The sequence below is a fragment of the Rathayibacter sp. CAU 1779 genome, from assembly GCF_054551755.1.
In genome coordinates, this window is the sequence record NZ_JBTOLK010000004.1 from 115,344 (window position 1) to 173,014 (window position 57,671).

Consider the following 57,671-nt stretch of genomic DNA (forward strand, 5'->3'; position numbering starts at 1 on the left):
CGACGGTCCTCGGCGAGGCCGCGGAGCCCGTGAAGCCGTACATCGGACCTGGGCACGCCGTCGCGACACTGGACCATGTGCACGCGGCCACGGTGCCGTGGGGTGGCGGCGTCATCGTCGATCTGATGGGCCTGCTGCCATTGACCTCCGCGGGCCAGCCCGGTCCTGGCGTTCCCGGGTGGGGCGCCGGCCACAAGGAATGGATGCGCGGCAAACGCGCGAACCTGTTCGGCGTGTTCGCGATGGGACAGGAGATCCCGATGCCGACGTCGCGGGTGACGCTGGCCTCCGTGAGGGATCGCTGGGGGCGCCCTGGCGCAGCCCTGCGCAAGGACGTGCACTGGACGAGCCAGCAGGTGGAAGACGGGCTGGCCGTGCAGGGCGCCAGGTGGTTGGAGGCCGCCGGCGTCACAGACATCAGGCGGCAGGGCGGGCCGGCCACGGCATCCGCTGCCGGCGAGCATTCGTGCGGCACCGCCCGGATGGGCACGTCGGCCGACAACTCGGCCACCGACCCTTACGGTCGAGTGTGGGGCAGCCACCGCGTCGTGGCATGCGACTCGTCGCTGCACCCGACGAATGGCTCGGTGAATCCGACTCTCACGATCGTGGCGAACGCGTTCCGCGTCGCCGAGAATCTCGTCGCGGAGTGGCCTCGGTGACGCGGCCGTCCGACCGGCATCGGGTTGATGCCGGTGCCGGTTCGAAATCGTTTTCGCACTGACCCGACGTACCGTCAGAATAGACAGGTCATAATCACGCCGACATCCGGCGAAGATCCCTGGAGTAACACACGATGGCCGACATCAGTCCGCGCTGGCACAATACGGCGCTGCCCGCCGCGGAGCGCGTCGAGGCGCTCATCGCCGAGATGACGCTGCGCGAGAAGGTCGCGCAGCTCTACGGCGTGTGGGTGGCCTCGTCGCCGACGGGCGGCGATGTCGCGCCGTTCCAGCACGATATGAACGAGGACGCGGTCGAGCTCGAGGAGATCCTCCCCCACGGACTCGGTCAGCTGACACGGTCGTTCGGTTCGGCGCCCGTGGATGCCGCGGTCGGCGTCGTCTCGCTCGCGCGCAGCCAGAAGCGTATCGTCGCGGCGAACCGGTTCGGGATCCCGGCCATCGCGCACGAAGAGTGCCTCGCCGGCTTCACCGCGTGGGGCGCCACCAACTATCCGGTGCCGCTGTCGTGGGGCGCGACGTTCGATCCGTCGCTGATCGAGCGCGTGGCGAAGCGGATCGGGACCGGGATGCGGTCCGTCGGCGTGCACCAGGGCCTTGCGCCGGTGCTCGATGTGACGCGGGATCCGCGATGGGGACGCACCGAGGAGACCATCGGGGAGGATCCGTACCTCGTCGGCACCATCGCGACCGCATACGTGCGCGGCCTCGAGTCGACCGGCATCGTGGCCACGCTCAAGCACTTCATCGGATACTCCGCGTCGAAGGCCGCCCGCAACCTCGCGCCCGTGTCGATGGGACGCCGCGAGTTCAACGACGTGATGGTCCCGCCGTTCGAGTTGGCCGTCCGCGACAGCGGCGTTCGCAGCGTGATGCACGCGTACACCGACGTGGACGGCGTGCCGTCCGCCGGCGACGAGACACTGCTCACCGGGCTGCTCCGCGAGACCTGGGGATTCACCGGCACGGTCGTCGCGGACTACTTCGGCGTGGCCTTCCTGAAGACGCTGCACGGCGTGGCCGGCACCTGGGGCGAGGCCGCTTCGGCCGCGCTCAAAGCCGGGGTGGACGTCGAGCTGCCGACCGTCAAGGCGTACGGGGACCCGCTGGTCGCTGCCGTCGAGACCGGCGGGCTCGACGAGTCGTTCGTCGACCGGGCACTTCGGCGAGTGCTGCTGCAGAAGGCCGAGTTCGGCATGCTCGACCCCGACTGGTCGCCGCTGCCCGACGGCTGGACGGAAAGCGACCTCACCGACATCGAGGCTGTACGCGGTCGCGTCCAGCTCGACACAGCTGAGGATCGCGCCCTCGCTCGCGAGGTCGCAGAGCGCGCCGTGGTGCTGGTGCGCAACGACGGGACGCTGCCTCTGCAAGCGGACTCGGGCATCCGCATCGCCGTGGTCGGACCGCTCGCGGACGACCAGTTCGCCATGCTCGGCTGCTACTCGTTCCCGAGCCACGTCGGCACGCTTCACCCCGAGGTGCCGATCGGGATCGAGCTGCCGACGGTGCTCGAGAGCCTGCGCGCCGAGTTCCCGAACGCCGACATCACGGTGGAGACGGGCGTCAGCGTCGACGGGAAGGCGACCACGGAAGCTCAGACCGAGTGGGGCGAGGGCGGGGACCGGGCCGACGCAGCGGAGCCGGATGCCGCGGGCATCCGCCGCGCCGTCGAGGCCGCACAGTCCGCCGACCTGGTGATCGCCGTGCTGGGCGATCACGCCGGTCTGTTCGGTCGCGGCACCTCAGGCGAGGGATGCGACGCCGCCAGCATGCGTCTGCCCGGACGCCAGCAGGACCTCCTGGACGCGCTCATCGAGACCGGGACGCCGGTCGTCGCGACGCTCGTCGAGGGACGCCCGTACTCGCTGGGATCCGCTGCGGACCGCGCCGCAGCCATCGTGACGGCGTTCTTCCCCGGCGAAGAGGGCGGACCGGCGATCGCCGGCGTGCTCAGCGGTCGGGTGAACCCGAGCGGACGGCTGCCGGTGAGCATCCCCTCGCTCGAGGGCGGACAGCCGGCAACGTATCTCGCGGCGCCGCTCGGCGGGCCGAGCGAGGTCTCGAACATCGACCCGACCGCGAAGTTCCCGTTCGGGCACGGTCTGTCGTACACCTCGTTCGAGTGGACGGATGCCGCCACCGACGCCTCCGAGACGACCACGTCCGGCGAGGTGACGGTCTCGCTCACCGTCACGAACACCGGCGCGCGCGAGGGCATCGAGAACGTGCAGCTGTATCTGCACGATCCCGTGGCATCCGTCGTGCGGCCGGTGAACCGCCTGGTGGGATACGCGAGCGTTCCGCTGCGGGCCGGTGCCAGCGCACGCGTCTCGTTCCGGGTGAGCGCCGACATCGCGGCGTTCACCGGGCGGGACTACACGCGCGTCGTCGAGCCCGGTGACCTCGAGCTGCGTCTCGGTGCGTCGAGCGGTGACATCCGCTTCGGTCTTCCGGTCACGCTGACGGGCCCTGTGCGCCGTGTCGACCACACGCGCACGCTGCGCGTGCCGGTCACGATCGGCTGACGCTTCGCGTCGCGCGGGGTGTGCGCCGCAGTGCGCACACCCCGGCGCGACCGTGCCCGTTCCTCCTCCCGAGGGTGCCCGTTCCCCCGGCCGAGGGTGCCCGTTCCTCCTCCCGAGGGTGCCCGTTTCTGCTCCCGACCGTGCCCGTTCTTCCGTTCGAGGGTGCCCGTTCCTCCTCCCGAAGGTGCCTTTTCCTCCGGCCGAGGGTGCCCGTTTCCACGCCGCTGCCCGGCGCCTGCCCGTTCCTGCCGCCTCAGCGGAGGATCCGTGAGCGCCTCAAGAATCGAGCGAACGCATCCATGTTCGACAACTCGACGTTCGTCCAGCGCACACCGGTCCAGCCCGTTGCCCGTTCTATGGCCGCCTGTCTTCTTTGCTGCGATGCGAGGATGTCCTCTAACGAACGACCACCCGTCATCTCCGGATCGAAGTACTTTGCGACGCCGTCGAACTCACCGAACTTCTTGAGCTTCGGCCACGCGAAGTCCAGCCAGTAGGCGTCTGCTCCGATGCGCACGGGATGCTGCAACACCGGCAACGGCGCGCCGAGCAGCCGCATCCACAATCGACTGATGCTCTCCCCAGGAAGCTGCGCGCGTGCATCCGCGATCCTCACGATGTCTCTCGCCTGGCGGATACCTCGCGCGCCCGCCGCGGCGTTCACTCTTCGCCACAAATCGGATCTGAAGGCGTCGGCTGCCTCGGCATCGACCAGTCGGCGGTCGTCATCCCACGCTACGAGTCGGAATGCCGCATCGCACACGGCGATCGCACATTCCGGAGTGGTCTCGCGTATGACGTCGTACACAGTCCGGCTCAACGTTGTCACACGAACCCCGCCCAGCACCTCGATGTCATCGTTGTTCAACGGCCAGTGGTGCCGGATGACGTCTCCCCGGGACTTCTGCGGATTGATGCCACGAGCGATGACGTGCACGCGATCGTCCCCCACACCGACGATAGGGAGCCCCCGCAGCGCCGCGGCAGTCGTGGACGAGAAGATCGGCGGCACCCCGGCCGCCCGTGCCGCAACGGCGAGTGCCCTCGCCCGCACCCGTTCCGCCGGAAAGGCGTCGCCCCAGTCCGACGGATCGACGAATGCGCCCGACCGCAATCGAATGAGAGTTCCCGACTGGACCGCGCTATACAGTCGTCGCTGTTCGGGCCGTAGTACGGCGGCCGTGAGATGCGTCTGCACTCCCCTGTCTGACATCCGTCTACCATGCGGGACGCCTCGCGCTCGACGGGACGACCGCGCGAATCTGTGGACAACGCGGTGGCTCACGATGTGTGTGGAGGAACGGACACCCTCGAGCGGAGGAACAGGCACCCTCGAGCGGAGGAATGGACACTCTCGCACGGAGGAACAGGCACCCTCGGGAGGAAGAACAAGCACCCTCGCCCGGAGGAACAGGCACCCTCGGGAGGAAGAACAAGCACCCTCGCACGGAGGAACGGACACTCTCGGGCGGTGGAACGAGCACCCCGGGAGGGGCGGGGCGGGGCGGGGGGTGCCGGAGCCCCCGCCCCTCAGGCCACGCGGAGCGGGGCCTTGACCGGCAGGTCGTCGGCCGAAGGGCCGGCGGCGACGGTGTAGGTGCCCGGTTGCACGCGGAGCGCACCGGCGTGCACCCAGTCGGCCGGGGCATCCGGGAGGCGGAGCGCGTCGTCCCAGACGGCGAGGCGCGCCGGGGAGAACGTCAGCCGCACGTCGCGACGTTCGCCGGACGCGAGACGCACGCGCTCATACGCGACGAGGACGCGGAGCGGCGCAGGGATGTCCGAGTCCACGGGCGGCAGGGCGTACAGCTGCACCAGTTCCTCGGCATCCCGATCGCCCGTGTTCACCACGCGCACGGTCGCCGTGACGGTCGGTTCACCGTCGGACGGTGTGAAGGCGGCGTGCCGATGCGTCGGATCCGGGAGGTCCACGGTCGTTCGGTCCAGCTCGATCGCCTCGTACTCGACCCTCGAGTACGTGCAGCCGTGTCCGAATCCGAACGCGTACGGCTTCGGCTGGTGCCGGTACGTCGCCTGCTGGCGCTGCGTGTCGTAGTCGAAGAGGTCGCCCGCCTGCTCGGGAGTGGCCGGCCACGACTGCGCGAGGCGACCGCGCGGCTCACGGTCGCCGCTGAGCACGTCGGCGAGGCCGCGTCCGAGTTCCTGGCCGCCGTGGCTCGACCACACGACAGTCGGCGCATCGTCCACACCGCGGGGCAGCACGTAGGGGTAGCTGGAGATGATCGTCAAGACAGTCTCCTTGTTCGCGGATCGGGCGATCCGATAGAGCTCGGCCTGCGATTCCGGCAGGTACAGGTGCGGGCGATCCTGCGTCTCGCGTCCGGAGAGGTGCGGCTCGTTGCCGACGGCCACGAAGACCACGTCGGCGGATGCTGCGGCGCGGCGGGCGGCATCCGCTCCCGACACCAGCGTGCGCACCGTGAATCGCTCGGCCTCGTCGACCGTGAAGCCCTCCGCGACGAGAAGGCCCGAGTCGCGCAGCACCTTCACCCAGCGGCCGGTGCCGAGGTTGAGCAGGGACCAGGATCCGTCCGCATGGACGTGCCGGCGGAAGCTCTCGTGCACGACCCATTCGCCGACGTGATCCGCGCTGGCCTCCATCGGCCACTTCGTGCCAGTGAGGAAGCGCCCGCTTGCGTGCGAGCGGAGCGTGAGGATGCCGTCACCCCAGTCCGTGAGATCGAAGGCTGTCGCAGCGTCCGCGGCTTCGGACTCGGCGGAGACCTGGGATCCGTCGGCGGTCACCGTCACGTGCCGCCCTGTGGACGCCGACCGCAGCGCGATCGTGTCCGCGCCCGTGATCGTCTCGACCCGGGCATCCGGATAGCGGTCCGCCAGCCCCGCGGCGAGCCCGAATTCGTACGGCGGGGTGCCCGAGTACCAGTCCATGAGCACGGCGTCGGCCAGCGGTCCGATGACGGCGATCCTCGTCGGTCGCGCCAGGGGAAGCACGGCGTCGTCGTTGCGGAGCACCACGACCGCGCTGCCGGCCACCTCACGAGCCAGTTCCCGCGAGGCGGGCAGGTCGAGATCGCCGGCGGTGATGGCGGCGTACGGGTCATCATCCCCGTCGAACTCGCCGGTGCGCACCCGCAGCTCGAGCATGCGGAGCACGGCGGTGTCGACGTCGTCCATGCTCAGGCGTCCGGCGGCGAGCGCCTCGTTGACGTATCCGATGGTGGGCGCGGCGTTCGCGTCGTTGTCGGTGAAGGAGTCCATGCCGCTGTGCAGCAGAGCAGCGGTGGCCGACACGTGGTCGGGCTGCTCGCGCTGAGCTGTCACGAGAAGGGTAGGTGCTCCGGCATCCGACACCACCGCGATCGACTCGTCGGACCACGAACGCGCCTCGGCGACGAGCTCGGGCTGGGTGTGCGCGGCGACGCCGTTCACCCTGTTGTACGACAGCATGATCGCCCCGGCCGCACCGCTCTCCAGGGGCTCACGGAAGGCCGGCAGCTCCTCCTCGTGCAGCGTGCGCAGTGAGAGCTCGGATGACGTGGTCGAGCGATCCGTCTCGTTGTTGTACGCGAGGAAGTGCTTGAGCGTCGGAACCGTGCGCCACACCCGCTCGTGGTCGCCGCGGAGTCCTCGGGAGTACGCGGCGCCGAAGTGCGCGGTGAGCTGCGGATCCTCCGAGTATCCCTCCTCGTTGCGTCCCCAGCCGGGGTGCCGCAGCGTGTTCACCACCGGCGCCCACACGTTCAGGCCGACCGCGGGATCCGCCACGCGCTTTGCCCGCACCTCGAGGGACGTCACCTCTCCGGCCTTCTTCAGCAGCTCGGTGTCCCAGGTGGCCGCGAGTCCGACGGCCTGCGGGAACGTGGTCGCCGTGCCGAGCCACGCGACGCCGTGCAGCGCCTCGCATCCCGTGTGGAAGCGGCGGATGCCGAGCCGCTCGATCGCGGGCGCCGCCTGGTGCAGCATCGCGATGCGCTCGTCGCGGGTGAGCCGTTCGAGCAGGTCGCGTGCGCGCTCCTGGAGCGGCAGATCGGTGCGGCGGAAGGCCGCGTCGCTGTCGGTCATCGTCGATCTCCTGTCGGGGGTGTTGCTAGTAGGGGCGGCTCAGGCCGCGTGTCGGGCGGGTCCGCCTGTCTGCGTCATCGGTGGGCGCTGTCGGGCGGCAAACGGGCACTCTCGCGCGGAGAAACGGGCACCTTCGGGAGGTGAAACGGGCACTCTCGGGAGGTGGAACGGGCACCTTCGCGCGGCGGAGCGGGCACTTTCGGGAGGTGGAAGGGGCACTCTCGGGGTGCGGGCTGGCAGGGTCGTCGGCATGGGCCGGCATCTCAGAGGGCACTCACGGTGATCTCTGCGGCAGCGGATGCCGTGGCCACAGCGTCGCCGACCTGCAGCGACCATGGCGCACGCGCGTTCTCGCTCGAGGCCGTGACGACGGATCCGGTCCGCCGCACACGGAACGACGTCTCAGCCGCACCGTCGTGACCGGGCACCACGGTGACGGCGTCGTACCCGTCTGGCAGGTCGAAGCACCGCAGGGTCACGCCGGCCGCCCAGTCGTAGTCCGGACGGTCATCCGTGGCTCCGAAGGGGAGCACCGTTCCGGGACGCACAAGCAGCGGCAGCGAGTGGAAGCCGTGGCGCTCGCTGTGCCAGCGGAAGCCGTCGCGTGTCGATCCGTCGAGAAGCGACGTCCAGCTGCCCTCCGGCAGGTAGTACTCCACGGCGCCGTTCGCGGTGAAGACCGGGGCGACGAGCAGGCTGTCGCCGAGCATGTATTGGCAGTCCGCGTCGTATCCGCCGCGGTCGTCGGGGAACTCGAGCACCATCGGACGCATCATCGGCGTGCCGTCGTCGTGCGCCTGGGATGCCGCGTGCGCCAGGTACGGCATGAGCCGCATCTTGAGCTTGGTGAACTCGCGCGCGATGTCCACCGACTCCTCGTCGAACGCCCAGGGAACGCGCACCGAGTCGGATCCGTGCAGGCGCGAGTGCGAGGAGAGCAGGCCGAAAGCCAGCCAGCGCTTGAAGAGTCCCGGATCCGGGGTGCCCTCGAATCCGCCGATGTCGTGGCTCCAGTAGCCGAAGCCCGACATGGCCAGCGACAGGCCGCCGCGGAGGGACTCCGCCATCGACGCGTACGACGAGTCGGAGTCGCCGCCCCAGTGCACGGGGAACTGCTGGCATCCGGCGGTCGCTGAGCGCGCGAAGACGATCGCGTCGCCCTTGCCGCGGCGCTTCTCGAGGGCACGGAACACGGCTCCGTTGTAGAGCTTCGCGTAGTAGTTGTGCATGCGGCGCGGATCGGATCCGTCGTGCCACACCACGTCGTCCACGGGGATCCGCTCGCCGAAATCGGTCTTGAACGCGTCGATCCCCTGGTCCATCAGGCGCTCCAGCTTGCCGATGTACCACTCGCTCGCTGCCGGGTTCGTGAAGTCGACGAGGCCCATGCCGGCCTGCCACAGGTCCCACTGCCAGATGCTGCCGTCAGTGCGCTTGAGCAGGTATCCGGCTTCGGCCGCCTCCGCGAAGAGGGCCGACCGTTGCGCGATGTACGGGTTGATCCAGGCCGAGATGTGCAGGCCCTTCTCGTGCAGCCGGGACAGCTGGCCCTCGGGGTCGGGGAAGAACCGGGCATCCCACTCGAAGTCGGTCCACTGGAACTCGCGCATCCAGAAGCAGTCGTAGTGGAAGACACTCAGCGGGATGTCGCGCTCGGCCATGCCGTCGACGAACGCGTTCACGGACTTCTCGTCGTAGCTGGCCGTGAACGAGGTCGTGAGCCAGAGGCCGAAGGACCAGGCAGGCACCTCGGCCGGACGTCCGGTGAGCGCGGTGTATCGTCGCAGCACGTCCTTCGGCGTGGGTCCTGCGATCACGTAGTAGTCGAGCGCCTCTCCGGTCACCGAGAACTGCACGCGCGAGTTGACCTCGCTGCCCACCTCGAACGAGACGTTGGCCGGGTCGTCGACGAAGACCCCGTATCCGCGGCTGCTCAGGTAGAACGGGATGTTCTTGTAGGCCTGCTCGCTCGAGGTGCCGCCGTCGGCGTTCCACGTGTCGACGACCTGCCCGTTCTTGACGAAGGCGCCGAAGCGCTCGCCGAGACCGTAGATGCGCTCGCCCGGTTCCATCGAGAGCTGCTGGTGCATCCACGTGGACGGGCTCTGCGGAGACGTCGCGCCGCGCGTGACGTGCCCAACCGAGCGCGGCAGGGAGCTCGTCAGCACCGTCTCTCCCTGCTCGAAGTCGAAGCGCCATCCGCCCGTGCGAGACACACGAACCCGCAGGTCGCCCGAGGTGAGCACTCCCTCGTCGTCACCGATCTCCATCGTGGGACGGAAGGATGCCTGAGCGAACTTCTCGAAGTCCGGCCCGTGGTGCACCGCCCCCGCATGTCGCTCGGCACGCACCTTGATGATCCCCGGCATCGGAGAGGAGAAGGTGAGGGTCAGCATCGCGAGGTTCAGGGTGTCGCCACGGCCCCGGATCGACTTCGTCGGCGCGTAGACGGTCATCGTGCCCGCCGCCTCGTCGGCGCGGATGTCGTCGACCTCGACGGCGTACAGCGGTGTCAGGCCCGGCCTCGTGAGCCAGAATCCATCGGTGAATTTCACGTAGTGCGCCCTTCGATCAGCACCTTGACCGTTCGCGGCGGCAGCACCGCGGTCTGGTCGACTTCTTCATTGGTCAGGAGGTCGTTCATGGGCACGGGCAGCTCGACGCGAGCGCTCTCGTGACCGTGGTTGAGGAGGAAGAGCGCCGGCCCGCGGCGCACCGCCTCGAGTCCGTCCGGCAGCGGATGGCCGGACCGCACGGGCGCTCCCAACGCGTTCGTCACGCCCGTATCGCACAGTGCCTCTTCGAGGACCGCGGCGAGGAGGTCATCCGAGAGCACGGCGCCCAGGTACCACGCCGTGCCGTCCCCGTACCTGTTGCGGGTGAGCGCGGGATGCCCGGCGTACGGCCCGCCCGCGAATGTCGCCAGCACCTCGGCGCCCTCCGAACGGAGGTGCTCGCCGAGGAAGACGGCGGTGAGATCACCGGATGGCGCGGCATCCCAGTCCGGATCCATCGCCAGCGGCGTCGGCGCGTCGGGCAGACCGCCCCACTCCTCGCCGCTCACGCCCACCAGGTCGCGCAGCAGCACGGGGAAGCGTCCCTGCAGGATGTTCGTGCTCGCATCCGCCACCCCGCTGAAGGGACCCACCACCACGCGGGCCCCTGCAGCGGTCGCGCGTGACAGCGCGTCGGCGGCATCCGGTTCGATCACGTAGCTGTGCGGTACGAGCACCACGTCGTATCCGCTCAGCTCCGAACCGGATCGCACCACCTCGGCAGCGACGCCGTGGCGCCACAGGACGCGATACCAGCGGCGCAGCTGCTCGAGGGTCCCCAGCCGCTCGGTGGGCCGAGCATCCTCTTCGCCCGCCCACCACGACGGCCAGTCGAAGAGGATTCCCACGCGAGCCGAGATGCGCCCTCCGACCACCGGCCGCAGGAGTTTCAGGTCGGCGCCGAGGTGCTCCGCCCCACGGAACACGTCGGTGTCGGCGCCGGCGTGCGGCAGCAGCGCGGAGTGGAACCGCTCGGGACCGCTCCGTGCCTGTCGCCACTGGAAGAAGCACACGCCGTCGGCACCGCGAGCAACCGCCTGGAACGAGTTCAGACGGGCCTCAGCCGGGGACTTCGGCAGGTTGTGCTCCCGCCAGGAGACGGCGCTGATCGCCTGCTCCATCAGCAGCCACGGACGGCCGCCGCCGAGCGAGCGCATCAGGTCTTGGACGAGCGCCATGTCGCTCGGTGCATCCGGCGAGGTGGGGTCCGGATACTGGTCGTCGGCGATCACGTCCACGTCGCCGGCCCACGACCAGTAGTCCACGTGGTGGAAGAACCCCATGAAGTTGGTGGTGATCGGCTGCGTCGCGCCGGCCGCGCGGATCGCGTCCCGCTGTTCCCGGTAGCACGCCAGCAGCTGGTCAGAGGAGTAGCGCTTGAAGTCGAGCTTGTGCGCCGGGTTGATCAGGTACGGCGCGGTCCGCGGCGGAAGGATCTCGTCGAACGACGCGTAGCCCTGCGACCACACCGCGGTCCCCCACGCGTCGTTGAGTTCAGCGATCGATCCGTACCTCTCGCGCAGCCAGAGCCGGAACTCGCGCGCCGCTTCGTCGCCGTAGTCGACCTCGCCGTACTCGTTGCCGACGTGCCACATGCGCACGGCCGGATGCTCCGCATACCGATCCGCGAGATCGCGGGTGATCGCCAGCGCGTGTTCCCGATACACAGCGGATGCCGGCGAGAAGTGATTGCGCGACCCCGCCGCCAGCCGCACCCCGTCCCGATTCACGGGAAGCGTCTCCGGGTACCGGATGCCCAGCCACGGCGGTGGGGATGCCGACGGCGTCGCGAGGTCGACGGCGATCCCGCTGCCGTGCAGCAGCTCGAGCACCTCGTCGAGCCAGCCGAACTCGCGTTTTCCCGGAACCGGTTCGATTGCGGACCACGACCAGACGCCGACCGTGACGAAGTTCACGCCGGCGCGGACCATGAGGTCGACATCCTCCGTCCAGACCTCGCGGGGCCACTGCTCGGGGTTGTAGTCGCCGCCGAAACACAGACCCACTTCGTCGGTCAGGTGCTGGAACGACCCCGTTCCAGGGGCCACCGCGGGTCGGAGCTCGTCGTCGACGCCGACCGCTCTCCTGATCGGTTCGGAGCCCGCGCCGGACGGTCGACTCGTCTCGGAGGTCTGTCCGGGCATCCCATGTGCCACGTCATCGAAGCGCTTCACCAGAGAGACCTTATAAGATGCAGACGAGTCGTGTCCACGCGGTGTCGAAACGCAGCGTGCACTCGATCGAAACGGGGGCCACGTCCGGTGGCCGGGAAAGGCAGGACCGCCTGATGGTCACGATCGCGGACGTCGCCGAAGAGGCCGGCGTCTCCATCTCGACCGTGTCGTACGTGATGAGCGGCAAGCGCACGATCTCCCCCGAGACGCGTAGGCGAGTGGAGCGGGCCATCGCGTCGCTCGGCTTCAGCCCGCACGCGGGCGCGCGGTCGCTGGCATCCCGCTCCACGAACGTGATTGGACTGCAGATCCCGCTGCGCAGCGGTGTGGACGTGCACGTGGTCATGGAGGTGGTGACAGGCGTCGTAGCCAAGGCGCGTACGCGCGGGTACGACATCCTGCTTCTCACCAACGACGACCCACGGGGCATGGAGCGCGCGGCGAACGGCTCCATGGTCGACGCGCTGCTCGTCATGGACATCGAGTCGGACGACCCGCGCATCGGCGTGCTCTCGCGGCTGGAACAGCCCAGCGTGCTGATCGGCCTGCCGGAGGGGCGCCGCACGATCCCGTGCGTCGACTTCGACTTCGAAGAGGCCGGATGGCTGGCCGTCGACAGGCTCATCGCCCAGGGCCACCGCCGCCTCGCACTCATCGGATCCCCGGCCGAGGTCATGGCGCGGCACACGTCGTACGCGGACCGTCTGGCCAGAGGATTCCTCGCTGCGTGCGCTGCAGCGGGTGTGGCGGCGAGCGTGCACCCGTGCCCGAGCAGCGCGGATGCCGCCGACGTGGTGGACGCGGTCGTGGCGGCGGATCCCGAGATCACCGGATTCCTCGTGCACAACGAGGGCGCGCTGCCGCACGTCTTCGCTCGGCTCGTCGAGACGGGCAAGCACTCGCCCGCCGCGCCGTCCATCGTCGCGCTGTGCCCGGAGGATGTGGCGCTTTCCGTGCCGGGACCGGTGGACAGCATCGCCGTCCCGGCCGAGGCGATCGGGGCTGCGGCCGCCGACGCGATCTGCGACATGATCGACGGCGGGACACCGCCGGGAGTTCGGCTCATCGCGCCGACGCTCGAGGTTCGCACGGCATCCGCTCCCCGTCCGAGCTCTGGGAAGGCCGCCAAGACGGCGAAGGGCGCGAAGACCGCGAGTGCCGCGAAGGCCACGCGCCGGACGACGGTGTGAGCGCGGTCGCCCGAGGACGACGGCTGGAGAACGATGGCATGAGGACGACGGAATGAGGACGACGGAATGAGGGTCGATCCCGACAGCAAGGTGATGAGCGGCGCGACGACGTTCGTCTCGTTCATCGTGCTCAACGTGGTGTTCATCCTCACGTGCGTGCCGTTCGTGACGATCGGCATGGCGACCAGCGCGCTCTTCGAGGTGACCATCCGCTACTCGGACGACGAGGGCGGCCAGCTGATCCGCGACTACCTCCGCGCGCTGAAGTCGAACTGGCTGCGCGGCACGGTGGTGTTCGTGTGCTTCGCGCTGCCCGCGATCTTCCTGGTGTTCAGCGGGCTGTTCTGGGCATTCAGCGGGAGCACGCTGTCGATCGCGGCCGCGATCGTGGCACTGCTCGGTGCGCTCTACTTCTTCGCCGCGTTCCTCTACGGATGCGCGCTCGTCGGACGCTACGACAATCGGATGCGCCAGACCCTCAAGAACGCGATGCTGCTGCCCGTCGCCGAGTCCTGGCGCACGTTCGTGCTCGTGATCATCCCGGCGACGGCGGTGAGCCTGTCCGCGGTGCTGCCCGCGTTCCTCGTCGTGCTCGCCACGATCGGATTCTCGGTGGGCGCCTACGGCGCCGGCTTCCTGCTGCGCGCGGTCTTCAAGCGCCACACGCCCCAGGAGGCGTAGGCCCGCAGCCCCTCCCCGCGAGAGTGCCCGTTCCTCCGCCCGAAGGTGCGCGTTCCTCCGCCCGAATGTGTGCGTTCCTCCGCCCGAGGGTGCCCGTTCCTCTCCGCGAACGTGCCCGTTCTCCCGCCCGAAAGTGCCCGTTCCTCTGCACAGTGTGCGGCAGGTTCTGTTGATCGGTGCAGACCCCTGAGCCAGGCTGTGCGGGTGCCAACCGGGGAAGAAGGGGACGCCTCGAGGAACGCACGGGCACCCTCGCGGAGACGAACGGGCACCCTCGGGCGGACGAACGGGCACTTTCGGGCGGGAGAACGGGCACACTGACACGGACGAAAGGGCACCCTCGGGCGGACAGACGCGCACCCCCGCGCGGAGGAACGCGCACCTTCGCGGGGACGAACGGGCGCCCTCGGGCGAACAGACGCGCACGCTCGCGGGGACGAACGGGCACCCTCGGGCGAACAGACGCGCACGCTCGCGGGGACGAACGGGCACCCTCGGGCGAACAGACGCGCACGCTCGGGCGGAGGAACGGGCACCCTCGGGCGGAGGGACTGGCACCCTCGCGGGGGGGGGACGCGGAAGCGGGGCCCGGGAGTGATCCCGAGCCCCGCTTCGCTGTGGGCTGATCGGTGCTAGATGGCTCAGCCGAACTTCTTGGCGACGGCGAGGCGCGCCTCGTTCTGTGCCTTCGCGTGCTCCATGTCGAGCTTCAGGACCTTGGCGTAGCCGAGGCCGTTGACCGTGTCCTGCATGCCCTTGACGATCGAGTTGAAGTCCGAGGTGCTGGTGGCCATGGCCGCCTTCCAGGACTCGTTCACGATGACCGCCTTGATCTGGTTGCGGAGCGTCTGCGTCTCGGAATCGTCAGCGGGCGCGTTGTACCCCGAGCCCGGCGCCACGATGATCTTCTTGTTGTTCTGCAAATAGTCCATGGTGGTGGTGGCGCCGTTCATGTGCGACGACCAGTCCTTCGTCAGCTTGTTGGCGATCAGCTTCTGGTAGCTCGGCCACATCTGGTACGCGAACGAGTAGCCCGTCGACGGATCCTTGTCCACGGCTGTCACGGTCGTGACGTTCAGCGCGGAGACGCCCTTGACGAACGTGCCGCTGCCCCAGTCGGACGGGACCTTCTTCGTCGAACCGCCGAGGAACGCGTTCTGCCCGAAGGCGTTCAGTTCCGGTTTCTTCGACGAGTCCAGATCCCACGTGAGATCCTTGGGACCTGCGGCGGATCCGGTCTGGCTGCCGTTGGCATAGACGCCGTCCGTCGAGTAGAGCCAGTCGATGAACGCGGCGACGCGCTGCGGATCCTTGGCCTTCGTGCCGATGCCGAGCGAGTAGTTGCTGCTGCCGTACACCTGCGAGCCGTAGGAGAAGATCTTCATGTCCTTCAGCGGCGCGATCTCGAACCCGATGCCCTTGTCCATGTTGTCCGAGGTGTTGTAAGCGGGCTGCGCGAGCCACGGCCAGAACGCGAAGAGCACCTGTCCCGCCTGGTACTTCGCGTACATGGTCGAGTAGTTCTGCGTGGGCGAATCCGGGTCGACGAGCCCCGCCTGAGCCGCCTTGCTGAAGAACTTCAGCGAGCGCACGTAGTGCGAGTCGGAGTCGACGATGCTCTCGTACGACGAGCCGTCCGCCGCCGCGAGCACGAAGCCGACCTCGTCGAATCCGTAGAAGCAGGCGGGCTGCTTGGCGTTGTTCATCATGTTGCCGTCCCAGTCCTTGAACAGGGACAGTCCGTAGACCGGCTTGCCGTTGGATGCCTTCGGCTGCGCCTTCTGCATCTCGGCGAGCACCGGGATGAGGTCTTCCAGAGTGTCGACCTTCGGGTAGCCGGCCGCTCCGTACAGATCCCAGCGCAGGTAGGGGCCGAACGTCGGCTCGGTGCTTTCCGACGGCTGCGTCGGCTTGAGCTTCGACACGGAGGTCGGGAACGCGAATGTTCCCTTCTGGCCGTCGTTCGCCTTCGTGACGGCGGCGTCGTATCCGGCAACGTTCTTCATGTTCTTGTAGTAGCTGGATGCGTTCAGCAGCAGCCCGCCCTTGAGCGCCTCTGTCAGGTGCTGGTACGACCCGAGGACGACGAGGTCGCCGAGGTCGCCGGCCGCGGAACGCGTGTTGAACAGGGTCTCACCACCGCCGGCCACGTTCGGCGCGATCATGTTGAGCTTCATGTTGAACTTGTCCTGGACGAGCTTCGCGAACCATCCGGTCTGGATGCCCTGGTAGTTCGCGAGGTCGTCGAAGACGTCGATCGTGATCTGCTTCTTCCACGTGGAGGGGAAGGCTCCGGTGGAGCCGCCGTCTGCCGAGGAGCTGCCGTCGATCAGAGAGCATGACGACAGCGTCATCGTGGCGACCGCCCCGATGCCTGCCAGTGCAAGGAACTCTCTACGCTTCATTGCTGCATTCCTTTCTTGGTGCGCTGTGGCGGTCGTCAACCCTTGACGGCGCCGAGCATGATGCCCTTCACGAAGAAGCGCTGGAACAGGGGATAGATGAAGATGATCGGCAGCACCACGACCACGGCGACCGTCATCTGAATCGACGTCGGCGTCTGCGAGGTCGCCGAGTTCGCGATGGCGCTGAGGCTTCCGCCCGCCGCGTTCTGGGCTGCCGTCGCCAGGCTGTTCGCCTGGTTGATGAACATGTAGAGCAGGTACTGCAGGGTGTACAGGCTCTGGTCGGTGATGTAGATCAGGGTGTCCTGGAACATGTTCCACTGCGCGACGGCGGAGAAGATCGCGACGGTCGCCAGAATCGGCGTCATGTTGGGCAGGTAGACGCGGAAGAAGACCTGAAGGATGTTCGCCCCATCGATCTCCGCCGCCTCCTGCATCGACTGCGGCATCGACTCGACGAACGTCTTGACCAGGATGACGTTGAACGGCTGCACCAGGAACGGGATCACGTAGACCCAGAAGTTGTTCGTCAGCCCGAGTCCCTTGATGATGAGGAACACCGGGATGAGGCCGGCGCTGAAGTACATCGTGATGACGGTGAACCGATACCAGAACGCCCGGCCCCACATGCGCTCCTGCGTGAACATGAAGCCGAGGAACGCGGAGACGAGCACCGTGCCGACCGTTCCGAGCACGGTTCGGGCGATGCTCACGGCAGTGGCGAGCGTGAGGCCCTGCAGCTGGAACACCTGCGCGTAGTTCGAGAGGTGGAATCCGACGGGGAAGAACCGCACATCGCCCAGTGCGGAGACGTCGTTCGCGCTGATCGAGTTGATGATCAGGTAGTAGAACGGGTATGCGCAGATCACGGCGAAGAGCGCGAAGACCGCGTAGTTGATGATGCTGAAGACCCTCTCGCCCGCGGTGCGCTTGAGGTGGGTCGGACGCTCGGTCTTCACCCCGCGGGGGCGGGCATCCGCGTGGGGGGCGGCATCCGTTGCGATGGCCATGTCCGTGCTCCTAGATGATCGAGGTGCCGCGGGCACGCTTGGCGATGAGGTTGACGGTGATGAGCAGGATCACGGAGATGACGCTCTTGAGCATGCCGATCGCCGTGGCAAGCGACAGGTTGTTGCCCGTCAGGCCGACCATGTAGACGTAGAGGTCGAGCACCTGGATGTGTTGCATGTTGAACGCGTTGTGGAACACGTAGTACTGGTCCATGCCGTTGTTGAGCAGGTTCGCGACCGAGAGCATGAGCAGCACGACGTACGTCGGCATGAGCTGCGGGATCGTGATGTAGCGCATGAGCTGGAAGCGTCCGGCGCCGTCGATCTTGGCCGACTCGTAGAGCGCCGGATCGATGCCCGTGATGGCCGCGAGGTAGATGATCGCGCCCCAGCCGAGGCCCTTCCACAGGCTCCAGAGCAGCATCGTGAGCCACACGTGCGAGTCGGAGTCGAGGAACTTGATCGGCGTCGTGATCAGGCCGGAGTCTGTGAGCACGCCGTTCACCAGGCCGGAGCTGGAGAACAACGAGAACGCGATCATGTAGACGAGCACCCACGAGATGAAGTTCGGCAGGGTGGTGAGCGTCTGGACGACGTTGCGGAACCATCCCGACTTGACCTCGTTGAGGAAGACGGCGAAGACGATCGGCAGGAACGAGGTGGCGATCCCGAGGAAGCTCATCGCCAGGGTGTTGAGGAGCACCTGGCCGATCTGCGCCATCTGCGTCGGCGAGCTGATCAGCATCTGGAACCACTGGAGTCCCACGAATTCGCTGCCCTTGAGCCCGAGCGCCGGCTGGTAGTCGTAGAGCGAGAAGATCCAGCCGTAGAGCGGCAGGTACGAGAAGACGAACACCAGCACCACGAACGGCACGATGCACAGGAACATCGTGAACGACTTCTTGCTCCTGTGCTGCGAGGTGTCGCGGCGACGCTTGCGGCGCGAGGTGACGACGCGCTCGGATGACGCGACCTCCTGGAGAACCGCCTGCGTGGTCACAGTGCAGAGGCCTTCGCCTCGGCGGTGACCGCGCAGCAGTCGACGGATGCCATATCCCGCTGCATCTCACTCCTTTGTGTGGGCCCTGGCAGGTCTCATGCGCTTGACGGATTCCGCGCGGGGGCACGCGGTGCGAATCGCATGATCGCGGCTCGAGTTAATCGAACCGCTTCGACGAAGATAGAAGGTGTCGGGGCGATTCGTCAAGATGAGCGGCGTGGTGAAGCGCGCCAGGCCACGATGCGGAGCAGGTAGAACCGCTTCGCTCGCTGCGCACCGGCATCCGCTGCGCAGCGCATGCCGAGTGCGGAACAAGAACAACGACGGCGGCCCGGCTCGATGGCAGACGCACCCGTCGATGGGGACCGGTGCCCATCGACATGGAGCGAGCGGATGCCGTCAGCGGCGAACGCCCACCACCGACGTCCCGCTCTGCGGAGCGTTCCACGCCCATCGTGCGCGACCTGCGGCGGCCAGCGGCACGCTGGTGACCTCGACGGTGCGTCCGGTCGGGTCGAGGACCGACACCACAACGTCGGCGTCCACCTCGACGACGACCTGCGCGCCGGGATCGGAGCGCAGCTCCGCTCCCTCCAGCCGCCCGTCCCGCCATCGGACATCGACCTCGTGTCCGCCGCGGGCACGCAGCCCGCTCACGGATCCCGTGTGCCAGGCGTGCGGCAGCGTGGGCAGCAGGGAGACCGCACCGTCGTGGCTCTGCATCAGCAGTTCTGCGACGCCGGCGATCGCGCCGAGGTTGCCGTCGATCTGGAACAGCGCGCCGCCCGGCCGTTCGCCGTGCGGATGCAGGTCGAGCAACGACGGCGAGCTGAGCTCGTGCACGAGCACTCCGATCGAGGCGGCCGCGAGCTCCTTGTCCCGCAGTCGCGCCGCCAGGCACAGCGTCCACGCCTGGCTCCAGCCCGTGTATCCGCTGCCGTTGGACAGACGGAAGTCGAGCGTGCGTCGCACCGCCTCGAACTCCTCCGGAGCGCGGGTCTGGGTGATCCTGGTTCCCGGGAAGGCTCCGTAGAGGTGCGAGAAGTGGCGGTGGCCCGGCTCGGTCGATTCGAGTCCGGCAGGCCACTCGCGCAGGAGGCCGTCTGGGCCGATCACGGGCATCCGCAGGTGTTCCAGGGCGTCGGCGGCACGGGCAGCGAGCGGATCAGCGTCACCCAGCGAGCCGGTTTCTCCGAGCCGTTCGGTCAGCTCCACGAATCGTGACAGCAGTTCGTGCGTGATCTCCTGGTCGATTGTGCTGCCGGCCGTGACGGATGCGACGACGCCGTCCGCATCCCGGAAGCTGTGCTCCGGCGAGCTGGACGGGCTGACGACCAGGGATCCGCCGTCGTCCACGAGCTGGTCGAGCACGAACGCGACCGCCTCGCGATAGACGGGAAGTGCTGTCTCGCGCGCGAACCCGTCCGACCACCGGTGATCGAGCCGGGAACCGAGGTGGGCGCACATCCAGGCCAGCCCGAACTGCCAGTTCGCCCACTGCGGGTTGCCGGCGACGGGAGCGGTGAAGCGCCAGGCATCCGTGTTGTGGTGGCAGACGGCTCCTGACGCCCGGTAGCGCAGTCGCGCGGTGTCGCGACCGGCGAGGGCGAGGTCCTCGAGCAGACCGAAGAACGGCTCGTGCAGCTCGGACAGGTTCGCGACCTCCGCTCCCCAGTAGTTCATCGGCGCGTTGATGTTCGTCGTGTACTCGCTTGCCCAGCCTGGACGCACGTCGTCGTTCCAGATGCCCTGCAGGTTGGCCGCCTGCGTGCCGGGACGCGACGAGGAGATCAGCAGATAGCGGCCGAAGTCGAAGTAGCGCTGAGCGTCGGCGGCGCCGGCATCCTGCGACGGAGTCAGGTCGAGCCCCACCCGGTCGAAGAGCGACGCGTGGTCGGCCTCGTGCCGGGCGGCGAGCTCCTCCGTCGTGCGCACCAGAGCCGCCTCGACCACGGATCGGGCACGCTCCGCCAGCGCCCACAGATCGGCAGAGGGTCGCTGATCCCATCCGCGGAAGCCCGTGACGGCGGTGGCGATGAGGCGTGCGCCCTCCGGCGTGCGCTGCACGGCCGCGGCGAGCGCCCAGCCCATGCCTGCCGCGACTGTGCCGTCCGCATCCGGTTCCTCGATCGAGTAGATCACCGGATGCTGGCTGCGCTCGTACTCGGGGACGACATGCGCGGGCGCGCGCCCGACCGCGATCAGCCACTCGATGTCGTCGATCCGTTCGCGCCGCACCCGCGCACCCTCGTGCGGGGTCGCGAAGACGGGAGCAATGACATCCGACCGGGATGACTGGACGACGAGCACGTCATCCGGATGCGACACGAATGCGCTCAGCACGTGTCCGCCGGCGCGGATCTCCGCGCGGGCGTGACGCAGGTCGAGCGTGCGTTCGTACGGGCTGATGACACCGTTTTCGGCATCGTTTTCCGCGGCGCCGGATCCATCGGCGTCGGCTCGCTCCGCGGATCGCGCACCCGCGTCATCCGCTCCCCAACGCCATCCCAGGCGACCGACGGGCTGGTACGACTCCGTCCAGGTCTCGGACTGGAGACGTCGCGCCCAACCGTCGGCCGCTGCGTGATCGCCACGGGCGATGGCCGCACGCAGCTCGCGCAGGATGCGCCCCGGCGGCTCGTCCCCGTCGGGGGCGTGGTCTCGAGCCGGGCCGCCTGACCACAGCGTGTCCCTGTTGAGGTCGAACCACTCCTCGTCGGTGCGTCCGTACGCGGCGGCGCCCAGGAATCCGTTGCCCAGCAGGAACGTCTCGTGGAAGAGCTCCGCGGGTCTGTCGAGACGGACGAGCGACGGGTCGAGGCGGGGTTCGGGCATCGGAGGTCTCCAGGTGTTCGGGCTCGTTGCGTGGGGAACTCTGCCATGTCTCGGCGACTCACGAGGAGCGGCGGTGCCGGGAGCCGGCCCCGACACCGCCGCGACGGCGTTCTGGTGCGCCGCTTCAGTGCGCGAGCTTCGTCGCGGCGGAGCCCCACTCCGCCAGCGCGGCGCGCACGTCGTCACGTGTCTCGTTCGCCAGCGCCGTCGCGTAGGCGTCCTCGAGCACGTCGCTCAGCAGAATGGTGCGGCGCTCGGCGGCCGACAGCACCGCTGCCTCGACCATCGCCAGGCTGTGCACGTTGGAGTGCACGTCGCCCGACGGCACCGCGCCGGTGCGCAGTGCGTCGACGAACTCGTCGAGCGCCCCTGCGATCTCGGGGCGCACGACCGACGATCCGCGCTCGACCGCGGCCGCACCCTCCACGAACTCCGCCACCGGCTCGCCGTCACCGTCCCAGGCGACGGTGCCGCGCGCGCCGCTGATGCGCCACGATCCGTTCCACGACGTCTCGAGACCGGGACTGCACCAGCTGCCCGCGTAGCTGAACCGTGTGCCGCCGGCGAACTCGAAGACGGCGGTGGCCGCTGCATCCCCCCGGTACCAGCTCCACGACGGGTTGAACGTGCGGCAGTCCACGCTCACCGGGTCGGCATCGAGCAGGTAGCGCGCCACGTCGAACCCGTGGATGGCCATGTCCACGAGCAGCGGATGCTCCATCTCGTCTCGGAATCCGCCGAAGTGCGGTGCCTTGAAGAACTCCGTCGTCACGAATCCGATGCCGCCGAGCGCGCCGGCCATCGCCTTCAGCCTGGCCAGCTGCGGATAGTACCTGCGCGACTGGCTCGTCATCAGGAGCTGTCCGGAGAGCTCCTCAGCGGCGATCAGCGACAGCGTCTCCGCCACCGTCGGCGCGATGGGCTTCTCGCACAGAACCGGCAGGCCGAGGAACAGCGCTTCCGTGTTCACCGCGTGGTGTGCCGGCGGCACCGTCACATCGATCACCGCCTGTGCGTCGGATGCCGCCGCCACCTCCGCGAGCGCGCCACCGATGACGACGTCCAGGCCGAGCTCCGCGGCCGCGCGACGGGCCAGCTCCACGTCGAGGTCCACCATGCCGACGAGGGCGACGCTCGGGGATCCGGTGAGCATGCGCATCCACGCCCGCCCCATGTTGCCCGCCCCGACGAGCACCACGCGCAGAGGCCCGTCGCCGGTCACCCGCGCGAAGGAACCGGGCTGTGCTGATCCGCTGCCGTGTGCAAGCCCGCTCATTCGGCGTCGGCCGTCTCGTAGTCGCTGTTGCTCAGGGCGCCCTGGTATCCCTTGCCGTTGAAGAAGTCGCCGGTCTCGTAGCGCAACAGGGTCGGCAGCTGCCGGCTCGGGCGATCGGATGCCACCCAGGCGACGCCGTTCGCGATCACGCGCCGCACGTCCTTGTGGTGGTAGACGGGGAAGTCCTGGTCGCCGGGGCTGAAGTAGAAGATCTTGCCGTTGCCGCGCCGGTACGTGATGCCGCTGCGGAACACCTCTCCCCCGCTGAACGACGAGATGAAGATGATCTCGTCGGGCTTCGGCACGTCGAACTGCTCCCCGTACATCTCCTGCTGCGGGATCTCGATCGGATGCGGAACCCCCTGCGCGATCGGATGCGTCGCATCGACCGTCCAGACCAGCTCGCGGTCGTGCTCGCTGCGCCACCGCAGTGTGCACGTGGTGCCCATCAGCTTCTGGAAGATCTTCGACCAGTGCCCGGAGTGGAGGACCACCAATCCCATGCCTTCGAGAACGTGCCGGTGCACCCTCTCGACCACTTCATCCGACACCTCACCGTGCGCGGCGTGACCCCACCACGTCAGCACGTCGGTCTGGGCGAGCCGCTCCTCGGTGAGCCCATGCTCCGGATCGTCGAGCAGGGCTGTCGTGACGCTCACGCGGTCGCCGAGGTTCTCCTCGATGCCGGCCTTGATGGCGTTGTGCATGCCGTCCGGGTAGAGCTCGGCGACGTGCGGCTCGAGCTGCTCGTGGCGGTTCTCGCCCCAGACGACGACGCGCAGTGGTGTCGATGCGGTGGTGTCCATGTGTGTCTCCTTCGTGACGAATTCTGGTGTCGAAACTGCTGCGTGGGATCGCGCCGCCGGGGCGCGGCGATCCATCCGGCTGGCGAGGACTCTGCGGGGGCCTCGCGTCTACCGTCTCTCGTGTGTGCTACCTGGGCCGCGCTTGGTCGTGTGTGCGACCTGGTCGTCGCTACTTGATGGCGCCTCCCAGTGCTCCGGCGGCGATGTACTTCTGCGCCAGGATCAGCAGGATGCCCGCAGGCACGGACGCCATCACGGCGGTCGCCATGACCGGTCCCCACTGGGTGGCCCCGTTGGCGCCCAGATAGTTGTAGATGCCGAGGGTGATCGGTCGGACTGCCGGGGTACTGGTCAGCGTCAGGGCGAAGAGGAAGTCTCCCCACGCGCCGAGGAACGTGAACAGTGCCGCAGTGATGATCGCGTTCTTGCTGATCGGCACCACGATCGCGAGGAACGCCCTGAAGTTGTTCGCCCCGTCTACGAGCGCCGCCTCGACAAGGCTCTGCGGGATGGATGCCATGAACGCGCGCATCAGGATGATCGCGAACGGTATCTGCGCCGCGCTGTCCGCGAGGATCAGTCCGACGTACGAGTTGAGCAGGCCCCAGTTGTTGAACAGGGCGTACAGCGCGTTGGCGATGACGATCGTCGGGATCATCTGCGTGATGAGGAGCACGAAGACGAAGGCAGTCATCCCCTTCATCTTGAACCGCGCGAGTCCGTAGGCGGCCGGCGTGGCGACGATCAGCGTGATGACGACAGCACCGATGGAGATGATGAGGCTGGTGGCGAGGTTGCCGGCTTGCTGGGTGATGGCTGCCTGGTATCCGGCGAACGTGGGATGGATCGGGAACCACTCGGTGTTCGCGGCGCCCGAGTTCGACTGCAGGCTGCTGTTGATCATCCAGTAGACCGGGAACACCATGATGGCGAGGAACAGGATGCCCAGCACCGTCATCGGCCAGCGCCTGGCATGCCTGCGACGGTGCGCGCTCGACCCGGTGGGCAGCACGAGAGCTGTCGTGGCGGTCATTCGTCCACGCCCTTCCTGTTCATGTAGAGGTAGACGATCGCGAACACGAGCGACACCACGATGAGAACGTTGCTGATCGCAGCGCCCTGGCCGAACGCGAACTGAACGAACGAGTTCTGATACGCCCAGGTGGCAAGGGTCTGGGTGGAGTTCGCCGGCCCGCCGCCGGTGAGCCCGAGGATGATGTCCACCACCTTGAGCGTGTAGACCACGCCGAGCACGATGACCACGCTCACCACGGAGCGGATGCTCGGCCACGTGATGTGCCAGAACGCGCGCCAGCCGACCGCCCCGTCCAGTGCTGCCGCCTCGTACAGCTCCTCGGGCACCGACTGGAGCCCGGAATAGAGGATGGTCGTGTTGAACGGGATGCCGAGCCACACGTTCACGCCGATCACGGCGACCAGGGCGAGGCTCGGGCTCACCAGCCACGGGATCGGATGCACCCCGAAGATGCCGAGGAACTGGTTCAGCGCTCCGCTGCCCTGGTCGAGGATCCACTTCCACACGGCGGCCGATGCGATCAGCGGAAGCAGCCACGGCAGCAGAAGCAGAGAACGCAGGAACCCGCTCAACGGGAAGTGCCGCTTGAAGAACAGCGCCAGTCCCATGCCGATGCCGAACTGCAGCACGATCGATCCGACGGTGAACAACGCCGTGTTGACCACGGTCGTCATGAAGATCGGATTGCTGAACACCTTCTCGTAGTTCGCGAGGCCCACCCACGGGGCGATGCCGGTGTAGAAGGTGGCCGTCGTGTAGTCCTGCAGCGACATCACGACGTTCTGCACGATCGGATATCCGAAGAACACCAGCACGAAGATGATCGCCGGCGCCACGAACAGCCATCGGGTCAGATACCGGCCGATGCGCGGCCCCCGGCGTCGGACGCTGTTCGAGCCGCTGCGCTGCGCTGCGCGCGGTGTGGTCCGGTCGACGCCGGCATCCACTGAGGTCATATCACGCTCCTTTGCGGGATCGATGACGGGCGGACGAAGCCCTCGCTCCGTCCGCCCACGTCGACTTACTTGTTCTGCGTCTGCGCCTGCTTGAGCGCGTCCGCCGCGCTCGCCTTGCCGGTCAGCGCCGTCTGCACCGCCGTGTAGATGGCGGTGGCCGCCGTCGGCCACTTCGGTCCGAGCTCCGCGGTGCGCGCGCGAGCCGTCTTCACGGTCTCGACGAAGGACTGGACCTGCGGGTGGGACTTGCCCCAGGTGTCCGCCGATGCCTGGTCGGAGGGCACGTTGCCGGTGAACGCCGCGATCTTCAGCTGTTCTGACGGCTTGTTGATGCACTGGATGAGCTTGGCGGCGAGGCCCATCTTGGTCTTGTCGCCGGTGTTGGGCACGTTGAAGGCTTCACCGCCGAGGGGCGAGACGACCTTCTGCGACGCCGTGCGCGTCGGGATCGGCACGCTGTCGAAGTTCAGTCCCTTCGTCGCGTTCAGAACGGGCAGCTGCCACGGGCCATTGATCATCATGGCTGCCTTGCCTGCGACGAACTGGTTGTTGACGTCCTGCTGGCTCCAGTTCACGGAGCTCTTGGACATGGATCCGTCGTTCTGCAGGTCGACGTCGAACTGCACGGCCTGGGCCGCCTCCGGTGTGTCGATGTTCTTCTCGTCACCGCCGTTCGTCCAGAAGAAGGGCAGGAACTGCCAGGTGCCCTCGTAGGTGTTGATGTTGCTCATCGCGAATCCGTAGACGCCCTTGCTCGGGTCGGTGAGCTTGGTCGCCGCCGCCTTCAGCTCGTCCCAGGTCTTGGGCGGTGTGACGCCTGCCGCCTTGAGCATGTCGACGTTGTAGTACAGGGCGATCGAGTTGATCACCGGTGCGAGTCCGTAGACCTGGCCCTTGTAGGTTCCCGCCTTGACCACGGCCGGCACGTCACCGCTCGGTGCGCTGATGCCGAAGTTCTTCAGCGGGGAAAGCGCACCCGTTGCCGCGATCTGCTGGATGTCGGGGTTGTCGAGCATGAGCACGTCGGGCATGGTCTTCGACGAGACCTGCTGGAGCACCTTCTGGATCAAGGCGGCTCCCGCTATGTGCACCGGGTTCACCTTGACGCCGACTTCGCTGCCGCACTTCTGGTACTCCTTGTTCCAGGCCGACATGCCCGGATCGGAGTTGAAGTAGTCCTCGATCGTCAGTGTCGGCTTCGAACTCGTCGTGCCGCCGGACCCCGAACAGGCCGTCAGCGACAGGGAGATCAGCGCAACACCGGCGAGAGCCGCGAGGATGCGTGTGTTCTTCACGGAAAGCTCCTTTGCTTCGTTCTGGATGGTGCTTGGGTTCTGGATGGTGCTTCGTTCTGGATGGTGCTTGGTTCCGAATGGTTCTCCGCACGGATGCGGAGGGTTGCTGTGCTTGGAACTGGTTGTTCCGACATCCGATGGATGCACATAGTCAAGCGCTTGACCGTTGCTCCACAAGAAGAGCCGTGAGCTCGACATCGAATCCCCGGCAAGTGCTTTCAGGCATTCTGGACACCCTCACCGCGTCAAGTCAAGCGCTTGACCGAAATCGATGGGATACTGTGCGCACGGCAGCGAGGGAAGGGCGGCACGATCGTGGTCACGATGCAGCAGGTCGCGGACCGGGCGAACGTGTCCATCTCCACGGTCTCTTTCGTGGTCAACGGCACGAAGCCGGTCACGCCGAAGACGCGGGAGCGCATCCTCAAGGCGATCGAGGAGCTGGGCTATCAGCGCAACAGCATGGCGAGGGCCCTCGCCAGTCGCAAGTCGCACGTGATCGCACTCATCTATCCGCTGCTCGACCACAGACACCACCACTCCTTCGTGGATGCCGCGGCCACCGCCGCCGAAGAGCTGGGCTACAGCCTCGTCTTGTGGCCCATCCACAGCGACAACGTGACGAAAGAGATCACCTCCCTCATCCAGGCGGGCTTCGCCGATGGCGTCATCCTCATGGAGGTGCAGATGGAGGACGAGCGCGTCCGGCATCTGCAACGTGCGAACGCGCCGTTCGCGCTGATCGGCCGCACTCGTGACCTTGACGGTATCGACTACGTCGACATCGATTTCGAGCGTTCGATCGAGACCGCGGTCGACGATCTCGCCCAGTTGGGGCACCGTGACATCTGCCTCGTTGTCGAGGACCTCAGCGGGACCCCCCTCGCCCGGTACAGCCCGCCCATCCGCACGGAGCAGGCCTTCAACGAGACGATCGCCTCTCGCGGGCTGTCCGGCACCGTGCTCCGAGTGAGCCACGACTCCGCGTCCGTGCTGCCGGTGACGGACGAGCTCGCACGCCGCGCGCCCAACGCAACGGCGGTGATCGCGGTGCACGACGAGGCGGCGTTCTCCCTCGTCAACACGCTGCAGCGTCGCGGCGTGCGCATCCCCGACGACATCTCGATCGTCGGTGTCGCCACCTCGACGGCGACGGGCGATCTGCTCACTCCACCCCTCACCACCTACCAGGCGCCGGGCAGCCCGCTGGGCCGACTGGCGGCCCAGGCGCTCATCGCCCGGCTCGAGGGGCGGATGGATGCAGCCACCCAGACGCGCATCCCGTGCTCCCTGCACGAGGGCGGATCCGTTGCGTCTGCACCCCGTGGTCGCGCTCCGCTGACGGAGCTGCTGGGGATGTGAGTCCCGCGTCCACCGTGCACCTCGAGCGCCTTCGGACTGCAGAAATGGCTCCAAACGCAACTGCGTGGAGCCATTTCTGCATCCCAAAGGGAGAGAGGACGGGGGGCCACCGGGAGCTCGTCGTCGCCGGCGCCGTGACGGGGCAGCGAGCAGGGCGTCCCGCAGATCCGCTGGCCGAGACCGATGTCGCAACTCGCCTGTACGCGACCCTTGACGTCTGATATGTTTGCTGTCGCAACAAATACTCATCGACGATGCTGAAGGATTCTTCTCATGGCAGTCACGCCCACGCGCGCAGACAAGTTCTCTTTCGGTCTCTGGACCGTCGGCTACAACGGCACCGACCCGTTCGGTGGCCCGACCCGTAACTCCCTCGACGTCGTGCACGTCGTCGAGAAGCTCGCCGAGCTCGGCGCGTACGGTCTCACCTTCCACGACGACGATCTGTTCGCCTTCGGGTCGAGCGACGCCGAGCGTCAGAAGCAGATCGACCGGCTCAAGGGCGCGCTCGCCGACACGGGCCTGATCGTGCCGATGGTCACGACCAACACGTTCTCCGCTCCGGTCTTCAAGGACGGTGGCGTCACCTCGAACGACCGTCAGGTGCGTCGCTACACGATCCGCAAGATCCTGCGTCAGCTCGAGCTGGGCGTTGAGCTCGGCGCGAAGACGTTCGTGATGTGGGGCGGACGCGAGGGTGCCGAGTACGACTCGGCCAAGAACATCCAGGCCGCTCTCGCCCGCTACAAGGAGGCCGTGGACTTCCTCGGCGACTACGTGCTGTCGCAGGGCTGGGACATCCGCTTCGCGATCGAGCCGAAGCCGAACGAACCGCGCGGTGACATCCTGCTGCCGACCCTCGGCCACGCGATCGCCTTCATCAACTCGCTCGAGCACCCCGAGCTCGTCGGCCTCAATCCCGAGGTCGGACACGAGACCATGGCCGGCCTGAACTTCACCTCCGGTGTCGCCCAGGCGCTGTACCACGGCAAGCTGTTCCACATCGACCTGAACGGCCAGCGCTCCATCAAGTACGACCAGGACCTCGCGTTCGGTCACGGCGACCTGCACAACGCGTTCGCCCTGGTCGACCTGCTCGAGCACGGCGGAGCGAACGGCGGACCGGCGTACGACGGCCCCCGCCACTTCGACTACAAGCCGAGCCGCACCGAGGACGAGTCGGGCGTGTGGGACTCTGCCAAGGCGAACATGGAGACCTATCTGCTCCTCAAGGAGCGTGCGGATGCCTTCCGCGCCGACCCCGAGGTGCAGGAGGCGCTCGAGGCCGCCAAGGTGTTCGAGCTCGAGCAGAACACGCTGAACGACGGCGAGACGATCGAGTCGATCAAGGCCGACCGCAGCGCCTGGGAGGACTTCGACACCGACGCCTACCTGAACGGCAAGGGCTTCGGCTTCGTGCGTCTGCAGCAGCTGGCCACCGAGCACCTGCTCGGCGCGCGCTGATCCGCCACTCCTAGGACGCGCAGCGCCCCAACCACCATCGAGTCAGGCGGCGGTCGACTCGCTCGACTGCCGCCTGACCCGTGCGGCCCCGGCCCGCGCCCTCCCCGCCCGGTCGTCCGCTGCGCTTCCAGCCCGGGTGTTCGAGTCCCTACTTCAGGACATGTGCGAACCTGAGCACATATACGGCTCCAGTCACCAAATATCCTGAAGTGGGCACCGGCGCCGCCGTCCACCGCATCGACTCCGCTGCGGACCGCCCGTCAGTGCCGCGCACCGCCCGCTCAGCGCCGCTGACGGTCCCCGCCGCACGGCGGCCGCTGCCACACCGCGAACTGCTCCCACCGCCAAAGGAACGTCCCATGACCCTCATCGCCGGTGTCGACTCGTCGACTCAGAGCTGCAAGATCGTCATCCGCGATCTGGAGACCGGTGCGCTGGTGCGCTCCGGCCGCGCGTCGCATCCGGATGGCACCGAGGTCGACCCCACAGCTTGGTGGGTCGCGCTCGGTCGGGCCATCGCCGACGCCGGCGGCCTCGACGGCGTCTCCGCCATCTCCGTCGGCGGACAACAGCACGGCATGGTTGTGTTGGATGCCGGCGGTCGCGTCATCCGCGACGCCCTGCTCTGGAACGACACCCGCAGTGCCGCGACGGCCGCCGCCCTCACCGAGGAGGTGGGTGCTGCGCAGTACGCCGAGCGTGCCGGCGCCGTGCCCGTCGCCTCTTTCACTGCGACGAAGCTTCGCTGGCTGCGGGATGCCGAGCCGGAGAACGCCGCGCGCGTCGCCGCCGTCGCGCTCCCGCACGACTGGCTGACCTGGCGCCTGCTCGGTTACGGCCCGGCCGACGATTCGCCCCTCGGCCCCGACCTCGACGCGCTGGTCACCGATCGCTCGGATGCCTCGGGCACCGCGTACTGGTCGCCGCGCGACGACGGATACGACTTCGACCTGTTCGAGCGTGCGCTCGGGCGTCCCGGCCGCGAGGCGCGAGGCACGGATGCCGGCGACTCCGTGAGAGACGCGGCATTCGAGGGCGCGACGGCCGTGAATGACGCGGATGAGGCATCCGTCGTCGTGCTGCCGCGCGTGCTCCGCCCGGCCGATTCCGCGGGGACCACCGTTGCGCAGGACGGCGCCGTGAACGTGCCGTCGGGCCTCATCGTCGGCCCCGGTGCCGGGGACAACGCGGGGGCTGCGCTCGGGCTGGGGGCGGCATCCGGTGACGTCATCGTGTCGCTCGGCACGAGCGGAACCGTCTTCGCCGTGACAGACGCTTCGGCGCACGACGCCACCGGCGCCGTCGCGGGATTCGCGGATGCCTCCGGCCGCTTCCTCCCGCTCGTCGCGACCCTGAACGCGGCGCGCGTCCTCGGCTCGATCGCCGATCTGCTCGACGTGGACTTCGCCGACTTCGCGGAGCTGGCGCTGCGTGCGCCGGCCGGATCCGAGGGGGTCGTGCTGGTTCCCTACTTCGAGGGCGAACGTACGCCGAACCTGCCGGACGCGAAAGCCAGCCTGCACGGGCTGACGATCGCATCGAGCCGTCGCGAGAACATCGCACGTGCCGCGGTCGAGGGAATGCTGAGCGGACTCGCCGCCGGACTCGACGCCGTGCGCGCGGTCGGGGTGCGCGAGCAGCGCCTGCTGCTGGTGGGCGGTGCCACGCTGAATCCGGCCGTGCAGGCCGTCGCCGCCCAGGTGTTCGACGCTCCCGTCGTCATCCCGGCGCCCGGAGAATACGTCGCCAACGGCGCCGCGGCGCAGGCTGCGTGGGTGCTGACCGGCGTGCGCCCCGAGTGGCCGCTCGACGTTGTGGCGGAGCCGGAGCCCGACCACCGGCCCGTCATCCGCGAGCAGTACGCGCGATACGCGGGCGTCGTGGCGGAGCATCCGACCGCGGACTGAGGTCGCGCCGATCTCCAACGCGCGTCGGCCCTGTCGCGATGTCCAGCACACGTCCGCCCTGATCCGATCTCCGGCCCAGCTTCCACCGTTGACGCCCCACGAAGAAACATGGGAAACTCTCACCATTTACGAGGGGGAGTCATGGGTGGACACGAACATATCGGTGGCTTGGCGCCAGTCGGTGGACCGATCTCAGAGCAGGCGAAGCACATCGGGGAGCACCTCGAGGTGAAGCCGGACCCGGAGGGACGGTTCTCGTCGTTGGTGGTGAACGGCACGCGGGAGGATCTGCCCGCAGCTCGCATCGTGGCTCAACCGGACAACACGTCGTTCGACTCGGCTGCAGAGATCACCGGCGCCGTCACCGTGCACGGCGCCGTCGTCGTCGACGACTTCCGCGGCGCCCTGGCGGGAAACTCCGGCCGCCTCCGCGTACACGGCTCGGTCGACGTCGCGGATGATGTACGAGTCCTCTACGGCCCTCAGCACGAGGGTGAGATCGAAGGATCGAACAACGGCGTCACGGTCGGCGAGATCTATTCGGAGCTCATCCGGCTGCGCACCGAGCACTACAAGCTGCTCATGTACCTCGACCACATGCACGTGATCAACCGGTTCGCCATGGACGACTGGGAGAAGCAGCAGAACCCGTGACGCAGCCGATTCCTTGAGCGCCGTACTGCATCGCCACCCCGTCGAGGTGCAGCAGCGGTGTCGTCATCTCAGGCCCCCGTCGGTGCGACATGCTCGGCCTCGGCGTTGGCGCCGTCGGACCGGGCAGTGTCGGCGTTGGCAGTGTCGGAGTGGGCCGCGTCCCCGTGTCCACCGAACGGCCGCCCACGCTTCGGCGTTTCCGTGCTCAGCGGCAGCGGCGCCTTCACGGACTTTGCGGCCCGCGCCAGTCTGCCCTCAGTGTGGTCCAGCCAGCGCAGCTCCCCATCGAGGCTGAAGATCTGCCCATCAACGATCAGCAGGTATGCGAGATCCTCGGCCGTCTTCGGCTCGTCGATCGCCTCTTTCGTGCGGGTGAGGTCACGAAGCAGGCCGAGGGTCGACATCCGCTGCACCTGCACCACCTGCGCGACATCCACGCCGGGCAGGGTGGATGCGATGGCGAGCTTGATCGCGAACTCGTCGCGGGTGGCGCTCTGCCGGTCGACGGGCGACGTCAGCCAGGCGCCGACGGACGCGTGGCCGGCATCCGTGATCTCGAAATAGGCCCGTCCGTCGTGATCGGACTCGCCCTTGGCGACGAGGCCGTCGCGCTCGAGGCGCTCAAGGGTCTGGTAGATCTGCCCGACGTTGAGCGGCCAGGTGCCGCCGGTGCGGCGATCGAACTCGCTGCGCAGCTGGTAGCCGTAGCAAGGACCCTGGTCCAGGATCGCGAGGAGGCTCTGACGAATCGACATGTGAGCTTTATATACCGCGTAAGTGCATACTCGCAATAGCATGACGGATGCGTGCGGCCGCGTTCGTGTGCATCTCGCGATGCCACGCTCACCCAGATGAAGCGACCGTCGTGCGTTGCCTCACGAGCTCGGTGATTCCGGCGCCCTGACCAGGCCGACTGTGCGTTCGTGGCGTGGGCGTACGTCGAACTCACTCAGGATTCCATCACGCGTGAACGCGGGCGCTGCCTGAGGCCCGTAGTGTTGGCGAGTCGATCGGATGAGAGGACAGTCTGTGATCGGAGAGTCGGACCACCGTCCGTGGGGAACGTGGACGATCCTCGACGAGGGTGCGGGGTTCAAGACGAAACGCATCGAGGTGAACCCCCGGTCACGACTCTCGTACCAGACGCACGAGCATCGCGCCGAGGTGTGGGTCGTCGCCTCGGGTGTCGCCGCGGCGGTCATCGACGGCGAGACCGTCACGGCTCAGGTCGGCCAGACGATCCACATCGCGATCGGACAACCGCATCGCATCGTCAACGATCAGGACGAGCCGCTGGTCATCATCGAGGTGCAGTTGGGCGACTACCTCGGCGAAGACGACATCGTGCGACTCGAGGACGACTTCGGGCGCGTGTGATCGGGTGAGCACGGGAGCGGTCGCGCGGCGGCGAGGAACGTTGCCTCCCGATGGGTCTCGCCAACCTCGACGCCGCCTCCGATCAGGCGATGGAATCCGAGTGGATTCTCGTCAGTCGGACCGTTCACGCTCACCGCATGACGACTGCCGTCCGCATTCGGGGCGATGAGCATCGCCTTGACACGGATGAGGGAGGGATCGACGGGCACGAATCGATCATGGCAGCGCCGGCAGTAGTGTCACGGCCTGTTCCGGCACCCCACTACATCCCTCCTTCGTGAGCGTTCTGAAGACTCGTAGAGCCCGCGCGGGGTGGATGCCTTGGCACACTTTTCGAGCGGAGACGAGCATCGGTCGACCGGCCGACCAGACCCCTGAGCTGCCCCCTACGCCTCCGCCAGCTCGTGCATCCGCTCGAGGTAGTCGTCCGGCGTGGTGTCGTCGACGATGCGGCCGGCCGAGACGACGAGCACGCGCTGCACCCAGTGCAGCGACTGCGGCCGGTGCGTCACGACGAGTGTGGTCCGTCCGCGGGCGATGAGCCGCATGGCCCGGTCGACGCGACGCTCGCTGGAGAGGTCGAGGTTGGACGTCGCCTCGTCGAGGATGAGGATCCTCGGGTCGACGATCAGCGCCCTGGCCAGGCAGATCAGCTGGCGCTGACCGTTGGAGAGCGAGCGTCCGCGTTCCGTGACGATCTCGTGGTATCCGCCGGGCAGGCGTGAGATGAACTCGTGCGCGCCGACGATCCGTGCGGCGGCCTCGACCTCGGCATCCGTCGCATCCGGCACGGCGTAGGCGATGTTGTCGCGCACCGAACGCGTGAACAGGAACGGCTCCTGGGGCACGTATCCGAGGCGGTGGCGGTATTCGGCGGAGTCGAGACTCTGCAGGTCCTTGCCGTCGACGAGGATGCGTCCCTCCGTCGGATCGTAGAACCGTGTGACGAGCTTGATCGTCGTCGACTTGCCTGCGCCGGTCTGGCCGACGAAGGCGACCCGCTGGCCGGCCGGAACGTGCAGGTCGACGCGGCTGAGGGCATCCGTCGTCGTGCCGGCGTAGCGGAGCCGAACACCCTCGAGACGGATGTCGCCCACCAGCCGCTCCACCGGCTGCGGGTCGAGCGACTCCGGGGTCGATGACGGAAGTCCCAGCAGCTCGCGGATGCGCACGAGCCCCGCCCGAGCGCGTTGGTACGCGTCGAACACCGTCGACATCTGCTGCACGGGCGCGAACACCTGCGCCAGGTACAGGAGGAACGCGAGCAGTGTTCCGATGCCCAGTCCGCCGGTCTGGATGAGCAGGAATCCGACGCCGAGCACGGCGATGGTCGCTGCGGTGGAGAGGAACTCCACCGAGGCGACGTACACCGTGTTGGCGAACGCGCTGCGCTGCGCCCACCAGATGAACTGGCGTCCGAGCGCGGCGAAGTCGTCGAGGTTGCGGGCTTCGCGCCGGTACGCCTGCGTGACGCGGATGCCCGCCATCGACTCGGCGAGGTCGGTGTTCAGCATCGACGCCCGCTCGCGCAGCTCGTCGTACGCGACGGAGGCGATGCGCCGGTACCACCACGTGACACCGGCCGCCAGGGGGATGACGCAGAGCACCACGAGCGCGAGCCGCCAGTCGAGCACGGAGATCACCACGGCCATACCGGCGAAGGTCAGCACCGCCATGATGAGGTTGATGACGCCGGTCTGGAACAACTGGCCGATCGAGTCGATGTCCGATGTCATCCGTGTCATGATGCGCCCGGTCTGCGTGCGGTCGTAGAAGTCGATGCCGAGCCGCTGCAGCTGGCCGTAGACGCGGGTACGCATGGCCAGCAGGAGCCGTTCCGACGTGCGCTGCGTCCACAGCTGCGCGTTCCTCTGGTCGAAGAACAGCGCGACGGTCAGCAGCACGGCGATCACGAAGACGACGAGCAGCATCGGAACGGACTTGCCGAGCATGCCGGCGTCGACCCCCTGCCGGATGATCAGCGGGTTGACCAGCCCGATGAGCACCTGGATCACGACGAACACGAGACCGACCGCGAATCCCTTGCCGTACGGACGCAGGAATCTGCCCAGCCGGAACGGCTCGCGGTTCTTGCTCTCGGCGTGCATGTCCACGCCCGGTTCGTCATGGAACTCCGGCAGTGCTGCGATCCTCGCCTTCACTGCGGGCGACGTGCTCAGGTCGAGCAGGCCCGCCTGCTGCGGACGCGACGGATGCCACGCCACCGGCGAGGCGGCGAACCGACCGGTCCGCGCATCCTCGAGCAGCGCACCGGCGTCGGAGTCATCGTCGGATGCCAGATCACCGAACAGCTCGCGGTACAGGGCGCTGCGCTCGAACAGTTCCTCGTGGGTGCCGGTGTCGGCGACGCGTCCGGCATCCATCAGGACGACGCGATCCGCCATCCGCACCGTCGACTCGCGGTAGGCGATGATGATCGTCGTTCGCGCGTCGAGGAACGGACCGAGGTTCGCGTGGATGTCCCGCTCGACGCTCACGTCGACGGAGCTGGTCGCGTCGTCCAGCAGCAGGATCTCCGGATCCGTGAGGATGGCCCTGGCGAGCGCGACACGCTGACGCTGTCCGCCCGAGAGCGTCATCCCCTGTTCTCCGATGATCGTGTCGTAGCCGTCGGGCGTCTCCATGATGAAGTCGTGCGCCATCGCGGCACGGGCGGCGCGCTCGATGGTCGCCGGCGTGGCATCCGGGACGCCGTAGGCGATGTTCGACGCGATGGTGTCGGAGAACAAGAAGCTGTTCTCGAACACCACGCCCACGCGGGATCGGAGTCGCGCGATGGGCTGTTCGCGCACGTCGACGCCGTCCACGAGCACACGCCCGCCGTCGACGTCGTAGAAGCGCGGCACGAGATGGTTCAGGGTCGATTTGCCGGAGCCGATCGTGCCGACCAGCGCGACCGACTCCCCGGGTGCGACCCGCAGCGAGAAGCCGGCGAGCACCGGACGGTCGTCCGACTCGTCGTAGCGGAAGTCCACGTCCTCGAACACGATCTCGCCGTCCGAGCGCTCCGGCGAGATCGGATCCTGCACCTCGGTGAGGGTCGGCGCCAGGTCGAGCACCTGGCCGATCCTCTCGATCGCGGCCTCGCACTGGGGCATGTTGCTCAGCACCATGCCCACCGTCTGAGCGGATCCGGCGAGCCCCGTGAGATAGCCCGTGAAGGCGAGGAAGACGCCCACCTGGATGTCGCCCATGAGCACGAACACGCCGCCGACGAGCAGGATCACCGCGATGCCGAGCTGAGGTCCCGTGGCCAGGGACGCCGAGAACGGAGCACGCAGGCGGATTGCACGCACTCGCGCTCGGTACATGTCGCGGAGCGCTCCGTGCAGACGTCCGCTCTCCTGAGCCTCCTGTCCGAATCCGCGCACGACCCGCACACCCGTCATCGACTCTTCGACCTGGGTCGTCATGTCGGCCTCGAGCTGCTGGGCCTGCCAGCCGGCCGCGTGGGCGTTGCGGCGCATCCGCTGGGTCACCACGAACACGCCGGCGATGATGACCACGACGATCGCGGCGAGGATCGGCGACAACGTGACCATGACGACGACCGAGACGAGGGCGCCGACGATGGTGGAGACGAGCTGCGGGAACCAACCGATGAGGATCTGCACCCACAGCAGGTCGGAGCTGGCGCGTGACACGAGCTGTCCGCTCTGCAGCTGCGAGTGTCCGGCGAAGTCGAGCTTCTGCAGGGCGTCGTACATGCCGTTGCGCATGTCGTACTGCACGGCGTACGACGCCTTGGCGCCGAGGTAACGCCAGGAGAACGACAGCCCGAGCACCACGAGGCCGACGGATCCCATGACGATGAGCCACGGCAGGATCGGCACGTCGTGCTTCACGATCGCGTCGTCGACGATGACCTGCTGGATCCACGGCAGCATCGACACGAGCACCGCGTACACCGCGGCGAGTCCCATCGCGGATCCCACGAGCACGCGGTGACGGATGAGGAGGGGAAGAATCCGCCTGCGCCACTCGGCTCCGACGGAGTGCGTGGCCGCGGCATCCCGCGCCTGTGCGGGCGACTCATCGGTCGTCCGGCCCGGAACGGCCCGCGACCCGGGAGGAGCGGATGCAGCAGTCGCCGTCCCGGTTTCCGGGCCCTGGCCCGAGGCCGGGGAGTGCGGCTCCTGTCGGATTCCGGTCGAGCCGACGGCTGCCGACGGGCGTCCGTCATCCGACCGGTGGCCGGTGACCGGCGGCCTTCCTCCGCGGCGGCGCGTTCGCCTGTTCGGTGCGACGGTCGGGATCTCACGGGTGGACGGGGACACGGAAAGCACGCTCCAATGGCGTCGAGAGCTGCGCGGCGATGCCTGCGCAGAGAAGAAGAGAGACGGGACGGAATCCCGCGAGGAGGAAGGGACGGTCAGCCACGACGTCCGGCGCCGTGACGCGACGATCGGGGGCGATGGCCCGACGACCGTCGGCACTGACGAATCAGGGCAGAATCACCTGGCAACACCGGCTTCGGATGATCGTGAACGGTCACGGGACAGATTCTCTATTGAACCAGGACAGTGATAAACGTGATGGCCAGAGCCCTACTTATTCACACATCCAATGCCAGTCAGTGACGACTGCCATGGAGGATCCGCGCGGAGAAGCGGCAATCCGGTCCGACGCGCCGCGTCCTGCAGTCAGGACTCGGCGCGTCGGACCGGATTGCCGCTGTTCCAAACGGCGCCGGTTGAACCGATGCCGTGTCGTTCGCCCGTGCTACCCCTTCACGGCCCCGGTGAGCCCGCCGACGATACGGCGCTCGAAGATGGAGAAGAACAGCAGTGCCGGCAGCATCGAGAGCGACGTGAACGCCAGCACCTTCGCGGTGTCCTGCGAGTACTGGGACGAGAACGCCTGCACGCCAAGCGGCAGGGTGAAGTTGCCCTGCGAGTTGAGGATGTACAGCGGCAGCACGTAGTTGTTCCACGCGCCGACGAACGCCAGGATCCCCACCGTCACCACACCGGGCAGCGACAACGGGATCACCATGCGGAAGAAGAATCCGAGTCGGCTCGCACCGTCGATCGACGCCGCCTCCTCGATCTCGTTCGGGATCGCCTTGAGGAACGGCACCATGATGATGACCGTCGTCGGGAGTGCGAACGCGATCTGCGGGATCGCGACGCCCATCAGGTTGTCCACGAGACCGAGATCCTTGATCACGATGTAGAGCGGCGTGATGGCGATCACCAGCGGGAACATGAGGCCGGCGGCGAAGAGCGAGTACATCGCGCCCTTGCCTTTGAACTCGTAGCGGGCGAGAACGAAGCTCACCATGATGCCGAGCACGACCGTGCCGACGGTCGTCACGATCGCGACGATGGCCGAGTTCGCGAACTCGCCCCAGAAGGTCGACGATGCGAGCACGTCGGTGTAGTTGCTGAACACCCACGGGTTCGGCAGGCCGGACGGGCTCGTCGTGATCTGTGCGTTGGTGCGGAACCCGCCGAACACGATGTACAGCACGGGCGCGATGCAGACCGCGATGAAGATCAACGCGATGAAATAGGTGAACGGATGTCCCCATCCGCGCGGCGCGTCCCTCTTGTCTGCACCACGTGCCTGGCGCTTCTTCGATGCGGGTGGTGCGGCAACCGTCGTCGCACTCATCACTTGACTCCCTCGGTGACGGCGCCCTGAAGATCACGGCGCAGGACGAAGCGCTGGTAGAGCAGCGCGATGATGAGCGAGATCACGAACATGACGACCGCGACGGCGTTGCCGTAACCGAAGTTGCCCGAATTGCGTCCGTTCGCGACCATGTACGTCGCCATGGTCGAGGTGCCGGCGGTCGAGGCGATGTACTGGCCCCAGATGATGTAGACGAGGTCGAACAGCTGCAGCGATCCGATGATCGACAGGAACGCCCAGATGCGGATCGTCGGCCCGAGCAGCGGCAGCGTGATGCGACGCTGGATCTGCCAGTACGACGCCCCGTCGATCTGCGCGGCCTCGAAGAGCTCCTCGGGGATCGACTGCAGCCCGGCGAGCATCAGGATGACCGCGAAGCCGATGTACTTCCACGAGATGATCACCAGCAGCGACCAGATCGCGATGTTCGGGTCGGAGAGCCATCCGGTCTTGAGGAAACCGAGCCCCATGTTCTGCAGCAGGTCGTTGACGGCGCCGTTGCTCTGCAGCATCAGGCTCCATCCGGTGCCGACGATGACCTCGGAGATGACGTACGGAACGAAGATCAGCACGCGGATGACAGACCGTCCGCGAATCTTCTGATTCAGGAGCAGCGCGAGGATGATCGCCAGCGGCCCCTGGATCACCAGTGACAGCACGGCGATGATCAGGTTGTGCCAGAGGACGGCGTGGAACTCGGGATCCGTGAGGATCAGCCAGTAGTTCTGCAGGCCGACGAAGTCGGTGGCCGGGCCGTAACCGTGCCACCGGAAGAAGCCGTAGTAGGCGGCGAGCGCGACCGGGAAGATCACGAACGCCACGAAGACGATGATCGCGGGGCCGGAGAGCAGCGCGATCTCGAGCCGCATGCGCCCTCTGCCTCCACGGCGTCTGCGGGCACGCGGCGAGGTCGGGGACGCGGTGACCGCGTCCCCGACCGTGGAGGTGCCCTGCGACCGGCTGCCTACGGCAGTTTCAGTGCCCAGGGTGGTGCTCATTGTTGCCGATCAGCCCTTCGCCGCCGCGGAGTTGGTGTCCTTGACGATGTCGGCCGCGGTGCCCTTGCCTGCGAGCAGGTTGACGACCGCGGTGTTCATCGCGTTGCCGACGTTCTGGCCGTACAGCGTGTCGAGGTACTGGGATGCGTACGCCGCCTTGTTGAAGGCCTGCAGCGCGGAGACGTTGTACGAGGCGGTCACGACACCCTGCGCGTCCTTGTTCACCGGGATGGAGTCGAACGCGGTGGCGTAGGCCTCCTGCTGCTCCTTGGTGACGAGGAACTCGAGGAAGTCGGTGGCCTCCTTGGGCGCGTTCTTCGAGACGGAGTATCCGTCGATGCCGCCGAGCAGCGCGGTGGAGTCGCCCTTGCCGCCGTCGATCGCCGGGAACGGGAACCAACCGAGGTCGGACGGCACCTTCTGGTCGGCGGTGAGGCCGGCCATCACGCCCGGGTCCCAGCTGCCCATGAGCTCCATGGCGGCCTTGTGGTTGGCCACCAGTCCGGCAGAGGATCCGGCGCCCTGCTGGGCGGAGGTCGTGAGGAATCCGGAGTTGAAGGGGTCCGACTTCAGGAAGGAGGCGAGGTCGTTGCCGGCCTTGGTCCAGCATCCGTCGGAGAACTTGAGGTCCTTCGCGGTCGAGGCCATGGTCTTCTGGCTGCACTCGCGCAGGGCGAAGTTGTAGTACCAGTGCGCGGCGGGCCACGCATCCTTCGCGCCGACGGCGATCGCATCGACACCGCTCGCCTTGAGCTTGGCGACGTCTGCGGTCAGCTCACCGATGGTGGCCGGCGTCTCGGTGATGCCGGCTTTCTCGAACAGGTCCTTGCTGTAGTAGATGCCCTCTGGGAGGAAGTCGAGCGGCATGGCGTAGACCTTGCCGTCGATGGACGAGCCGGCGAGGGCTGCGGCACCCGCGTTGGTCTTCGCCGTCGATGAGAGGTCGAGCGCCTGGATCTGGTCCGCGTCGACCATGGCCTGCATCTTGCCGCCGCCGCGCTGCAGGAAGATGTCCGGCGCGGAGTTGGAGTTCAGTGCGGTCTGGAGCTTGCCGTCCAGGTCTTCGTTCTGGATCGACTGCGGCTTGATCGTCACGTTCGGGTGAGCCTTGTGATAGGCGGCTGCCGCGTCCTCGAAGAACTTCTGGCCGGGGCCGGTCGTCGAGTTGTCCCACAACGTGATGGTGACCTTGCCGTTGTCGGACGCGGCGCTTCCGTTGCCACTCGAGGCACACCCGGCGGTTGCGAGCACGAGGCCCGCGCCGACCGCGATCGCAGCGAGACTGCGCATCTTCTTCATGTGTTCAGTACTCCTTGGTCATCGTTGACATGTCTGGCAGAGGGGGATCTCCGGACGAGATCTGCTGTGCTCGCCCGAAATCTGCAAAACGATTTCGATAACGTTTTCTATCACTGTTGCCGCGGATGTGCGAATCGCCGGATCGCATTACCCGGTCCTGTACTGTGAACGGATGATCGCTGACGTCGACGCGGCCCGCTCGGGCTCGAGGGTGACCATCACCGACGTCGCGCGGGTCGCCGGCGTCTCGGTCGCAACGGTGTCGAAGGTGATCAACGAGCGCTACGGAGTGGCGCCGGCCACGATCGAGAAGGTCACCAGAGTGGTCGAGGAGCTCGGGTACGAGTCATCCCTGGTGGCCAGCAGCCTGCGCAGGCACCGCACGAACGTGATCGGCATTCTGGTGGCCGGGTTCGAGCCGTACTCGGTTGAGCTGCTGAAGGGCGTCTCGGCCGCGGCGCACGACACGCAGTACGAACTGCTCGCCTATTCCGGTCCGTTGACGGATGTCGCTCCCTCCGGCTGGGAGCGCCGCTCGCTCTCGCGTCTGGCCGGCACGCTCATCGACGGCGCGATCGTCGTCACGCCGACGGAGACGCTGCCGACCACGAGCATCCCCGTCGTCGCGATCGACCCGCACGCTGGCAAGGGCGGACCGGCCACCGTTGACTCGGACAACCGCAAGGGAGCCCGCACGGCCACCGAGTACCTCATCGGGCTCGGGCATCAACGCATCGCCCACATCCAGGGACGCGGCGACCTCGAGTCGTCACGGCTGCGCGAGCTCGGCTACCGGGACGCTCTGAAGAACGCCGGAATACCGTTCGACGAAGCCCTCCTCGCGAAGGGCGAGTATCGGCAGGGCGACGCGGAAGACGCGGCCCGCGCGCTGCTGGCGCTGTCGGATCCGCCCACCGCGATCTTCGCCGCGAACGACCTCTCCGCCCTCGGAGTGCTGCACGTCGCCGAGGAGCTGGGACTCGAGGTGCCGGGCGACCTCTCCGTGATGGGATACGACGACATCCCCGACGCGGCGAGCTCATCTCCCCCGCTGACGACCATCGCCCAGCCGCTCGCACGCATGGGCGCCGAGGCCCTGCAGATGCTCACCAAACTCCTCGCGGGCAAGGATGCCGCCCGTCACCGCCACCTGCAGGCCCGGCTCGTCGTGCGCGGCACGACGGACGCGCCACCACACTCGGCCGCTGCGCAGGCCTGACGGGCCGTGCGGGAAATCGGATGTCCGGTCCGACACCCCGAGTCCTGACCCGGAGGTGCGGCGGGTCGGATCGAATGTCCGAGTTTCCGCGCACTACCCCCGTGCGGCTACAGTCGTCCGGCCCGCTCGGCCAGCGCGGCTCCCGCGCGACGGAGCCAGCGCTCCGGCTCGTCGATCGCGGCCTGCACGTCGCCGGCAAGGTCGGCCAGCGCGACAGCACCGGCGAAGCCGACCGGCTTGACCGCTATCGCACCGGCGACGAGCGCCATCGGCACGCCTGCCGCCCGCGCGCGCGCAGCAACCACCGCTGGGGCCTTGCCGCCGTCGGTCTGTGCGTCGTACCGGCCTTCGCCCGTGATGATGAGCTCCGCACCGGTCAGGGCGTCGTCGAGGCCTATCGCATCCGCGATCGTCGAGGCACCGGAGACGAGGGTCGCGCCCCACGCGAGCAGCCCGAATCCGGTGCCACCGGCGGCGCCCGCCCCTGGCGTCGACGGGTCGACGCCGGCACCCGCATTCCGTACGGCGTCAGCCCAGTGGGCGAGCGCGGCGTCCAGGGTGTCGCGCTGGGCGGCATCCGCCCCCTTCTGCTCCCCGAACACGTGAGCGGCCCCGGCCGCGCCGAGCAGCGGATTCGTGACGTCGCTCAGCACCAGTGCGCCGGATGGCGGCAGCGGCGGCAGCTCGGAGAAGTCGACCTGGGCGATGCCTGCCAGTGAGCCGCCACCCAGCTGGAGCGGATCGCCGTCTGCGTCGAGCAGGAGCGCCCCGAGCGCCACCAGGGCGCCGGTGCCGCCGTCCGTGGACGCGCTCCCGCCGATCGCAAGCAGGAGGCGGGAGACACCGTGGTCGAGAGCATCCGCGATCGCCTGCCCGAAGCCCAGGGTGTGCGCACCGAGCGGATCCGGATGCGCCATCAGCGGCAGGCCGCTGGTCTCCGCCAGCTCGACGACGGCCGTTCCGCCTGGCAGATCCGGCGTCGGCGGGAGCAACACCCAGGATGCCTCGACCTCCTGGCCGTCCGGTCCGACCACCTCGACGCGCACGCGCGAGGATCCCGGCACGGCGAGCAGAAACGCGTCGAGCGTGCCCTCTCCGCCGTCAGCCATGGGAAGCTCGACCAGCTCATCGTCGGGACGCACGTCGCGCCATCCGGCGGCGATCGCCTCGCACACGCGCACGGCCGACGCCGAGCCCTTGAACGAGTCGGGCGCGATCACGATCCGCATGGGGCAACTCTCTCGCATTCTGTGTTCACGGGCTCAGGATCGGCGACCCGATGCCGCCCACCGGACTCCGGAGTCACGCGGATCAGGGCGAGACCGCGGCTGGGCCGTCCTGAGTTCTGAACGAACCGCGCCGTCGTCGCGCCCTCTCCCCGTCCGGTCTTGTCCGATTACAGCAGCTCGGGCGCCACGACCCGGGTGAAGGCCGCGGAGACCTCGCACGCGACCTCCGCGTACGGGCGGTTCCAGACATCCGTGTTGAAGATCTCGCACTCGATGTCGCCGGTGTAGCCGGCGTCCTCGACCGCGCGGGTGAGCGGGCCGAAGTCGATGTGACCGTCTCCGGGCACGCCGCGTCCAAGCAGCACGTCGGCGGGCAGCGGCGTGAGCCAGTCGCACACCTGGTACGACGCGATGCGGCCCAAGCGACCGGCGCGTTCGATCTGTCCGAAGACCTGCGGATCCCACCACACGTGGTACGTGTCGACGACGACGCCGACCGACGGCCCGGCCGCGACAGCGAGATCGATGGCCTGGCCGAGCGTGGAGACGACGGCACGGTCCGCGGCGAACATCGGGTGCAGCGCCTCGACGGCGAGCGTGACCCCCGCGGATGCCGCGAACGGCTCGAGCGCCCCCAGTGCGTCGCGCACGCGCTCACGTGCGCCGACCAGGTCGCGAGATCCCTGCGGCAGCCCGCCGGCGACGAGCACGAGCACGGCGGCGGATCCGTCGGCTCCTGCCTCGGCGAGTGCGGCTGTCTCGTCGATGGCCCGTCGGTTGTCGTCGAGGGCGGCCATGCGCTCGGGGCCTTCCGGCGTCGTGAAGAAGCCGGCGCGGCACAGACTGGACACGCGCAGGCCGGAGTCCGCGATCAGACGGGTGGCGGCATCCAGGCCGATGTCGGCGACGGGCTCGCGCCACACGCCGATGCTCTCGACGCCTGCCGCCTTCGTGACGTCGATGGCCTCGGCGAGCGATGCGTACTTGACCGTCGCCTGGTTCAGCGAGAACCGCGGATGCGCGCTCATGCGTCGTCCTGCCCGTCGCTGCCTTCTGCCGCGGAGAGCTCGTCGGCCATGATGAGCCCGAGAGCGGCGTCGAGCTCGGACGGCTCGGCAGCATCCCGCTGATTGAGCCTGTCCAAACCAGCCCTTTCAGCAGCGTCGCCCTCGGCTGGAGCGGTTTCGACGGGCTCGACCGACGGCATTCCCGCGGTGCGCTCCACGATCCCGTTCAGTGCGAGCAGTCCGTGCCAGCGCGCGGCGGCCAGTTCCGGACGCTCCAGCGCGCCGGATCCGTTCGCCAGACGCACGATCTCCGAGAGGTGTGGCAGGCTGCGTGCGGAGTGCAGTCCGCCCACCATGGTGAAGGACTCCTGGTGCCCGTTCAGCCAGCTGAGGAAGGCGACGCCCGTCTTGTAGTAGAAGGTCGGCGCCGCGAAAACCTGACGGCTCAGTGCCTCCGTCGGACGCAAGATGCGCTCGTAGGCATCCGGATCCCCGTCGTCGAGCGCACGGATCGCGCGGGCAGCCACCGGCGCGATCGCGGCGAACGCGCCGAGCAGCGCGTCGGAGTAGTGGCCGCGTGCGTCGACGCGGGATCCGTTCGGGCCCTCCACCGTCGTGCCGTCGCCCTTGATCAGGTCGACGTAGTTGAAGTCGTCGCCCGTGTACATCGCCGCCGTGTGCGGAAGGCGAGCGCGAACCGCGATCTCGGCGTCGGCATCCAGCAGGCTCATCTTCACACCGGAGACCTTGTCGGAGTGCGCCTCGATGATGCGGATGAGTGTGTCCGCCGCCGCGTCGCCCTGACCGAAGTAGTCCTTCAGCACCGGGTCGAACGCCTCGCCCAGCCAGTGCAGGACGACGGGGGTCGTCGCACGCTCGAGCACGGCGGCGTAGACACGCTCGAAGTCGGCGGGCGACTGGGCGGCGCGCGCCATGTGCCTGGAGGCCATGAGCACGACGCCGGCACCGGCGTTCTCGGTGAACTCCAACTGCTCGAGGTAGGCGTCGATCACGGCGTCGAGCGAGATGACCTCGTCGTCGACGTGATCCGTGTTCACGCCGACCACGAGCGCGCCGCCGACGGATGCCGCCTCCCGAGCGCTCCGCGAGATCAGCTCGCGCGTGGCCGCCGCGTCCAGGCCCATGTTGCGCTGGGCGGTGTCCATCGCGTCGGCGACACCGAGCCCCTGCGACCACACGTGGTGGCGGAACGCGAGGGTCGCATCCCAGTCGAGATCGGCGGGGGCGCCGGGCACGTTGTCGGCATACGGCTTCGGGATGACGTGCGCCGCCGCGTAGGCGACGCGCGATTTCAGCGGGGTGGCGGGCGTCAGCGTCGGCTCGTGCTCGATGAGCGACTCGGATCGCACGAGTCCCTCGGATCCGACGAGCAGCAGCTCCGTCATCGCACTGCCCCGTCTCCGACGGCCCCGGCCAGCTCACGCAGCGACTCGGGCGTCACGGAAGGGATGTCGACGCGGGCGCCGGTGCGGGAGCTCTCCAGTCCCTTCTCCGCCATGAGCACGCCGCGGGCTCCGGAAAGAAGGTCGTAGGGGAACGGCGCGTCCTCGGCGATGTGGCGGATGAACTCCTCCCACTGCACCTTGAAGCCGTTCTCGAACACCTCGGTCTCGGGAACCTCGTGCCAGTCGGCCGCGTAGTCGTGGCCGTCGGGGATGTCCGGATTCCAGGTGGGGCGCGGGGTCGCGTTGCGCGGCTGGATCTTGCAGCCGAACAGGCCGACGACGGCGCTGCCGAGCGTGCCATCCACCTGGAACTCGACGAGCTCGTCGCGGTTGACGCGGGTGGTCCAGCTCGAGTTGAGCTGAGCCGTGATGCCTCCGGCGAGGTCGAAGACGGCGTAGGCAGCGTCATCCGCGGTCGCCGGGTAGCTGTGTCCGTTCTCGTCGACGCGCTCCGGGATCTCGGTCACGGCCCGCGCGTACACGGACTCAACGCGTCCGAAGAGGTACTCGAGCACGTAGTTCCAGTGCGGGAACATGTCCACGATGATGCCGCCGCCGTCTTCGGTGCGGTAGTTCCAGCTGGGGCGCTGGGCGGGCATCCAGTCGCCCTCGAACACCCAGTAGCCGAACTCGCCGCGCACCGAGAGGATGCGGCCGAAGAACCCGGACTCGATCAGCCGACGCAGCTTGCGCAGGCCGGGCAGGTAGAGCTTGTCGTGCACGACGCCGTTCTTGATGCCTGCCTCGTCGGCGAGACGGGCCAGCTCGAGCGCCTCTTCGAACGTCTCGGCGGTCGGCTTCTCCGTGTAGATGGCCTTGCCCGCTGCGATGGCCTTGCGGAGAGCGGATGCCCGCGCCTTCGTCACGAGGAAGTCCGAGTACACCTGCCAGCGCGGGTCGGCGAGCGCAGCGTCGAGATCGGTCGTGTAGTGCTCGAGGCCGTGACGGGCGGCGAGCTCGGCGAGCTTCGCCTCGTTGCGGCCGACGAGCAGGGGCTCGACCTGCACGCGACGTCCGTCGGACAGCTCGACGCCGCCCTGCTCGCGAATGGCGAGGATGGAGCGCACGAGGTGCTGTCGGTAGCCCATGCGCCCGGAGACGCCGTTCATGATGATGCCGATGGTCGACTCTGACACTGGGTTCTCTTTCGTGGTGGTTCGTGGTGGTTGGCGTTCTGCTGCGTCATCTGCCTGACGGGAAAGCGCTTACCAGAGCGTACCAGCGCCTGTTGGCCTGAGCAAGAGTCGCCCACGCGCCCACTCGAAGCCCCTCCGCCGCTGCGCCGTGCGTGCCGCCCCTCTGCCGCTGCGTCGTCGCCGCGCCGCCGTTCTGCCTCCGCCCCTCCGCCACTCCACCCCTCCGGCCCCTCCGGCCCCTCCGCCGCTCCGTCCCCGGCCCCTCCGCCGCTGCGTCTCCACCCCTCCGCCGTGCCGTCTTCAGGAGGACAGCGCATCCAGCTGCATATAGCGGCCTCCGGCCCGCTCCTCCTGAAGACGGAACAGGGTGACGCCAAGACGGAACGGGGTGGCGTCAAGACGGATCGGGCTGCCGACGACGACGACGACCGGGCGTACTGCCGCTTCGCGCGTGCCGTCTTCAGGAGGACAGCGCATCCAGCCGGATATGGCGGCCTCCGGCCCGCCCCTCCTGAAGACGGAACGTGGTGGCGCCGAGACGGAACGGGGTGACGCCGGCGGCGACGGCCTGGCTGCCGCTTCGCGCGCGCCGGCGTCAGCGGGCCACGTACTCCGCGAGGTGTTGGCCGGTGAGCGTCGAGCGGGACGCGACGAGGTCCGCGGGCGTGCCCTCGAAGACGACGCGTCCGCCGTCGTGCCCGGCGCCGGGTCCGAGGTCGATGATCCAGTCGGCATGGGCCATCACGGCCTGATGGTGCTCCACCACGATCACGGACTTGCCCGCGTCGACGAGGCGGTCGAGCAGGGCGAGCAGCTGCGCGACATCCGCGAGGTGAAGTCCGGCCGTCGGTTCGTCGAGCACCAGCACCCCGCCCTTCTCCGTCATGTGACTGGCGAGCTTGAGTCGCTGCCGCTCGCCGCCCGAGAGCGTGGTCAGCGGCTGGCCGATCGTGAGGTAGCCGAGGCCGACGTCCGAGAGACGATCCAGCACGGCGGATGCCGCCTGCGTGCGCGCCTCGCCCGTCGCGAAGAACTCGCGCGCGGCGTCGACGGAGAGTGCGAGCACCTCGCTGATGTCCTTGCCGCCCAGCTTGTACTCGAGCACCGCGGCGCTGAAGCGTCTGCCGTCGCACTCGTCGCATACCGTGGCGACGCCGGCCATGATGCCGAGGTCGGTGTAGATGACGCCGGCGCCGTTGCACACCGGGCACGCGCCCTCGGAGTTCGAGCTGAACAGCGCAGGCTTCACGCCGTTCGCCTTCGCGAACGCCTTGCGGATCGGGTCCAGGAGTCCCGTGTAGGTCGCGGGATTGCTGCGCCTGGACCCGCGGATGGGCGTCTGGTCCACCCACACGACGCCCTCGCGCCCGGCGACGGATCCGTCGATCAGCGAGCTCTTGCCCGATCCGGCCACTCCGGTGACGACGGTCAGCACGCCCAGCGGGATGTCGACATCCACGTTCTGCAGGTTGTGCTCGTCCGCGCCCCGCACCTCGAGCATCCCGGATGCCCGCCTCACCTCGCCCTTGAGCGCCGCCCTGTCCTCGAGATGACGGCCGGTGATCGTGTCGCTCGCCCGCAGTCCGTCGACGGTGCCCTCGAAGCAGACGGATCCGCCGGCAGCACCGGCACCAGGACCGAGGTCGACCGCGTGATCGGCGATCTCGATGACCTCCGGCTTGTGCTCGACGACAAGCACCGTGTTGCCCTTGTCGCGCAGCCGGCGCAGCAGGCGATTCATCCGTTCGATGTCGTGCGGATGGAGTCCGACGCTCGGCTCGTCGAACACGTACGTGACGTCGGTGAGCGGGGATCCGAGGTGCTTGATCATCTTGGTGCGCTGGGCCTCGCCGCCGGAGAGCGTGCCTGCCGAGCGGTCAAGCGAGAGGTATCCGAGCCCGATCTCGACGAAGGCGTCGAGGAGTTCGCCGAGCGCCGCGAGGAGCGGGGCGACGGCTGCGGCATCCACCCCACCATCCGCCGGCCGCCCGGCTGCGGACCCGCCGTCGCGCAGCCCGTGCACCCACGACGCGAGGTCGCTGATCTGCATGGCACAGGCATCCGCGATACTGATGCCCGCGACCTTCGACGATCTGGCGCCTTCGTTGAGCCGCGTGCCGTCGCATTCGGGGCAGGTCGTGAAGGTGATGGCACGGTCGACGAACGCTCGGATGTGCGGCTGCATCGCCTCCCGGTCCTTGCTGAGGAACGACTGCTGAATACGCGGGATGAGGCCCATGTACCAGACGTTCACGCCGTTAGCCTTGGTGCGAACGGGCTCCTTGTAGAGCAGGTCGTTCAGCTCGCGCTTGCTGTACTTCGCGATCGGCTTGTCCGGGTCGAGAAACCCCGACTCGACATAGATGCGCACGTACCAGCTGCCCGGCGTGTGGTTGGGGACGAGCAGGGCACCATCGTTCAGCGACTTGCTGTCGTCGAACAACTCTGCGAGGTCGAAGTCTTGGACGCTTCCGCGGCCGTCACAGCGCGGGCACTGGCCTCCGACGACGTTGAAGGCCGCGCGTTCCTTGACCTCACGCCCGCTCTTCTGGAAGGTCACCGCTCCGGCACCGCTCACGGCGGCGACATTGAAGGAGTAGGCCTTCGGCGATCCGATGTGCGGCTGCCCCAGCCGGCTGAACAGGATGCGCAGCATCGCGTTCGCATCCGTCGCGGTGCCAACAGTGGACCGGGGGTCGGAACCCATGCGTTCCTGATCCACCGCGATGGCAGTGGTCAGTCCGTCCAGCACGTCGACGTCCGGACGGGGAACCGTCGGCATGAATCCCTGCACGAACGCGCTGTAGGTCTCGTTGATGAGCCTGCGCGATTCAGCCGCGATGGTACCGAAGACCAGCGAGCTCTTGCCCGATCCGGAGACACCGGTGAAGACGGTCATCCTGCGCTTCGGGATGACGACGTCGACGTTCTTCAGGTTGTTCTCCCTGGCACCGTGCACGCGGATGCTGTCGTGCGGCTCAGCGGCTCTGCTCGCGTCCATGAGCCCAGGCTATGCGGCGCGGCCGCCTCTCGGCCGGTCACGACCTGCGTTCAGCTGTCCCTTCGTGTCGGCGGGCGCGCGCCAAGCGACGCAAAGGGACAGCGGAGCACAGGGCCGGCGGAGCACAGCGTTGGCGGAGCACAGCGTTGGCGGAGCACAGGGTTGGCGGAGCGTCACCCCGCTGCGGGAGCCGGGGCAGCGCCTCCCGAGTCTCGCGCGCTCCCGGCGGCCACGGTATCCGGCTCCTCGGCATGGAAGTCGATGGCCTTCGCCTGCTTGCCGAACGCCGTGAGCAGGATGACGGCCACCGCCGCGATCGCCACCGTGATCGCGATCGACCACGGGTATCCGATCTGCGTCGCCAGAGACTGCTGGATCGGCAGGTTGAACGCCGCGATCACGTTGCCGAGCTGATACGTCACGCCCGGATAGAACCCGCGGATGGCGTTCGGCGACATCTCGTTGAGGTGGGCAGGGATGGCACCCCACGCGCCCTGCGTCGTGAACTGGATGAGCGCGGATCCGAGACACAGCAGCCCTGCCGTGTGCGAGAACGCGAAGATCGGGATGATCGGCAACGTCAGCGCGGCACCGAGGATGATCGTCGCCTTGCGGCCCCAGCGATCCGAGAGCGAGCCGAGCACGATGCATCCGATGATCGCGCCGGCGTTGTAGACCACGGCGATCCAGCCGGCCACTGCGGCGTCGAGGCCCGCCCCGCCCTGGTCTGTCGCCTTGAGGAAGGTGGGATAGATGTCCTGCGTGCCGTGCGACATCCAGTTGAAGGCCGCCATCAGCAAGACGAGGTAGATGAACCGGCGCAGCACCTTGCCGTTGAAGAACACGGCCTTGATCGACGTGTTCTTCTTCTGCATGCGGTCGCGCGTGTTCTCCCAGACCTCGGACTCCTTCACGCGCGTGCGGATGATCAGGCTGATCAGGGCGGGCAGGATGCTCAGCACGAACAGCCAGCGCCAGTTCAGACCGAGCGCCGAGTGCACGAGCAGGAACGCGAGCGAGGCGAGCAGGTATCCGGCCGAATATCCGGCTTGGAGGACACCGGAGAAGAACCCGCGTCGCTCGCGCGGCACCTTCTCCATGGTGAGCGCGGCGCCGAGGCCCCACTCCCCGCCCATTCCGATGCCGTACAGCAGCCGGAGGATGAAGAGCACCGCGAAGTTGGGCGCGAAAGCACACAGGAATCCAACGAACGAGTAGAAGCACACGTCGACGATCAGCGGGATGCGCCTTCCGACGCGGTCCGCCCAGAGCCCGAACAGATAGGCGCCGACCGGACGCATGATCAGCGTGATCGTGGTGAGGAACGCGATCTGTTCCAGCGAGACGTTGAACTCCGCCGCGATGTCCGCGTAGACCAGAACGATGATGAAGTAGTCGAACGCGTCCATCATCCAGCCGAGCCAGGATGCCGCGAACGCGTTCCGCTGGTCGGAGGTGAGTCGTCGGGTTTCCGGTTTCGACGCAGTCGTCATGCTGATTCCCTTCGCCGCCGAGGCTTGCCTCGGCACTGTCGTCATCGTCGGTGATGATCGATCGCGTTCCGGTCCCGCCACGTCCGAGGATCGTGTCCCCCGAGTGGGGGTCAGGAATGCGATTGCCGCTCTAGCATAGGCTGACACCCGGCTCGCGCAAGGCCGCCGACGCCCGGAAGGGGAACCGTGAACGCCAACATCGTCGTCGTTTCGGGGAGCGGCCGTTACGCCGACCCGTGGCATCCGTTCGAGATCACCTCGGCCAGAGTCGCCGAGGTGCTGCGCGACGCGGGGCACACGGTGAGCGTGACCGACGACGTGGATGCACGCCTGGCCGCGCTCGCAGCGCCAGGGGATGTCGACCTCCTCGTGCTCAACGTGGGCGCCGGCCGCACGCCTGAGGAACGCGACATCGTGCAGAGCTCGGACGAGCGGGATCCGCTCCCCCTCTCCGACGCGGATGCCGCGACCCGCGAAGGCCTGCTCGCCTACCTCGAGCGTGGCGGACCGCTGCTGGCGCTGCACGTCTCGTCGACGAGCTTCGGATTCATGCCCGAGTGGGAGACCGCCCTCGGCGGCATCTGGGTGCGCGGCACGTCCATGCATCCGCCGTACTCGCGCGCCCACATCGAGGTGGAGACGGATGCGCACCCCGCCACCGCGGGCATCCGCGACTTCGACGTCGACGACGAGCGCTACACGAACCTGAGGGTCTCGCCCGAGGTGACCGAGCTCGCCTGGCACGAGCTCGACGGCTCGCGAGAGCCTGTGGTGTGGACCTTCGAGCGCGGCGCCTCACGCGTCGCGTACGACGCTCTCGGACACGACGCCGCGTCGTACGACGCGCCTGAGCACCGCGCACTCCTCGCCCAGACGGCTGCCTGGCTCCTCCGCGACGCCTGACCCTGCCCACGCACCCCTCCTCATCGAGCCACCCGGTATCTGTCCAGCCACCCCCGAAATCGCGCGAAGAAAGGGGTGGCTCGGCCAGAGGCGGGTGGCTCGGCGAGCGGCGGGTGGTTCGACAAGAACAGAGGCGCCGACGGCTACGCGACCGACCGCAGGTACGGCTCGAGATGCCTCTCTCCGATCGGCGTGCCGACCGCGTCGACGGTGAGGGACTCCACAAAGAAGCGGATGAGGTTGCCCAGGCGCGGTGATCCGCGGTCGGCGACCCACGTCATGGCGCCGCCGATCCCCTGGCCGATGCGCAGGATGCGTGGCGTGCGACCCGCGACGCGGAACGCGAGTTCCTCGAGTTCGCGGTAGGTGAAGGTGTCGGGGCCGCCGACATCCCAGGCGCCGGGTCCGCCGACGAACCGATCTGCGATGAACGTCGCGAGATCGGCGCCGTGGATCGGGTTCACCCTCGTGGAACCGGCGCCCAGCGTGAAACCCAGCCCTCGCTGTGCCATGCGTAGAAAGTCGGTCATGTCGGAGAAGTAGCCGGACGGGTTGACGATCTGCGACGTCACACTGCTGCGCGACAACGCTTGCGTGAACGCGAACTTCGACCGCATCGTCATCGAGCCGCCGACGTCCGAATGCAGCACGTTCACATAGGCGAAGGATGCCAGCGCGTGCTTCTCCGCGTCGGCGAGCACCGCGAGATTCCCGCGGAAGTCGATCTGCCACGGATTCGCCTTCTGGCGAGTGACGCCGAGTGCGGAGACGACGCGATCGGCGCCGTCGCACACGCCGTCGATCGTCTCGGGCGCATCGAAGTCGACGACGCGCCACTCGGCGACATGCCCCGCAAGAGACGGCGCATCGAACGCCCCCGGCTTCTCCGCACGCTCGCGGGAACGCACGAGGGCGCGGACGCGGTATCCGCGAGCGTCGAGCGCCTCGACGACGTGCCTGCCCACGTATCCAGTCGCTCCGGCGACCACAACGACCTCGCTCATCCGATATCCTCGCATTCCTGTACTGACTGGTACAGGAATAGACTAGGCTGGTACCCATGTCCCGTCCAGCGCGTCCGCTCGCGGCCGAGGCATCCGAACGCCTCAGGCTCGCCGCCGCGGAAGCGTTCGGGGCCAAAGGTCTCGAGGATGCCTCGCTCAACGACATCCTGAAGCAGTCGAACATGGGCAAGGGGTCCTTCTACCATCGCTTCGCGGACAAGGCGGCCTTGCACGACTGGGTGACGGAAACCATGGCGGGCACCATGATCGAGCGGGCACGCCCGCCGGATCTGGCGTCGCTCACCGCAGAGACGTTCCGGGCGGAGCTGTCGGCGATGCTCGCCCGATTCACTGGTCTGGCCTCAGAACGGCCGGAGCTCGCGAACCTCGGCCTCATGTTCCATAATTCGGCAGGGCTGGCCGGGTCGCGAGCGATCTCCGCGGTCCGCGCCGCCGTGCTCGGCTGGATCGAGGCCGCGCTGCTGAAAGGCCGAGAGCTCGGCGTGATCCGTACCGACCTACCCGCCGACCTGCTCTCGACGTGGGTGATCGCGTCGCTGACCGTCATAGACGGCTGGGTCCTGGCCGAGCCCATCGAGAGAGCGGAGAGAGCGGCGACGGCATCCGCCGCGCTCGACGCTATATGGCTGCTCCTCGCCCCCGCTGTCTAGGGGCCCCAGCACACATCACGTTCCCGAGCCCGCATGTTGTTGTCGAACCACCCCGTACTCCACGCGAACAGACGGGTGGTTCGACGACAAGAGGGTGGTTCGACGACAGGGGGGTGGCGACCGAAGGGTGAGCTCGCGCGCCTGTGGACAAGCGCTGAACTCTCCACAGATCGCCACGTCTGCCCCGTCGAGGGCGGGTAGCCCTCACGATGAACGACATGCCTCGCACCATCACGCTCCCGGAGGCGGCAGCACTCCTTCGGTCGCGTCAGGACCTCACCGAGCAGGGGATGACGGACCGTGAGATCGCCGGCGCAGTGGAGAGCGGTCGACTGCACCGGGTGAGACGCGGATGGTACATCCCCGGCAGGAATTGGCACGATCTCTGGCCAGAGGGCAAGCACCTTGTGCACGTCGTCGCTGTGTCGCGGGACGCACGCGGCTCCGATCCCGTGTTCTCGGGCGCATCCGCGGCCGTCATCCACGGCCTGCCGCTCTATCGTCTCCAACCAAGACGCGTCGAGGTGCTCGTCGGCCATCCGCGTCACATCCACAGTTCGCCTGACGTGATGCGGCACGAAGGCCGCCTGGCGGAGTCGGATGTCACCCGCGTCGCCGGCATGACCGTCACCTCCATCGAGCGCACTGTCGCCGACCTCACCCGCGTCGTGACGCCGGAGGCTGCAGTATCCGCCGCGGATGCCTCGCTGCGCCGGGCCGCCGTGCGGGAGAACGTGCAGAATGACGATCTCGCCGGAGCGTGGCGCGAGGGTGTGAGCCGTCAGCTGCACAACGCCCGCGGGCTGCGCGGCATCCGGCAGGCACGATGGGTTGCGACTTTCGCCGATGGACGAGCGCAGTTGCCGGGCGAGAGCGTCAGTCGACTGCAGTTGCACCGCCTCGGCTTTCGCCAGATGAGTCTCCAGGTGCCCGTGCCATCCCCGACCGGTGGGACGTACTGGGTCGACTTCGGCTTCGACGACGTCAACGCGTTCGGGGAGTTCGACGGCGAAGGCAAGTACACCGACGAGGCACTCCGGTCCGGACGCACCGTCGAGCAGGTGCTGCTGGATGAGAAGTACCGCGAGGACTGGATCCGCGGAACGACGTCGCGACCGATGCTGCGCTGGGGCGACAAGCACGCCGCGACGACCGCCGCGCTGGGCTCACGCCTCAGCGCGTTCGGCGTGAAACTCCCGTGACAGCACGTGCCCCCGCAGGCGCCGGAACCGCGAGCCACCCCTCTGTTGCCGGACCACCCCCGAAATCGCGCGAAAAGAGGGGTGGCTCGAGAACTGAAGGGTGGCTCGACAACAGAGGGGCGGTTCGACAAGTGAGGGGCGGCTCACGACAGAGGGTGGGTCGATAGGTGAGGGTGGGCGGTCAGCCCTTGGCATCCTCCACGACGCGGTGAAAGGAGTACTGCGCGTTGGCGAAGACGGCGTAGAGCAGGATGCCCGGCACGAGTGCGGCGCCGAGCACCGGTTGCAGAAGCACGGCGGCACCGATGAGAGCGACCATCACGAGGGAGACGACGCTGAAGTACCAGCGCCGCACCGCCAGGTAGAGCGCGGCCTTCGCGATGGCCCTGAGGGACGCCTTCTCGAAGACGACGAGTCCCGCGAGGGCGAAGAGCGCTGCGGCGACGGATCCGATGCCGAGGACGGCGAACAGTGGTCCGAGCAGCGGTGCCCAGATGGTGCCGGCGGTGATGGTCCCGTCGAGCAGCACGAAACCGACGATCGCGGCCGTGACGAGCCCGACGAGGAACGCGGCTGCACCGCGGCGGCGATATCCCTGCCAGAACGCGGCGAAGGGCCGCGGACGCCCCTCGGTCTTCATCGCACGAAACACCTCGAACGCACCGACCAGCGAGGGCGCGAGTGTGAGGGAGAGCAGCAGGGAGAACGGCCAGGACGCCAGCGAGTCCACCGTCACGAACAGCATGACGGCCAGCGGCAGGTTGAAGACGATGAGGAGCACGTCGGCCAAGAGCAACGCGTACGCGTAGCCGAAGATCGTCTCCATCGTCTCGTTGCGGAACTGGAAGAACCGCCGGCGCGGGTTCGCGCCGGCGGCATCCGTCCGGCTGACGACCCGGGTCCCTTCGGAGGCCCGTGCGTGACCCGCGGTCCGCATCGTCCCGGCGGCGCCCGCCGAGACGGCGGTCCGTGCGGGGGCGCCGCTCCTCGACGATCCGACGGTGGGTGCCGTGGCGGTCATCCCTTCATTCCGCTCGTCGCGATGCCGCTGATGAAGTAGCGCTGCCCTGCCAGGAAGATGGCGAGGATCGGGATGATCGAGATCACCGATCCGGTCATGATCATGGCGTACTGCGCGGAGTACTGACCGATGAAGGATTTGAGGCCGATCTGCACCGTCCACAGCTCGTTGCTGGAGAGGTAGATGAACGGACCCATGTAGTCGTTCCACGTGTTCACGAACGTCAGCAGCGCGAGGGACGCGAGGGCGGGTTTCGAGAGCGGCAGGATGATGCGCGCCCAGATCCCGTAGTCGTTGAGGCCGTCGATGCGGGCGGCCTCGTTCAGCTCGTCGGGAATGGTCATGTAGTACTGCCGCATCAGGAACACGCCGAACGCACCGAACGCCTGCAGCAGGATCAGCGCGAGGAACGTGTTCGTCAGTCCAGCCTTCTGCATCATCACGTACTGCGGGATCATGTACGCCTGCCACGGCACAGCGATGGTCGCGATGTACGCGAGGAACAGGGCGTCCCGTCCGGGGAAGCGCACCTTGGAGAACCCGTACGCCGCGAAGCTGCCGGTGAGCACCTGCAGGAACGTGATCGTGATGGCGAGGATCGCCGAGTTCATCAGGTATCCGGCCATCGGGATCTGCGTCCAGATCTGGGAGTAGTTGCTCCACACGAACGTGGACGGGATCCACTGGATCGGCACCGAGAGCACCTCGTTGTCGTGCTTGAACGACGAGGAGAGCATCCAGATGAACGGCAGCAGCACGATCGCCAGCAGCACCACCAGCAGCACGTACATTCCCGTCTTGCCGAGGCGGGAGCGGATGCGGCGCCTTCCGCGCCGTTCGGGCCGACGCGACGGATGCGTGTGCTCGGTCTCCAGCTCCTGGACGAGGTCGGAGGTGAGGGTGGACATCAGCGCTCCCTGATCTGCTGGATGCGGAACTGGAACACGGTCACGATCAGCACGATCACGAACAGCACGAGCGAGATCGCGGACGAGTAGCCGAACTGGCCGTTGATGATGCCGTCCTGGTAGATGAGCTGCGACAACACCAGCGTCGCCCGGCCCGGACCGCCCTGCGTCATCACGAAGATGAGGTCGAACACCTTGAAGCTCGACACGCTCAGCAG

At 67.8% G+C, this 57,671-nt stretch carries 42 protein-coding genes (2 of these 42 cut by a window edge); 13 read left to right on the forward strand and 29 right to left on the reverse strand.

Annotation, left to right across the window (positions count from 1 at the left end):
* Together ACX9R5_RS16815 and ACX9R5_RS16820 are read left to right on the forward strand one after the other, a co-directional pair.
* On the forward strand, positions 1-662 hold the end of the coding sequence (locus ACX9R5_RS16815) for a GMC oxidoreductase (protein ID WP_459410205.1). It extends 1,438 nt beyond the left edge of the window; 662 of the gene's 2,100 nt are visible here — the last part of the coding sequence; its start codon lies beyond the left edge, outside the window; it ends in the stop codon at positions 660-662.
* Positions 663-796: 134 nt separating this feature from the next.
* Positions 797-3,211 carry a beta-xylosidase/alpha-l-arabinosidase gene (locus ACX9R5_RS16820; RefSeq protein WP_459410206.1) on the forward strand — a complete coding sequence of 805 codons (2,415 nt, stop codon included), beginning with the start codon at positions 797-799 and terminating at the stop codon, positions 3,209-3,211.
* 253 nt (positions 3,212-3,464) lie between these two features.
* Here the strand turns inward: ACX9R5_RS16820 and ACX9R5_RS16825 are convergent, their stop codons facing one another.
* The 4 genes from ACX9R5_RS16825 to ACX9R5_RS16840 form a co-directional block, all read right to left on the reverse strand.
* Positions 3,465-4,325: a hypothetical protein gene (locus ACX9R5_RS16825; protein WP_459410207.1), complete on the reverse strand. Its 861-nt coding sequence runs from the start codon at positions 4,323-4,325 to the stop codon at positions 3,465-3,467.
* 416 nt (positions 4,326-4,741) lie between these two features.
* Positions 4,742-7,255, reverse strand: a complete 2,514-nt coding sequence (locus ACX9R5_RS16830) for a glycoside hydrolase family 3 C-terminal domain-containing protein (RefSeq protein ID WP_459410208.1) — start codon at positions 7,253-7,255, stop codon at positions 4,742-4,744.
* 263 nt (positions 7,256-7,518) lie between these two features.
* On the reverse strand, positions 7,519-9,810 hold the full coding sequence (gene yicI / locus ACX9R5_RS16835; RefSeq protein ID WP_459410209.1) for an alpha-xylosidase: 2,292 nt from the start codon (positions 9,808-9,810) through the stop codon (positions 7,519-7,521).
* Positions 9,807-11,984 carry a beta-galactosidase gene (locus tag ACX9R5_RS16840; protein WP_459410210.1) on the reverse strand — a complete coding sequence of 726 codons (2,178 nt, stop codon included), beginning with the start codon at positions 11,982-11,984 and terminating at the stop codon, positions 9,807-9,809. Before ACX9R5_RS16840 ends, yicI begins: the two co-directional genes overlap by 4 nt.
* A gap of 56 nt (positions 11,985-12,040) precedes the next feature.
* On the opposite strand from ACX9R5_RS16840, the gene ACX9R5_RS16845 reads away from it, so the two are divergent.
* Both ACX9R5_RS16845 and ACX9R5_RS16850 read left to right on the forward strand, forming a co-directional pair.
* Positions 12,041-13,174 carry a LacI family DNA-binding transcriptional regulator gene (locus ACX9R5_RS16845; protein WP_459410211.1) on the forward strand — a complete coding sequence of 378 codons (1,134 nt, stop codon included), beginning with the start codon at positions 12,041-12,043 and terminating at the stop codon, positions 13,172-13,174.
* Positions 13,175-13,240: 66 nt separating this feature from the next.
* On the forward strand, positions 13,241-13,855 hold the full coding sequence (locus ACX9R5_RS16850; protein WP_459410212.1) for a DUF624 domain-containing protein: 615 nt from the start codon (positions 13,241-13,243) through the stop codon (positions 13,853-13,855).
* A gap of 641 nt (positions 13,856-14,496) precedes the next feature.
* Here ACX9R5_RS16850 and ACX9R5_RS16855 read toward each other — a convergent pair.
* The 9 genes from ACX9R5_RS16855 to ACX9R5_RS16895 form a co-directional block, all read right to left on the reverse strand.
* A complete protein-coding gene (locus tag ACX9R5_RS16855; protein WP_459410213.1) occupies positions 14,497-16,260 on the reverse strand; it encodes a type 2 periplasmic-binding domain-containing protein in 1,764 nt (587 codons plus the stop codon).
* 35 nt (positions 16,261-16,295) lie between these two features.
* Positions 16,296-17,270 carry a carbohydrate ABC transporter permease gene (locus ACX9R5_RS16860; protein ID WP_459410214.1) on the reverse strand — a complete coding sequence of 325 codons (975 nt, stop codon included), beginning with the start codon at positions 17,268-17,270 and terminating at the stop codon, positions 16,296-16,298.
* A gap of 10 nt (positions 17,271-17,280) precedes the next feature.
* A complete protein-coding gene (locus ACX9R5_RS16865; protein ID WP_459410215.1) occupies positions 17,281-18,270 on the reverse strand; it encodes an ABC transporter permease in 990 nt (329 codons plus the stop codon).
* A 399-nt stretch (positions 18,271-18,669) separates the two neighbouring features.
* A complete protein-coding gene (locus ACX9R5_RS16870) occupies positions 18,670-21,105 on the reverse strand; it encodes a glycosyl hydrolase family 95 catalytic domain-containing protein (protein WP_459410216.1) in 2,436 nt (811 codons plus the stop codon).
* Between the two features lie 124 nt (positions 21,106-21,229).
* Positions 21,230-22,381, reverse strand: a complete 1,152-nt coding sequence (locus tag ACX9R5_RS16875) for a Gfo/Idh/MocA family protein (RefSeq protein WP_459410217.1) — start codon at positions 22,379-22,381, stop codon at positions 21,230-21,232.
* Complete coding sequence (locus ACX9R5_RS16880; protein WP_459410218.1) at positions 22,378-23,187, reverse strand: ThuA domain-containing protein; 810 nt, start codon at positions 23,185-23,187, stop codon at positions 22,378-22,380. Before ACX9R5_RS16880 ends, ACX9R5_RS16875 begins: the two co-directional genes overlap by 4 nt.
* Before the next feature lie 169 nt (positions 23,188-23,356).
* On the reverse strand, positions 23,357-24,220 hold the full coding sequence (locus tag ACX9R5_RS16885) for a carbohydrate ABC transporter permease (protein WP_459410219.1): 864 nt from the start codon (positions 24,218-24,220) through the stop codon (positions 23,357-23,359).
* Positions 24,217-25,179, reverse strand: coding sequence for a carbohydrate ABC transporter permease (locus tag ACX9R5_RS16890; RefSeq protein ID WP_459410220.1), 963 nt, complete (start codon positions 25,177-25,179; stop codon positions 24,217-24,219). Before ACX9R5_RS16890 ends, ACX9R5_RS16885 begins: the two co-directional genes overlap by 4 nt.
* A gap of 65 nt (positions 25,180-25,244) precedes the next feature.
* Positions 25,245-26,474 carry a sugar ABC transporter substrate-binding protein gene (locus ACX9R5_RS16895; protein WP_459410221.1) on the reverse strand — a complete coding sequence of 410 codons (1,230 nt, stop codon included), beginning with the start codon at positions 26,472-26,474 and terminating at the stop codon, positions 25,245-25,247.
* A 258-nt stretch (positions 26,475-26,732) separates the two neighbouring features.
* Here ACX9R5_RS16895 and ACX9R5_RS16900 point away from each other — a divergent pair, with 258 nt between their 5' ends.
* The 4 genes from ACX9R5_RS16900 (at position 26,733) to ACX9R5_RS16915 (ending at position 31,861) form a co-directional block, all read left to right on the forward strand.
* A complete protein-coding gene (locus ACX9R5_RS16900) occupies positions 26,733-27,836 on the forward strand; it encodes a LacI family DNA-binding transcriptional regulator (RefSeq protein WP_459410222.1) in 1,104 nt (367 codons plus the stop codon).
* A 273-nt stretch (positions 27,837-28,109) separates the two neighbouring features.
* Positions 28,110-29,300 carry a xylose isomerase gene (gene xylA / locus ACX9R5_RS16905; RefSeq protein ID WP_459410223.1) on the forward strand — a complete coding sequence of 397 codons (1,191 nt, stop codon included), beginning with the start codon at positions 28,110-28,112 and terminating at the stop codon, positions 29,298-29,300.
* Between the two features lie 359 nt (positions 29,301-29,659).
* Positions 29,660-31,207 carry an FGGY family carbohydrate kinase gene (locus tag ACX9R5_RS16910; RefSeq protein WP_459410224.1) on the forward strand — a complete coding sequence of 516 codons (1,548 nt, stop codon included), beginning with the start codon at positions 29,660-29,662 and terminating at the stop codon, positions 31,205-31,207.
* A 168-nt stretch (positions 31,208-31,375) separates the two neighbouring features.
* Entirely contained in the window at positions 31,376-31,861 is a 486-nt protein-coding gene (locus ACX9R5_RS16915; RefSeq protein WP_459410225.1) for a hypothetical protein, read from the forward strand.
* Positions 31,862-31,929: 68 nt separating this feature from the next.
* Here ACX9R5_RS16915 and ACX9R5_RS16920 read toward each other — a convergent pair whose 3' ends face one another.
* Entirely contained in the window at positions 31,930-32,616 is a 687-nt protein-coding gene (locus ACX9R5_RS16920; RefSeq protein ID WP_459410226.1) for a PadR family transcriptional regulator, read from the reverse strand.
* Between the two features lie 259 nt (positions 32,617-32,875).
* Between ACX9R5_RS16920 and ACX9R5_RS16925 the strand changes: the two genes are divergently transcribed.
* Entirely contained in the window at positions 32,876-33,238 is a 363-nt protein-coding gene (locus tag ACX9R5_RS16925; RefSeq protein WP_459410227.1) for a phosphomannose isomerase type II C-terminal cupin domain, read from the forward strand.
* Between the two features lie 386 nt (positions 33,239-33,624).
* Here the strand turns inward: ACX9R5_RS16925 and ACX9R5_RS16930 are convergent, their stop codons facing one another.
* The 4 genes from ACX9R5_RS16930 to ACX9R5_RS16945 form a co-directional block, all read right to left on the reverse strand.
* Positions 33,625-37,536, reverse strand: coding sequence for an ABC transporter ATP-binding protein (locus ACX9R5_RS16930; RefSeq protein ID WP_459410228.1), 3,912 nt, complete (start codon positions 37,534-37,536; stop codon positions 33,625-33,627).
* Between the two features lie 445 nt (positions 37,537-37,981).
* Positions 37,982-38,875: a carbohydrate ABC transporter permease gene (locus tag ACX9R5_RS16935; protein WP_459410229.1), complete on the reverse strand. Its 894-nt coding sequence runs from the start codon at positions 38,873-38,875 to the stop codon at positions 37,982-37,984.
* Positions 38,875-39,894: a carbohydrate ABC transporter permease gene (locus ACX9R5_RS16940; protein ID WP_459410230.1), complete on the reverse strand. Its 1,020-nt coding sequence runs from the start codon at positions 39,892-39,894 to the stop codon at positions 38,875-38,877. The genes ACX9R5_RS16935 and ACX9R5_RS16940 overlap by 1 nt, the downstream gene beginning before the upstream one ends.
* A gap of 9 nt (positions 39,895-39,903) precedes the next feature.
* Entirely contained in the window at positions 39,904-41,193 is a 1,290-nt protein-coding gene (locus ACX9R5_RS16945) for an ABC transporter substrate-binding protein (protein WP_459410231.1), read from the reverse strand.
* 172 nt (positions 41,194-41,365) lie between these two features.
* Here ACX9R5_RS16945 and ACX9R5_RS16950 point away from each other — a divergent pair, with 172 nt between their 5' ends.
* The gene (locus tag ACX9R5_RS16950; protein ID WP_459410232.1) at positions 41,366-42,412 is read left to right on the forward strand and encodes a LacI family DNA-binding transcriptional regulator; all 1,047 of its coding nucleotides are present in this window, start codon (positions 41,366-41,368) and stop codon (positions 42,410-42,412) included.
* A 107-nt stretch (positions 42,413-42,519) separates the two neighbouring features.
* Here the strand turns inward: ACX9R5_RS16950 and ACX9R5_RS16955 are convergent, their stop codons facing one another.
* The 7 genes from ACX9R5_RS16955 to ACX9R5_RS16985 all read right to left on the reverse strand — a co-directional run bounded on the left by ACX9R5_RS16955 (position 42,520) and on the right by ACX9R5_RS16985 (position 51,744).
* Positions 42,520-43,641, reverse strand: coding sequence for a glycerate kinase (locus ACX9R5_RS16955; RefSeq protein WP_459410233.1), 1,122 nt, complete (start codon positions 43,639-43,641; stop codon positions 42,520-42,522).
* Positions 43,642-43,808: 167 nt separating this feature from the next.
* Positions 43,809-44,669 carry a sugar phosphate isomerase/epimerase family protein gene (locus tag ACX9R5_RS16960; RefSeq protein ID WP_459410234.1) on the reverse strand — a complete coding sequence of 287 codons (861 nt, stop codon included), beginning with the start codon at positions 44,667-44,669 and terminating at the stop codon, positions 43,809-43,811.
* Complete coding sequence (locus ACX9R5_RS16965) at positions 44,666-46,054, reverse strand: dihydrodipicolinate synthase family protein (protein WP_459410235.1); 1,389 nt, start codon at positions 46,052-46,054, stop codon at positions 44,666-44,668. The genes ACX9R5_RS16960 and ACX9R5_RS16965 overlap by 4 nt, the downstream gene beginning before the upstream one ends.
* Positions 46,051-47,223 (reverse strand): Gfo/Idh/MocA family protein, encoded by a 1,173-nt coding sequence (locus ACX9R5_RS16970; RefSeq protein WP_459410371.1) that lies wholly within the window; start codon positions 47,221-47,223, stop codon positions 46,051-46,053. Before ACX9R5_RS16970 ends, ACX9R5_RS16965 begins: the two co-directional genes overlap by 4 nt.
* 327 nt (positions 47,224-47,550) lie before the next feature.
* Positions 47,551-47,727 (reverse strand): hypothetical protein, encoded by a 177-nt coding sequence (locus ACX9R5_RS16975; protein WP_459410236.1) that lies wholly within the window; start codon positions 47,725-47,727, stop codon positions 47,551-47,553.
* A 118-nt stretch (positions 47,728-47,845) separates the two neighbouring features.
* Positions 47,846-50,251, reverse strand: coding sequence for an ATP-binding cassette domain-containing protein (locus ACX9R5_RS16980; protein ID WP_459410237.1), 2,406 nt, complete (start codon positions 50,249-50,251; stop codon positions 47,846-47,848).
* Positions 50,252-50,424: 173 nt separating this feature from the next.
* Positions 50,425-51,744, reverse strand: coding sequence for an MFS transporter (locus ACX9R5_RS16985; protein ID WP_459410238.1), 1,320 nt, complete (start codon positions 51,742-51,744; stop codon positions 50,425-50,427).
* Between the two features lie 186 nt (positions 51,745-51,930).
* Between ACX9R5_RS16985 and ACX9R5_RS16990 the strand changes: the two genes are divergently transcribed.
* Positions 51,931-52,647 (forward strand): ThuA domain-containing protein, encoded by a 717-nt coding sequence (locus ACX9R5_RS16990; RefSeq protein ID WP_459410239.1) that lies wholly within the window; start codon positions 51,931-51,933, stop codon positions 52,645-52,647.
* A gap of 143 nt (positions 52,648-52,790) precedes the next feature.
* Here ACX9R5_RS16990 and ACX9R5_RS16995 read toward each other — a convergent pair whose 3' ends face one another.
* Positions 52,791-53,651 carry an SDR family oxidoreductase gene (locus ACX9R5_RS16995; protein WP_459410240.1) on the reverse strand — a complete coding sequence of 287 codons (861 nt, stop codon included), beginning with the start codon at positions 53,649-53,651 and terminating at the stop codon, positions 52,791-52,793.
* A 56-nt stretch (positions 53,652-53,707) separates the two neighbouring features.
* Between ACX9R5_RS16995 and ACX9R5_RS17000 the strand changes: the two genes are divergently transcribed.
* Positions 53,708-54,322 carry a TetR/AcrR family transcriptional regulator gene (locus ACX9R5_RS17000; protein ID WP_459410241.1) on the forward strand — a complete coding sequence of 205 codons (615 nt, stop codon included), beginning with the start codon at positions 53,708-53,710 and terminating at the stop codon, positions 54,320-54,322.
* Positions 54,323-54,540: 218 nt separating this feature from the next.
* Positions 54,541-55,524: a type IV toxin-antitoxin system AbiEi family antitoxin domain-containing protein gene (locus tag ACX9R5_RS17005; RefSeq protein WP_459410242.1), complete on the forward strand. Its 984-nt coding sequence runs from the start codon at positions 54,541-54,543 to the stop codon at positions 55,522-55,524.
* Between the two features lie 181 nt (positions 55,525-55,705).
* Here ACX9R5_RS17005 and ACX9R5_RS17010 read toward each other — a convergent pair whose 3' ends face one another.
* The 3 genes in view from ACX9R5_RS17010 to ACX9R5_RS17020 are tightly spaced (each overlapping or abutting the next) and all read right to left on the reverse strand, a layout consistent with a single transcriptional unit that may run on beyond the window.
* The gene (locus tag ACX9R5_RS17010) at positions 55,706-56,545 is read right to left on the reverse strand and encodes a DUF624 domain-containing protein (RefSeq protein WP_459410243.1); all 840 of its coding nucleotides are present in this window, start codon (positions 56,543-56,545) and stop codon (positions 55,706-55,708) included.
* Positions 56,542-57,453 (reverse strand): carbohydrate ABC transporter permease, encoded by a 912-nt coding sequence (locus ACX9R5_RS17015; protein ID WP_459410244.1) that lies wholly within the window; start codon positions 57,451-57,453, stop codon positions 56,542-56,544. Before ACX9R5_RS17015 ends, ACX9R5_RS17010 begins: the two co-directional genes overlap by 4 nt.
* Positions 57,453-57,671 carry the 3' portion of a carbohydrate ABC transporter permease gene (locus tag ACX9R5_RS17020; RefSeq protein ID WP_459410245.1) on the reverse strand. 735 nt of this gene lie beyond the right edge of the window, so 219 of the gene's 954 nt are visible here — the last part of the coding sequence; its start codon lies off the right edge, out of view; its stop codon occupies positions 57,453-57,455. Before ACX9R5_RS17020 ends, ACX9R5_RS17015 begins: the two co-directional genes overlap by 1 nt.

Bases quoted from the DNA above. Each gene is read 5' to 3' on its own strand.
- ACX9R5_RS16820 (WP_459410206.1), top strand. From the start codon at position 797: ATGGCCGACATCAGTCCGCGCTGGCACAATACGGCGCTGCCCGCCGCG.
- ACX9R5_RS16830 (WP_459410208.1), bottom strand. From the start codon at position 7,255: ATGACCGACAGCGACGCGGCCTTCCGCCGCACCGATCTGCCGCTCCAG.
- ACX9R5_RS16850 (WP_459410212.1), top strand. From the start codon at position 13,241: ATGAGGGTCGATCCCGACAGCAAGGTGATGAGCGGCGCGACGACGTTC.
- ACX9R5_RS16855 (WP_459410213.1), bottom strand. From the start codon at position 16,260: ATGAAGCGTAGAGAGTTCCTTGCACTGGCAGGCATCGGGGCGGTCGCC.
- ACX9R5_RS16860 (WP_459410214.1), bottom strand. From the start codon at position 17,270: ATGGCCATCGCAACGGATGCCGCCCCCCACGCGGATGCCCGCCCCCGC.
- ACX9R5_RS16870 (WP_459410216.1), bottom strand. From the start codon at position 21,105: ATGCCCGAACCCCGCCTCGACCCGTCGCTCGTCCGTCTCGACAGACCC.
- ACX9R5_RS16875 (WP_459410217.1), bottom strand. From the start codon at position 22,381: ATGAGCGGGCTTGCACACGGCAGCGGATCAGCACAGCCCGGTTCCTTC.
- ACX9R5_RS16880 (WP_459410218.1), bottom strand. From the start codon at position 23,187: ATGGACACCACCGCATCGACACCACTGCGCGTCGTCGTCTGGGGCGAG.
- ACX9R5_RS16885 (WP_459410219.1), bottom strand. From the start codon at position 24,220: ATGACCGCCACGACAGCTCTCGTGCTGCCCACCGGGTCGAGCGCGCAC.
- ACX9R5_RS16890 (WP_459410220.1), bottom strand. From the start codon at position 25,179: ATGACCTCAGTGGATGCCGGCGTCGACCGGACCACACCGCGCGCAGCG.
- xylA (WP_459410223.1), top strand. From the start codon at position 28,110: ATGGCAGTCACGCCCACGCGCGCAGACAAGTTCTCTTTCGGTCTCTGG.
- ACX9R5_RS16910 (WP_459410224.1), top strand. From the start codon at position 29,660: ATGACCCTCATCGCCGGTGTCGACTCGTCGACTCAGAGCTGCAAGATC.
- ACX9R5_RS16920 (WP_459410226.1), bottom strand. From the start codon at position 32,616: ATGTCGATTCGTCAGAGCCTCCTCGCGATCCTGGACCAGGGTCCTTGC.
- ACX9R5_RS16925 (WP_459410227.1), top strand. From the start codon at position 32,876: ATGAGAGGACAGTCTGTGATCGGAGAGTCGGACCACCGTCCGTGGGGA.
- ACX9R5_RS16935 (WP_459410229.1), bottom strand. From the start codon at position 38,875: ATGAGTGCGACGACGGTTGCCGCACCACCCGCATCGAAGAAGCGCCAG.
- ACX9R5_RS16940 (WP_459410230.1), bottom strand. From the start codon at position 39,894: ATGAGCACCACCCTGGGCACTGAAACTGCCGTAGGCAGCCGGTCGCAG.
- ACX9R5_RS16945 (WP_459410231.1), bottom strand. From the start codon at position 41,193: ATGAAGAAGATGCGCAGTCTCGCTGCGATCGCGGTCGGCGCGGGCCTC.
- ACX9R5_RS16950 (WP_459410232.1), top strand. From the start codon at position 41,366: ATGATCGCTGACGTCGACGCGGCCCGCTCGGGCTCGAGGGTGACCATC.
- ACX9R5_RS16955 (WP_459410233.1), bottom strand. From the start codon at position 43,641: ATGCGGATCGTGATCGCGCCCGACTCGTTCAAGGGCTCGGCGTCGGCC.
- ACX9R5_RS16960 (WP_459410234.1), bottom strand. From the start codon at position 44,669: ATGAGCGCGCATCCGCGGTTCTCGCTGAACCAGGCGACGGTCAAGTAC.
- ACX9R5_RS16965 (WP_459410235.1), bottom strand. From the start codon at position 46,054: ATGACGGAGCTGCTGCTCGTCGGATCCGAGGGACTCGTGCGATCCGAG.
- ACX9R5_RS16970 (WP_459410371.1), bottom strand. From the start codon at position 47,223: ATGAACGGCGTCTCCGGGCGCATGGGCTACCGACAGCACCTCGTGCGC.
- ACX9R5_RS16975 (WP_459410236.1), bottom strand. From the start codon at position 47,727: ATGCGCTGTCCTCCTGAAGACGGCACGCGCGAAGCGGCAGTACGCCCG.
- ACX9R5_RS16980 (WP_459410237.1), bottom strand. From the start codon at position 50,251: ATGGACGCGAGCAGAGCCGCTGAGCCGCACGACAGCATCCGCGTGCAC.
- ACX9R5_RS16985 (WP_459410238.1), bottom strand. From the start codon at position 51,744: ATGACGACTGCGTCGAAACCGGAAACCCGACGACTCACCTCCGACCAG.
- ACX9R5_RS16995 (WP_459410240.1), bottom strand. From the start codon at position 53,651: ATGAGCGAGGTCGTTGTGGTCGCCGGAGCGACTGGATACGTGGGCAGG.
- ACX9R5_RS17000 (WP_459410241.1), top strand. From the start codon at position 53,708: ATGTCCCGTCCAGCGCGTCCGCTCGCGGCCGAGGCATCCGAACGCCTC.
- ACX9R5_RS17005 (WP_459410242.1), top strand. From the start codon at position 54,541: ATGCCTCGCACCATCACGCTCCCGGAGGCGGCAGCACTCCTTCGGTCG.
- ACX9R5_RS17010 (WP_459410243.1), bottom strand. From the start codon at position 56,545: ATGACCGCCACGGCACCCACCGTCGGATCGTCGAGGAGCGGCGCCCCC.
- ACX9R5_RS17015 (WP_459410244.1), bottom strand. From the start codon at position 57,453: ATGTCCACCCTCACCTCCGACCTCGTCCAGGAGCTGGAGACCGAGCAC.